Genomic DNA, 56,194 nt, shown 5'->3' on the forward strand with positions numbered 1-56,194 from the left:
GACGCCCGGCACGGCGATGCCGCGCGGCGCAGGGGCTCCTCCATGAGCACCGCCATGGGCATGGCCGTGGCCATGACTATGCGCGGCCGCCGGCGCCTGCTTGCGCTCGGCGGTGAGGGTGACGAGGGCCGAGGCGACGCCCGGCAGCGCCTTCACCGCGTTCTCGGCGGCGATACGCACATCCTCCCACGCCCGTGCCTGGGCCGGATCGATGTTGATGGAGAGATAGACCTTGCCCGACGTGACCACGACGCCGGACAAGGCCGGCGAGACGGAAAGCGCCACGCCTTCGGGCGTGCGCACCTTCGCGAGCGTGGAACGGACGGTGTCCTCGGAAAGCTCGGCCGTGTGGCTCATCATGTCACTCAACTCCCCGGCCGGTCGGCGCGCGTGTGGGGCAGGCGCGGGGGCCGGACTGGAATGATTTGAAATCATCTTCTGATTCGCACGAGAGGCGGCGACTGCAAAGCCCGACATATGGGCGCTGATTAAACCCTAGGCAGAGTTGACGCCGATCTCCCATGGACATTCTTTTAGTCCGACTGTTGCGGCAGGGCTATATTTCCATTATACATGAAATATGGAACTATATCAGGCCGCCCCCATCTTCTCCGCCCTCGCCCATGAGGGGCGCCTCAGTGCGCTGCGCCTTCTGGTCGAAGCGGGGCCGGAGGGGCTTGCAGCCGGGGAGATGGCGCGGCGGCTCGGCGTTCCCCCGAATACGCTGTCGGCCAGCCTCTCCGTGCTCGCCCACGCCGGGCTTGTGACATCGCGCCGCGAGGGCCGCTCCATCATCTATGCCGCGCAGTACGAGACGGTGAGCGATCTCATCGCCTTTCTCACCGACAAGTGCTGCGGGGGCCAGCCCGAGCTGTGCGCTCCGGCGGGGCCGGCAGCCGGCACGTGCGCCCCAAAGACCGTGCAGGAACGGCAGCCGTCATGAACCAGATCAGCCCGCCCGTCGCCGCACTCATGGAGGCCCGGCCCATCGCGGCGTCTCCCGCCTTCGATCTGTCCCGCCGCATCGCCGCCGAAACCCTCGGAACCGCGCTGCTGCTCGCCATCGTCATCGGCTCGGGCATCATGGGCGAGCGGCTGGCGGGCGGGAACACAGCGATCGCCCTGCTGGGCAACACGCTGGCCACCGGCGCGGGGCTCGTCGTGCTGATCGCCGCCTTCGGCCCGGTGTCCGGGGCACACTTCAATCCGGCGGTGACGCTAGTGTTCGCGATGCGGCGGGAGATCGGATGGCGCGCCGCCGGCGCCTATATGGCCGCCCAGCTTGCCGGGGCCGTCGCGGGCGTCCTCGCCGCCCATGCCATGTTCGCCGAGCCCATGGTGCAGATTTCCGGCAAGCTCCGGGACGGGCCGGCACAGGGCTTCTCGGAGGCGGTGGCAACCTTCGGCCTCGTGACGGCGATCCTCGCCACCGTGCGCGTGCGCCCGCAGATGGTGCCGGCCGTGGTCGGCCTCTATATCACCTCGGCCTACTGGTTCACGGCCTCCACCTCGTTCGCCAACCCGGCGGTGACGCTGGCGCGGAGCCTCAGCGATACCTTCGCCGGCATCGCGCCCCAGTCCGTTCCCCTGTTCCTGCTCGCCCAATCGGCGGGCGCCCTCGCCGCCGCAGCCCTGTGCGGCTGGCTTTTCCGCGAGAGATCCCGCCCATGAGCGATTTTCCCGTCACCATCTACCACAACCCGCGCTGCGGCACGTCGCGCAATACCCTCGCGATGATCCGCGCCTCCGGCGTCGAGCCCACCGTGGTCGAGTATCTGAAGACCGGATGGACCAAGGCGCAGCTCACGGACCTCGCCGCCGCCACCGGCGCGCCCCTGCGCGATCTCCTGCGCGCCAAGGAGCCGCTCGTCGCCGAGCTGAAGCTGGCCGAGCCGGGCGTGACGGAGGCGCAATTGCTCGACGCCATGGTCGAGCACCCCATCCTGGTGAACCGGCCCATCGTGGTGACTCCCAAGGGCACCCGCCTGTGCCGGCCTTCGGAGGTGGTACTCGACCTGCTGGAGACGCCGCCGGAGAGCTTCACCAAGGAGGACGGCGAGGTGGTGACGACCGGTCGCTAGGGAGACGGCGGGGCGGGCCGCGACTGGTACGGGAAATGCTTCGCTCAGGTCCCTTGTCGTGAACCCGCCCATGACCGTCACGCCCGCCCATGAGATTCCCCTTGGCATCCGCCGCAAGGCCATCGCGGTCCACGAGGCCGGACACGCTTTGGTGGCCATCCTGCTCAAGCGGGACGTGACCGAAGCGCTGCTGCGCCCGCCGGACGGGTTGAGCGGGGAAACGCGGTTCGCCCATGGGGAAAGCGCCCCGCTCGACCTCTCGCAGGAAGCCGACCGGCGCCGGGCGGCCGACGCCATCGTCGTGCTCATGGCCGGGCAGGTCGCGGAGGCGGAATACTGGCGGCGGCACGCCTCGCTCTATTCGCCGAAGGTGAATTCCCATCGCAGCGACGCGGCGGAAGTCCTCACGCTCAAATCCGGCCTCGCCCTCGGCCCGGAGCAGGATGCGCTGTTTACCGGCTACTGCATCGAGAAGGCGAAGAAGCTGGTGCTTGAGGATGCCGCCCAGGCGGCCATCCAGGAAATCGCCATGCGGCTGTCCGAAACCATGTCGATCCAGCGGACGGAGATGGACGAGATCATCACCCGCCACCGGGTGGTGCTGCGGAAATAGTCTCACCCGGCCGACCACGGCAATTTCACTGAACTGCACGCCCGAGGCGCTGGTGCGCCGGCCGGGCGTCTATCGCAATCTCGTCTCACGCGAACTGGGCCGGCTCTCCGAGCAGGCTGTGTGAATGTTGAGCCCCGTCACAGGCTCTTCCGGCAGGCGCCCTCGGATGTGATATGGACATCGCGGACGGTGATCTCCCGCCTGAACGCGCCATCGGCCCGATGGATGGTGATCGATTGATATTGCGCCGCACCCGGATTGTCGTATTGGCAGGTGATGACATCCGGACCAACCGCGCACTGGCCGGCAGCGACGAAGACGTCACGCGCGCCATCGAACGCAAAGACCTCGCCCGCCTTCGGATCGACCTTATAGGCCTTGGAAAAGCTGAAGGTGTCGGAGGCCGACGGCGCTGCGGAGCTGCCGCACCGCAGGAAAAGCACGTCATCCTCGGACAGCGCCTGCGCTCCGCGCTCGGCAGCCTTGCCGTCTTCCGTCAGGAAGGGGAATGCCAGCAGGGCGCAGGCCATGGCGACTGCACAATGACGCATAGGGCACCAGAATTTTCAACCTCCGCCCCAGTGCCAAACATATCTGCTTCATAGCCTCCGCCGAAGTCGGCGCATGTTATGAATTGTAAATCAACATGCGTGCCGCGTCATCGTTCTGACGGCGTGGATGCGCGATTTCTTGTGGTGTCCTGCTTTTACAGTCTTCGATCGCCAAGCCATTCGTTGCTTCATATTTCCATATATTTCCAAGCGCACCCACCTGTAGCGGTCCCCACCGCACTCTCCTCCACCGACGCGACAGATGGCGCGCGAGGACGGCGCCATGCTGCAGCGCGAGCTTGTGTGCGACCGCGGCAGGAACACCTCTCCGCGGGGGCCGGGCCGTGAAAAAATGCCGGGGGCAAGCCCGGCAGATCGATGCGACGCGGGCAGATAGTGCGCTTACCCTCTTGAGCCCGCGTCGATCTTCGGGGACGGTTCAGCGCATCGTCTTGAGTCGGCGCTCCGGACGTGGACGCGAAACGCCTGCACCGTGCCAAGAGGTCTCCATGTCGCTACACACCCATGACCCTTCGGACGTGATCGGACGCGCCTGGGCGGTCAAGGCCAGCGCCGTCCTCGGATGGCTGACGGAGATTCCGGCCGCGGTGCTGGTGGTGGCCGAAATCCTCGTGCTGCTGGCGGGCGTCATCTTCCGCTATGCCCTGCACAAGCCGCTCATCTGGTCGGATGAGCTCGCCTCCATGCTCTTCCTCTGGCTGTCCCTGTTCGGCTCGGTGATCGCGCTCAATCGCGGCGAGCACATGCGCATGACGGCCATCGTCGGCATGATGAAGCCGCGCGCCCGCGCCTTCTTCGACATGATCGCCATCGCCGCCGCCGTGGCCTTCCTGCTGATGATCCTCCACCCGGCCATCGAATATGCGCAGGAGGAAGCCTATGTGGTGATGCCGGCGCTGGAGATCCCCAACACCTGGCGCGCCGCCGCCATTCCGGTGGGCACGGCGCTGATGCTGATGGTGGGGCTGCTGAAGCTCGCCCAGCACGCCACCGGCCGCGACACGGTCATCGCCATCCTCGTGGTCGCCGCCATCGTCGGCGGCTTCTATGCGCTCGGACCGGTGTTCCGAACGCTGGGCAACTACAATTTGCTGATCTTCTTCCTGTTCGGCGTGGGCGTGATGGTGCTGATGGCGGTGCCCATCGCCTTCTCCTTCGGCCTCGCCACCTTCGCCTACATCTCGCTTTCCACCCACACGCCGAGCATGGTGGTGATCGGCCGCTTCGATGAGGGCATGGGCCACCTGATCCTGCTCGCCGTGCCGCTGTTCGTGTTCCTCGGCCAGCTCATCGAGATGACCGGCATGGCGAAGGCCATGGTCGCCTTCCTCGCCAGCCTGCTCGGCCATGTGCGCGGCGGCCTGCATTATGTGCTGGTGGGCGCCATGTACCTCGTCTCCGGCATCTCCGGCTCAAAGGCGGCGGACATGGCGGCCGTCGCCCCGGTGCTGTTTCCGGAAATGACCAAGCGCGGCGCCAAGCCCGGCGACCTCGTGGCGCTGCTCTCGGCCACCGGCGCGCAGACCGAGACGATCCCGCCCTCCATCGTGCTCATCACCATCGGCTCGGTCACGGGCGTGTCCATCGCCGCTTTGTTCACCGGCGGCCTGCTGCCGGCGCTAGTGCTCGCCATCGCCTTGTGCTCGGTGGTGTGGTGGCGTTATCGCCACGAGGATCTGAGCGGCGTCACCAAGGCGAGCTGGGGCGAGGTCGGGCGCGCCTTCATCATCTCCGTGCCGGCCATCGCTTTGCCGTTCGTCATCCGCGCAGCGGTGATCGAGGGCGTCGCCACCGCCACCGAAGTGTCCACCATCGGCATCGTCTATTCGGTGGTGGCGGGCCTGCTCATCTATCGCCGGTTCGATTTCCGCCGCCTGTTCCCCATGCTGGTGGACACGGCGGCGCTCTCCGGCGCCATCCTGTTCATCATCGGCGCCGCCACCGGCATGGCCTGGGCGCTCACCCAGTCCGGCTTTTCCAACGCTTTGGCCGAGGCCATGCGCGCCCTGCCGGGCGGGTCGGCGAGCTTCCTCGCGGTGTCCATCGTCGCCTTCGTGGTGCTGGGCTCGGTGCTGGAGGGCATCCCCGCCATCGTGCTGTTCGGCCCCCTCCTCTTCCCCATCGCCAAGCAGGTGGGAGTGAACGAGGTGCACTATTCCATGGTGGTGATCCTCGCCATGGGCATGGGCCTGTTCGCGCCGCCGTTCGGCGTGGGCTATTACGCCGCCTGCGCCATCAGCCGCATCAGCCCGGACGCGGGCATGAAGCCCATCGTGGGCTACATGATCGCGCTGCTCATCGGCCTGATCATCGTCGCCGCCGTGCCGTGGATCTCCACCGGCTTCCTGTGACCGGACGGGCTGAGCCACCGACACCCCAAACGCAAACCGGCCGGATCGCAGGGCGATCCGGCCGGTTTTCATGAGAGGCTAGAGCACGCGCCGATCAGCTTGCGTCGCAAGCTGATCGGACAACGCGTTCTCTCTTTTCAAGTTAGAGGGCGATTCACCCATCAAATTGATTCAATTTGATCGGATCGCGCTCTAGGAGGTCAGCCCTTCACCATCGGGCACTTGCCATCGGCCATGGGGCGGAAGGCGTCCTTGGCGGGGATGGTCTCGACGAGATTGTAATAGTCCCACGGCCCCTTGGACTGGTCCGGCGTCTTCACCTGGAACAGGTACATGTTGTGGATGTGCCGGCCGTCGGCACGCACCTCGCCCTTGCCGAACAGCGGATCGTCGGAGGGCATCTCCTTCATCTTCGCCACCACCTTCTGGCCCTCGGTGGTGTTGGCCGCAGCGGCGGCGCGCAGATAGTGGAGCGCGCCGGAATAGACGCCCGCCTGGTTGGCAGTCGGGCGGCGGCCGTTCATCTGCGCCGCGAAGCGGTCGGCATAGGCGCGGGTGCCGTCATTCATGTTCCAGTAGAAGCCTTCGGTGAGGAACAGGCCCTTGGCCACCGGCAGGCCGAGGGAATGCACGTCAGTGACCTGCATCAGCAGCGCGGCGAGGCTCTGCTTCTGGGTGAGGCCGAACTCGGCCGCCGCCTTCACCGAGTTGATGGTGTCGCCCACCGCATTGGCGAGGGCCACCACCTGCGCGCCGCTGGCCTGCGCCTGCAGGATGAAGGAGGAGAAGTCCGACGCATTCGGCGGATGGCGGACGGAGCCGAGCACCTTGCCATCGGGCGAGGCCTTCACCACGGCCATGGCATCGGCCTCCAGCGCGTGGCCGAAGGCGTAGTCGGCGGTCACGAAGAACCAGGTGTCCTTCTTCGCCTTCAAGAGCGCAGCGGCCGTGCCGTGGGCGAGCGCCCAGGTGTCGTAGGTCCAGTGGACGGTGTTGGGCGAGCACTTCTCGCCGGTGAGCAGCGCCGTGCCGGGGCCGGAGGCGATGAACGCGACGTTGGTGCCGCGCACCACCTCCTGCACCGCCAGCGCCACCGAGGAGAAGGGCACGTCGAGGATGGCATCCACGGTGCCGTCTGCCACCCACTTGCGGGCGGCGGCGGAGCCGACATCCGGCTTGTTCTGGTGATCGAGGGAGATCACCTCCACCTCGATGCCGGGATGAGCCTTCTTGAAATCTTCCGCGGCCAGACGCGCCGACACGACGGAGCCGGTGCCGGTGGAATCGGCGCCGTTTCCGTTCAGGTCGGTGAGTACGCCGAGGCGGATCTTGTTGCCGGGGATTTCCGCGCGGGCGGGCGTCGGCGCGGCGAAGTGCGCCGCGGCGAGGAATGTGGCGCCCGCGACGAGCGCGAGCCGGGTTTTCCTGAGCATGGTTTTCTCCCTGTGTGTTCTTCTGGCTGTTCTTGAAACCCGCGCGGTCAGCTGCCGCGCACCTCTTCGAGCACCTTCTGCGCCACGTCCATGCGCACGCTGGCCCGCTCCACGAGAAGGCGGGCCACGCGGTCGATCTCCTCGCCGACCGCACCCGCCATCATGGCGATGTTCTGGGCATGAAGCGCCATGTGGCCCTTCTGGATGCCGGTGGTGGCCAGCGCCTTCAGCGCCGAGAAATTCTGCGCCAGTCCCACCGCCGCGATGATGCGGGCGAGCCGCTCGGCGGTGGTGACGCCGAGGATAGCGAGGCACGCCCGCGCCGTGGGATGCACCTTGGTGGCGCCGCCGATGAGCCCCACCGCCAGCGGCAACTCGATGGAGGCGGAAAGGTTGCCGTCCTTGTCCACCTCATAGGTGGTCAGCGAGGAATAGCGGCCCGAGCGGGCGGCATAGGCATGGGCGCCGGCCTCCACCGCGCGGGTGTCGTTGCCGGTGGCGAGCACCACGGCGGAGATGCCGTTCATGATGCCCTTGTTGTGGGTGGCGGCACGGTAGGGATCGGCGGCAGCGAACCCGTAGGCGGAAACGATGCCGTCGCGCACCGCCTCGCCACCGATGTCGGCCGCCTTCCACACCGCGCGGGCGCGGGCAAGGCGGCGGTCGGCGAGATTGGAGAGGATGCGCAGATAGACCCGCCCGCCGCTCCACGCGGCGATGGCGGGCGCGAGCTTCTCCGCCATCGTGTTCACGGCGTTGGCGCCCATGGCATCGCGCGTATCGACGATGAGATGGGTGACGACCATGGTGCCCGACGGCGTGTCGAGCAGGCGTACCTCAAGATCGCGGAAGCCGCCGCCGAGCGAGACCAGCACCGGATCGCAGGCATCGCACGCGGCCTTGATCTCGTCCCGCTTCTCCAGGATGCGGATGCGCGCGCCGGCCGGATCGGACACGTCCACCGCCTGCACCTGCGCGATCATCAGATTGCCGGAGACCGAGGTGAAGAAGCCGGTCTCGTAAACCTGCTTCGCCGCGTTGCAGACGGCGGCGACCACGGAGGATTCCTCCGTCGCCATGGGGACAAGCACGTCCTCGCCGTCGATCTTCATGTTGGTGGCGACGCCCACCGGAATGTTCATGGTGCCGATGACGTTCTCGATCAGCTTGTCGGCGAGCACCGGATCGAGATTGCCCATGTTGGCGAGGTGCGCGACCTGCGCCTCGTCCAGCCCGGCGAAGCCGGCGACGAGATCGAGCCGGTCGCGCGGGCTCAATTTGTGGAAGCCGGCAATGCGGGAGGAGCGGTTGGAGCCGGCGGCGCTGGTCATCTTGGGGCCTTCCTGTGGTCGCGCGGCATCGCCGGGTGGCGGACGCGAGGCAGGCGCGAAGGCAAGCCCACCGCACCCTTTTCGGGTGGCGCGGTTCCGGCGTTCCGTCCCTGTCTCTTGTCGGCCGCGCATGGCGCGCCTGTTGGGGCGGACTTTCCGCTGCGGCGAGGGGTACGGCAAGGAACACTTTGCGTTGGAAACGATGCAGCCGTACCCTTCTCTATATGGGTACGATCGAGCAGCTTCTTGAGGACGACAAGAGCCTGACGCGGGTGGACGCCGTGGTCCGCCTCCTGTCGCGCCGCATCGATGCCGGCCAGTTGCGGCCGGGGGAGAAGCTGCCTTCCATCCGTGCCGCCTTCGCGGCCTACGGCGTGTCACGCAACACGCTGGTGGAGGCCTATGAACGGCTCGCCGCCTCCGGCCGCATCGAGGCGCGGCCCGGCTCCGGCTTCTACGTGATGCGCACGCGCGCCGCGCCGGTGCGTCCGCCCGCCGTGCCCGCCGTCATCGAGGCGGTGGACAGCGTGTGGCTGCTGCGCGAGCAGCTGGAGCAGCATTACGACGTGCGCGTGGGCGACGGGCGCCCTCCCCCCTCATGGATGGAAGGCTCGGAGGTGGGGCGCTATCTCAAGCCCATCAACCGCCCCGGCCGCCGCCCCTTCCCCGCCAGCTATGGCAGCCCCTTCGGCTTCCCCCTGCTGCGCGAAGCGATCGCCGCGCTCCTCGCCGAGCGGGCCATCGCCGCCGATCCCGCGCGGGTGCTGCTGACGCAGGGCGCCAATCACGCACTGGACCTGATCGTGCGCATGCTGGTGGAACCGGGCGACACGGTGCTGGTGGATTCGCCCGGCTATTATCCCCTTTTCGGCAAGCTGCGCCTCGCCAAGGCGCGCACGCTGGGCGTCCGCCGCACGCCGGAGGGGCCGGACGTGGCGGACCTCGCCGAGAAGGCGGCGCAGTCCGGCGCCAAGCTGTTCTTCACCCAGTCGCTGGCGCACAACCCCACCGGCTCCTCGCTCACGCCCGCGGTGGCCTACCGGCTGTTGCAGGTGGCCACCCGCCATGGCCTGCTGGTGGTGGAGAGCGACCCGTTCGCCGATATCCTGCCCGCCTCCCACCCACGCCTCGCCTCGCTGGACCAGCTGGAGCGGGTGATCCATGTGGGTACCTTCGCCAAGACCCTCTCGGCGAGCCTGCGCTGCGGCTATGTGGTGGCCTCCGCCGATCTCATCGAGCGGCTGGGGGCGCTCAAGATGGTGACGAGCGTGAACTCCTCCGGCTATGTGGAGCGCATCGTCCACGATCTCATCACGTCCGGCCAATATCGGCGCCATCTCAAGCGCTTGCGCGGCCGCGTCTCCGCCGCGACAGACCAGGCGCAGGCAACGCTGGGCCGGCTCGGCCTGCCCATCTTCGGCCCACCGGGCGGCGGCTTCTATCTCTGGTGCGAACTGCCCGACGGGCTGGACGACAGCGCCCTCTCCCGCCGCGCCGCCGAGCGCGGCATCCTCCTGGCACCGGGCGCGGTATTCCATCCGGATGCAGAGCCCCGCCGGCCATCGCTGCGGATAAACGTGGCCTATGCGGACGACCCGCGCTTCGAGAAGTTCATGGGCGAGATATTGGGCTGATCTCAGTCGAAGCCGTAGAGCGCGGCGGGATTGTCGATGAAGATGCGGCGGCGGGTGTCCGCATCGGCGCGATCGAGCCCGAGCAGGAGGGCGGGGTCGAGATCGTCGGGCATTGCCTTGAACAGCTCCGTGTGCGGCCAATCGCTGGCCCAGAGCAGCCGGTCGGTGCGACAGGCGAGGAGGGCCGCCACATAGGGCGCGAGCGCCGCATAACCATCCGGCTCGCGGCGGCACAGGCGGTAGGGCGCGGAAAGCTTCACCCAGAGATTGCCTTCGGCAACAAGCTCCAGCACCTCGCCGAAGGGGCCGCCCTCCAGCGGCAGGCCGGGGGCGAGGAATCCCATGTGGTCTAGCACCACCGGCACCGGGCAGGCGCGCACGATGGGCGCGAGGATGAAGCCTTCGCCGATCACCGCCTGCAGCTGGATATGCCAGCCGAACGCCCCGATCCGCGCGGCGAGGCGCGCCAGATCTTCCAGCGACAGCCCGCCAGGGTTGCGCCGGTTGATGCGGATGCCGCGCACGCCCAGACCGTGGAGCCCCGCAAGCTCGGCATCGCTCACCTCCGGCGCAACCACGACCACGCCGCGCAGGTGTTCAGGGTCACGCCGCAGCGTGTCGAGCAGGGCCGAATTGTCCGTGCCGTAGACGCTCGGCTGCACCAGCACCGCGCGATCGATGCCCAGCGCCGCCATCACCGGCCGGTAGGCATCGAACGTCACCGGCTGAGGCGTGTAGTTGCGGCCGGCGACCAGCGGATAGCGCTCGGGCGGGCCGAACACATGCATGTGCGTGTCGCACGTCCCCGGCGGCAGTGCGCGCGCGTCCGGCGTCGCCGAGATGGGGCGCGGCGGCAGGCAGAGCGGAGCGGCGGCGCTCATGATCGCGTGCCTCAGCGCGGGACCATGAAGTCGAAGTCGCAGCCCTCGTCCGCCTGCAGCACGGTCTGCTGGAACAGCCGGGCATAGCCCCGCTCCGGCAGCGGCTTTTCCGGCACCTCCGCGAGGATGGCGCGGCGGCGGGCGAGTTCGTCTTCCGCCACCAGAAGGTCGATGCGCCGGCCTTCCACGTCGAGGCGGATCATGTCGCCGCTCTTAACCAGCGCCAGCGGCCCGCCCACCGCCGATTCGGGCGTGATGTGCAGCACGATGGTGCCGAAGGCCGTACCGCTCATACGGGCATCGGAGATGCGCACCATGTCCTTCACGCCCTGCCGCCCGAGCTTCTTCGGAATGGGCAGATAGCCCGCCTCGGGCATGCCCGGCGCGCCCTTGGGGCCGGTGTTGCGCAGCACCAGCACATCGTCGGCGGTGACGTCGAGGTCGGGATCGTCGATGCGCGCGGCCATGTCGGCCACCGAATCGAACACCAGCGCGCGGCCGATGTGCTGCAACAATCGATCGCTTGCCGCCGCCTGCTTCAGGATGGCGCCGCCGGGCGCGAGATTGCCGCGTAGCACCACCATGGAGCCCTGCGCCTTGATGGGGTTGGAGCGGGGCCGAATGACATCCTGGCCGGGCACCTCCTCGGCGGCCTCGACCATCTCGCGCAGGGTGCCGCCAGATACGGTCGGCGCGTCGAGATCGATCAGGTCGCCGAGCTGCTTGAGCAGCTTGGGCACGCCGCCGGCATGGTGAAAATGCTCCATGTAGTGGGCGCCGGAGGGCTTCAGATCCACCAGCACCGGCACGTCGCGGCCGATGGCATCCAGCGTCTCCAGCTCCAGCCGCACGCCGGCGCGGTTGGCGATGGCGGTGAGGTGGATGATGCCGTTGGTGGAGCCGCCGATGGCCTGCATCACCACCAGCGCATTGTGGAAGGCGGCGGGGGTGAGCAGTTCGCTGGGCTTCGGCCCGCCCTCCACCGCGAGCCGCGCGGCGACCTTGCCGCTCTGCTCGGCGAGCCGCACGCGCTCGGCATGCGGCGCGGGGATGGACGCGCTCATGGGCAGGGAAAGTCCGAGCGTCTCGGTGATGCAGGCCATGGTGGAGGCCGTTCCCATCACCATGCAGGTGCCCACCGACGGCGCGAGGCGGCCGTTCACGATGTCGATCTCGGCCTCGTCGATCTCGCCCGCCCGGTGGGCGCTCCACAGGCGCCGGCAATCGGTGCAGGCGCCCAGCACCTCGCCGCGATGATGGCCCACCACCATGGGGCCGACCGGGACCACCACGGTCGGCAGGTCCACGCTCGCCGCGGCCATGATCTGCGCCGGCAGCGTCTTGTCGCAGCCGCCGATCACCACCACCGCGTCCATGGGCTGGGCGCGGATCATCTCCTCCGTGTCCATGGCCATCAGGTTGCGCAGGAACATGGAGGTGGGATGGGCGAAGCTCTCGTGGATGGAGATGGTGGGAAACACCATGGGCATGGCGCCCGCGAGCATCACCCCGCGCTTCACCGCCTCGATGAGCTGGGGCGCGTTGCCGTGGCAGGGGTTGTAATCGCTGTAGGTGTTGGTGATGCCGACGATGGGCCGGTCCAGCGCATCGTCCGAATAGCCCATGGCCTTGATGAAGGCCTTGCGCAGGAACAGCGCAAACCCGTCGTCGCCGTAGCTCGTCAATCCTTTTCGCAGTCCCCGCGCCATCCTCGCCTTCCCCGTGCCGATCATCGCCGACCTGAAGGCGGAGAATTTCCCCGCCCGATCTGATTGTCAATAATACATGCCCACAAACGCGACATAAGACGAAAAGTGCGCCGACATTCGGAATCATTATTGACAATAATCCGACCTCCGCCCAGTCTCCCGGCAAACCCCGGGCATAACGGGACTTAGCGGGAGGAACGCGGATGACGAGCATTCGAGGCGCCGGAAAGACGTTGGGGTGGGGGCGCGGCCTGTGCGCGGCCATCGCCATGACCGCGGCGATGGGCGGGGGCCACGCCTTCGCGCAAACCGAAATCACCATGTGGAGCAACTGGCCCGACGAGCCCGCCAAGAAGGAATGGGTGACGGCCCGGGTGAAGGACTTCGAGGCCGCCAACAAGCAGTGCACGGTGAAGCTCAGCTTCATCCCCAAGGCCGACATCTATACCCAGGCGAAGTCCGCCGTGCGCACCGGGCAGGCCCCGGACATCTTCTACATGGAGCCCGACCAGCCGGAATTCCTCGCCGGCGGCTTCCTGGAGCCCCTCGACGGCTACATCGATCTCAACGGCCTCGAAGACTGGGCCAAGCCCGCCTGGACCTCCAAGGGCAAAGTCTATGGCGTGCCGGTGGAGGCCTATACGGTCGAGCTCTACTACAACAAGGATCTGGTGAAGAAGGTGGGCGTAGACGTGCCGGCCTCCTTCCAGCTCACCCAGGCGCAGTTCACCGATCTGGTGAAGAAGGGCGTCGCCTCCGGCATCACGCCGGTGTCGCAGGGCGTGGGCGACCGGCCGTTCCCCGGCGGACAGCTGCTGTTCGAATCCCTGCTGCGCAAGCTCGGCCCGGACGACTACAAGAAGCTTCTGAACGGCGAACTGTCGTTCAAGGATCCGCGCGTGCAGGAGGTGATGACCTGGGTGAAGGAGCTGGTGGATGCCGGCGCCTATCCCAAGAGCTTCTCCACCCTGAAGCTCGGCGAGTCCCACTTCTACTTCTACAATTCTCCGGGCTCCCTCACCTTCCCCGACCCCAGCTGGTTCACCGGCCGCGCCTTCGCCGCGCCGGAGAAAGGCGGCATGCCGGCGAACTTCCCGCTGGGCATCATGAAGTTCCCCGCCATGGACAAGGGCGCCTGCCCGAACTGCAAGACGCTGGCGGTGGCCGGCAGCTTCGTCATGTATTCCAAGGGCAAGAACAAGGATTGTGCCGGCGCGCTGCTGAAATCCATGGCCAATGCCGAGAACGGCACCAAGTGGATCAGCGAGGTGTCGCTGCAGAGCGGGCTCAAGTCCGATCCGGCGAATATCGTCAGCCCCCACAAGGCCTATTTCGACGAGCTGAACGCCCGTAACAAGGACGTGACCTACTTCTTTGGCACGCCCTTGCTCTACTACCGGGCCAAGTGCGCCGAAACCTACATCCAGGTCATGAATAACGCCTTCCCCGCCGGCCTCATCAGCGTTGCCGATGCGGCGGAGAAGATGGACGCCGCCTGCCTGAAGAAGTGAGCGATGCCCGACGCCATTTCCATCCGAACCGCGGCCAAGAGCGGGGAGGCGAAAGCCTCCTCGCGGGCCACCCTCGCCGACCCCAGGCGCGCCACGCGGCTGGTCCTCGCCATCTTTCTCGGGCCGGCTTTGCTGGTCTATTGCGGGCTGACGGCCTATCCGGCCTTCCGCACCATCTTTGACAGCTTCTTCACCATCGAGGGCATGGACGCGACCTTCGTGGGCCTCGCGAACTATCGCGAGCTGATGGGCGACGAGACCTTCTGGGTCGCCGTGCGCAACACCTTCATCTGGTCCTTCGTCGCCCCCGTCATCGATGTCGCCACCGGCCTCCTGCTCGCCCTCGCGCTCTATGCCGGCGTGCCGTTCGCGCGCTTCCTGCGCGTCGCCTGGTTCACGCCGGTGCTGCTCTCCTACGTGGTCGTCGCGATCCTGTGGATGTGGATCTACAATTACGACTGGGGCGTGCTGAACGTGATGCTGCGGGCCGTGGGCCTCGGCGACCTCGCCTCCTCCTGGCTCGGCGATCCCAACCTCGCGCTCGCGGCCGTCATCGTCACCCATTCGTGGAAGTGGGCGGGCTTCAACATGGTGGTGTGCCTCGCCGCCATCCACTCTTTGCCCAAAGAAGTGCTGGAAGCCTCCGACCTCGACAACTGCGGCTGGGGCGCGAAGCTGCGCTACATCATAGTGCCTATGCTGCGGCCGACGCTGCTGTCGCTCTACATCCTCTCCTTCATCGGCAAGATGAAGGTGTTCGATCTGGTGTGGATCATGACCCAGGGTGGGCCTTTGTGGGCGACGGAGACGGTCTCCACCTACGTCTACAAGCGCGCCTTCAACTGGAACACCTTCGACCTCGGCTATCCCTCCGCCATCGCCACCGTGTGGTTCCTGGTGGTGTGCGCCGCGGTCATCATCCTCAACCGCGTGCTCGGCTCGCGCGAGCGGCTGGAGTATTGAGATGGCCGCAACCCTCGCCGCCGCCTCCGGCCGCGCGCCGCTGCCGCGCCTGTTCTCGCGGGGCATCCTCGCGCTGGTGCTGGGCGTCTACACCATCTACCAGCTCGGCCCGTTCCTGTGGCTCGCCACCATGTCGGTGCGCACCACGGCGGAGATCAGCGCCGATCCCTATGCCTGGCCGAGCCCCCTGCACCTCGACCAGTTCCGCACCGCATGGGTGGATTCCGATTTCGCCACCTACTTCTGGAACTCCACCATGGTGGTGGTGGGCGCCGTGGCGGTGCTCACCTTCATCGGTGCCGCGGCGGCCCATGCGCTCGCGCGCTATCGCTTCCGTGGCAACCGGCTGATCTACGGCATCCTGTTCTCGTCCATCATCTTCCCGCCGCAGATCACCCTGATCTCGCTCTACCAGATCCTGGTGGACTACAATCTCTACAACAGCCTGTTCGGGCTCGCGCTGGTCTATATCTCGCTCCAGCTGCCGTTGACTGTGTATCTCCTGGAAGGCTTCTTCGCCCGCATCCCGCAGGACCTGTTCGACGCCGCCAAGATGGACGGCTATGGCGACCTCGAGATCTTCTGGCGCATCGTGCTGCCGGTGGGCATGCCGGCCATCGCCACCACGCTGATCCTGAACTTCATCCAGCTCTGGAACGAGTTCCTGTTCGCGGTGGTGCTCATCACCGATCCGGACAAGCGCACCCTGCCCATCGGCATCCGCGCCTTCATGGGCGATCATTTCCAGGACATCGGCATGATCGCCACCGGCGTCATGATCTCGGTCATCCCGGTCATCATCGTCTACGTCTTCTTCTCCGAAAAACTGATCCGCGGCATGACCGCCGGCGCGATCAAGTGAGGCTGAATCCAGTGAGGCTGCTATGGCAGTGGTGAAACTCGACAAGATCGTGAAGCGCTACGGCGGCGGCGGGCCCGTCGTGGTGGAGGACGTGGACCTCACCATCGACGACGGCGAGTTCATGGTGCTGCTCGGCCCCTCGGGCTGTGGCAAATCCACGACCCTGCGCATGATCGCGGGGCTGGAGACCATCTCCGGCGGCACCCTCTCCATCGACGGGCGCGTGGTGAACGATGTGCCGGCCAAGGACCGCGACATCGCCATGGTGTTCCAGTCCTATGCGCTGTACCCGCACATGAGCGTCGCGGACAATCTCGCCTTCGGCCTGCGCCGCCGTTCTATTCCCAATGCCGAGATCGAGCGGCGGGTGAAGGACGTGGCGGCGCTCCTCGGCCTCGCGTCACTGCTGACGCGCAAGCCCAGCGCGCTCTCCGGCGGCCAGCGCCAGCGCGTGGCGCTGGGGCGGGCCATGGTGCGCGAGCCGCAGGTGTTCCTGTTCGATGAGCCGCTGTCGAACCTCGACGCGGCGCTGCGCGTCAACACCCGCAGCGAAATCATCAAGCAGCACCACCGCCTCGGCTCGACCATGATCTACGTTACCCACGATCAGGTGGAGGCGATGACCATGGGTACCCGCATCTGCGTGATGAACGCCGGCAAGGTGGCGCAGATCGGCGCGCCGCTGGACGTGTATTGGCAGCCGGCCAACACCTTCGTCGCCCGCTTCCTCGGCTCGCCGCCCATGAACCTCATGGACGCGACGCTTTCCGCAGCCACCCGCCGCGCCGCGAGCCCGGCGCTCGATGCGCCGCTCGCCCGCTGGAGCGACGGCGTGCTTCAGGCGCGGGACGGCCGCAAGGTGACGCTCGGCGTGCGCGCCGAGGACATGGCGATCGATCCCGCTGCCCTCGGCGGCGCGCCGGGCGGGCGCGTCACCGGGCGCACCATCGCGGTGGAGCCGCTGGGCGCCGAGACGCTGCTCCTGCTGGAACTGCCCGGCGGCGGCGAGATAACCGCCCGCCTGCCCCGCCACGTCACCGCGACGCCCGATCAGGAGGTGGTGCTCTTCTTCCGGGCCGACGCCGCCTATCTGTTCGATGCCGAGACGGGCGATGCCATCGCCCCGCTGGAGACCGGCGCCGCCGCCGTTCGCGCCGCCGTGCAGCGGAGGACGCACTGATGGCCGCGCCGCTCCGCGTCGGCCTGATTGGCGCCGGCTGGGTCACCCAGAATCATCTGAAGGGTTGGGCGTCGCTGGGCGAGGCGGCGAAAGTCGTGGCCATCGCCGACCCGTCCGCCGAGCGCGCCGCCGAGCGGGCGCGCGCCTTCGGCATCCCCGCCGTCTTCACCAGCGCCGAGGCGATGCTGGCGGCCGGCGGCCTCGATGCGGTGGACATCGCCGCGCCCCGCGCTGTCCATGCAGAGCTCGCCCGCCTCGCGACCCGGCACGGCCTGCCCGTCCTGTGCCAAAAGCCCCTCGCCCCCACCCTGCCGGAGGCCGAGCAACTGGTTGCCGACATCGGCGGACAGGTGCGCCTGATGGTGCATGAGAACTGGCGCTTCCGCGCCTATTACCGGCAGGCCGCCGAATGGCTGCGGGGCGGCCGCATCGGGCCGGTGCGCGCCGCCCACCTCTCCCTCGTCACCTCAGGCACGGTGCCGGATGCGGAGGGGCGTTTCCAGGCGCTGGAGCGCCAGCCCTTCATGCGCGAGGAGCGGCGCATGCTGGTGGCGGAGGTGCTGATCCATCACCTCGACACGCTGCGCATGCTGCTTGGCCCGCTGAAGGTAGAGGCCGCCGCCCTCAGCCGCACCTGCACCGCGATGCGGGGCGAGGACGGCGCCGTCATCCAACTCTCCACTGCTGACGGTGCCGGCGTCTCCATCTTCGCCAGCTTCGCCGCCTATGGCGTGCCGGCGCAGCAGGCGGACCGTCTGACCATCCTCGGCGACGCCGGCACGCTCAAGCTCGACGGCTCCACCCTCTCCCTCGCCGGCCCTGAGCCGGAGCGGCTGGACTATGATCCCGAGGCGACCTATCTCGGCTCCTATGCCGCGACGATTGCCCATTTCGTCGCGTGCCTTCAGAGCGGTACGCCCTTCGAGACGTCGCCGCAGGACAATCTGGAGACCTTGCGGCTGGTGGAAGACTGCTACAGGCTTTCCGGATTCGAGACGGCGAACAGGAGCGCCGCATGAGCGAAGCGTCCCTTCCCGCATCGCGGGCCGACGAGCAGGCCGAAGTCCAGCGTCGGCTGGAGGATGACATCATCTTCGGCCGTTTCGCGCCCGGCTCCCGGCTGGTGGAAGACACGCTGATGGCGCGCTACGGCGCCTCGCGGCACTACATCCGGCAGGCGCTGGTGCAACTGGAGCGCACCGGCGTCGTGCGGCGCGAGAAAAACGTGGGCGCCACCGTCTGCTCTTACTCCGCCGAGGAGGTTCAGCAGATCTATGCGGTGCGCGAGATGCTCACCCGGCAGGCCGCACTGATGATCCCCCTGCCCGCACCGCCGGAGCTGATCGCCCACCTCAAGGACATCCAGGCCGATTATTGCCGCCATGCCGATGCCGGCAACCTGCGCGGCATCCACGAGACCAACGACCTGTTCCACCTGACGCTGTTCTCGGGCTGCGGAAACCCCTATCTGGTGCGCACGCTACAGGATTACATGGGCTATACCCTGCCCATGCGCGCCAAGAATCTCGCCGATCACGCCGGGCTCCAGCTCTCCCGCCGCCAGCACGACATCATGATCGAGCTGCTCGGAGGCACGGACAGCTGGGCGCTGGCGCAGCTCTGCGTCGATCACATGCAATACAGCAAGGCCGACTACCTTGCGCGCACCGCCGGCACGGCGGCCTCGGGTCGATTGGCGATCGCCGACTGACCTCCCCCTGCCGACATGACGAAGGATGGACCATGGATCTCGGACTGAAAGGCAAGACGGCCCTCGTGCTCGGCGCGGGCGGCGGGCTCGGCAGCGCCATCGCGGCGACGCTTGCGGCGGAGGGCGCGAAGGTGGCGCTGGGCGATATCGACCTCGCCGCCGCCGGTGCGGTGGCCGAACGCATCGCGGCCTTGGGCGGAGAAGCGATGGCGCTCAAGTTCGACCTCTCCGACCTCGCCGGCATTGATGCGCGCATCGCCGAGATCGAGGCGAAGCTCGGCCTGGTGGACGTGCTGGTCAACAACACGGGCGGCCCGCCCCCCACCCCGGCCGCCGGCCAGGACCCGGCCCTGTGGGCCAAGAGCTTCAACGACATGGTGCTTTCGGTGATCGCCATCGCCGACCGGGTGCTGCCCGGCATGCGGGCGCGCAAGTGGGGCCGCATCATCACCTCCACGTCCTCCGGCGTGGTGGCGCCCATCCCCAACCTCGCCATCTCCAATGCGCTGCGCCTGTCGCTGGTGGGCTGGTCCAAGACGCTCTCCCGCGAGGTGGCGCGCGACGGCATCACCGCCAACATCGTGCTGCCCGGCCGCATCGCCACCGACCGCATCAAGTTCCTCGATGCCAAGAAGGCCGAGCGCGAGAACCGCACCGTGGAAGAGGTGTCGGCGGAGAGCACGGCCTCCATCCCGGTCGGCCGCTATGGCGACCCGCAGGAATATGCCAACGTGGTGGCCTTCCTCGCCGGCACGCCCTCGTCCTATGTCAACGGCTCGGTCATCCGCGTGGATGGCGGCCTCATCGCCAGCATCTGATCGGTTTCATCATGCTTCTCGACGCCAGCGCCTCCGGCCTGTTCCCCATCGCTCCCACCCCGTTCACGCCGGACGGGAAGATCGACGAGGGCTCCCTCGACACCCTCATCGCGCGCTATCTCGCCGCCGGCGCCACCGGCGTGACGGTGCTCGGTATCATGGGCGAGGCGCCCAAGCTGGAGCCGGAGGAATCCCTCGCCATCACCGCCCGCTTCATCGCCGGCTTCGGCCGGCTGCCGGTCATCGTCGGCGTCTCGGCGCCGGGCCTCGCCGCCATGCGCTGGCTGGCGCGCGCCGCCATGGACAAGGGCGCGGCCGGCGTCATGATCGCCCCGCCCCCGGCCCTGCGCACGGACGACCAGATCACCGGCTATTACCGGCAGGCGATCGAGGCCATCGGCGACGATATCCCCTTCGTCATCCAGGACTATCCGCTCACCCTCACCGTGCAGATGACGCCGAAGGTCATCCGCCAGATCGTTCAGGAGAACCCCTCCTGTGTGATGCTGAAGCACGAGGACTGGCCGGGGCTGGAGAAGATCACAGCGCTGCGCGCCTTCCAGAAGGAAGGCTCCATGCGCCCCATCTCCATCCTCACCGGCAATGGCGGCCTGTTCCTCGATTTCGAGATGGAGCGCGGGGCGGACGGCGCCATGACCGGCTACGCCTTCCCCGAGATGCTGGGCGAGGTGGTGAAGCTGCAGAAGGCCGGCGAGCGGGACAAGGCGCATGACCTGTTCGACGCCCACCTCCCGCTCATGCGCTACGAGCAGCAGCAGGGCGTCGGCCTCGCGGTGCGCAAATATGTGATGATGAAGCGCGGCTTCATCGCCTCCGACGCCCAGCGCAAGCCTGGCTCGGCTCTCTCCGCCACCGCGCGGGCGGAAGTGGACTACCTGCTCTCCCGCCTCGCCCGGCACGATCCGCGCGCGGCGATCTGAGCGCCGAGGCCTGACGTTCTCGATCGCGGCGGCTCCGGCAGACGGGGCCGCCGCGATTCGTTTTCAGAGCCCCCCAATCACCGCGCCACCCACGTCCCGCTGCCCGCGATCTCCTCGGAAATTCGCCGCCCCGCGTCGATGACGGCGGCGCGGATGGCCGGCGAGGCGCCGGCGAGATCCTCCGCCGCCAGCACGAGGCTGACCCCGGCGATGACCTGCTTGTTGACGAGGACCGGCGCCGCGATGCCCGCGCGACCCTCGGCGACCTCCGAGACCGTCTCCACCACGCCGTCGCGGCGGATGGCGCGCACCTCGGCCTTGAACGCTTTCCAGTCGCCATGTCCGAGACGGGCGCGGATGGTGTCCTCGTTGTCGAGATAGATGCGCTTCAGCGAGCGGTCGTCGAGATGGGCCAGCACCACCTTCGAGGAGGCGCCGGCGAAGAGCGGCATGGCCACGCCCCGCTCATAGGTGGTGATGGGATGGGGCGCGGTGCCGTGCTCCTGATGCACGCACATCACCGTGTCGCGATAGCGCCGGCACAGGATCGCCGTCGCGCGCTGGGTGGTCTGGTCGAGCAGCTCGTGCATCACCTGCGAAGCGATGGGGATCAGCGTGTCCCCCTGCCGCAACAGACGGTCATACTCGATGAAGGCGGGGCCGAGCACGTAGCCGGCGCCGATGACGGGATCGAGGAAGCCGGCCCGGCAAAGCTCCTGCACGTCGCGATAGGCGGAACTCTGGGACACGCCCGTCTCCTGGGCGATCTCCTCCACCGTCAGCGGCCAGGGGCGTCCGCGAAACAGTCCCATGACCTGAAGAATCCTGCTGGCCAACCTCGCCCTCCCGAAGAATGATACTTTATATCATTTAGTAAGAATTTCGCAAAATTCCTACCTATTGCGAATTATGCTTGAAGGAGATGAAAAGTTCGAGCACTCTTTCGGCAGATGACGCGCGGCAAGACGCGTCCCCCTTCCGGAGAGAGATGATGAAGCGCGTCCTTCCCCGCCTCGTTGCCGCCGCCCTCGCCCTCAGCGTTCCGCTCGCCGGGGCTCATGCGCAGGCGCCCAAGACCGAAGTGAAGCTCGCCGTTCTGGCGCCGAGTGCGCTGTTGTGGCTGCACGCCATCGCCGTGGACAAGGGCTTCTACGACAAGCGGAACATCGCCGTGCGCGAGCTGCGCGCATCGGACAGCCCGGCGCTGCTGCAGGCGGTCGCCTCCGGCAGCGCGGATGCGGGCATCGCCCTCGGCGATCTCGCGGTGCGCGCCATCGACAAGGGCGCCCCCGTCATCATCGCCGGCGCGGTGCTCGACAAGACCATCCTGCGCCTCTACGGCGCCAAGGGCACCGGCTCGATGAAGGATCTTGCCGGCAAGCCGCTCACCGCGGGCGCGGTCAAGGGCGGCACCGCCAACCTCCTGAAGTATCAGCTGAAGCAGGCGGGCGTGGACCCGGCCGGCGCGCAGATGGTGTCCATCGCCAATTCCCGCGACCGCATCATCGCCATGGGCAACGGTCAGGTGGCCGGCGCGCTGCTCATCGCCCCTTTCGACACCCTCGCCGGGCGCGAGGGGGCCGTGCTGCTCGATGTCTATCGCGAGCCCTACGTTCAGACCCCCCTCGTGCTGAACAAGTCCTGGGGTGAGGCGCCCGCCACACGCCCCGCCGCCATCGCGGTGACACAGGCGCTGAAGGAGGCGGCCGCCTTCATCGACAATCCCGCCAACAAGGATGCGGCCATCGACGTGCTCGCCGCCTACACCAAGACGCCGCGCGACGTGGTGGAGGATTCCTACGCCTTCATCGTGAAGGAGCAGAAGGCCATTCCCGCCGACCTCTCCGTTCCGGCAGCCGGCCTCGAAAACCTCTACAAGATCGACGCCGCGGTGGGTGGCGATCCCCAGAGCCAGCCCTTCGACCTCAAGCGCTATTACGACCCGAGCTACATCGCCGGCAAGTGAGCTGAGTGCAGCGAGAGGAGCCGCCGCCATGGCCCATTTTCGCGACATGCGGACGCCGGTTACGCTGCTCACCGGCTTCCTCGGGTCGGGCAAGACCACGCTGCTCAACGGCTGGCTGCGCGACCCGGCGCTGAGCGACGCCGCCGTCATCGTCAACGAGTTCGGCGAGATCGGCATCGACCACGCGCTGATCGCCGCCAGCTCCGACAACACCATCGAGCTGTCCACCGGGTGCCTGTGCTGCACGGTGAAGGGCGACCTCGTGGAGACGCTGCGCGACCTCACCGAGAAACGCGCGCGGGGCGAGGTGAAGGCGTTCGCGCGGGTCATCATCGAGACCACCGGCATGGCGGACCCCGGCCCAGTCATCCAGGCGCTCATCACCTTTCCGGTGGCGCGCACCTATCGTCTCGGGCGGGTGGTGACGGCGGTGGACGCGGTGCAGGGCATGGGCACGCTCGACCGCCACGCGGAGGCGCGCAAGCAGGTGGGCGTCGCCGATGAGGTGGTGCTGACCAAGGCGGATCTCGCAGGCTCGGAATCGGCAGGCGCCGACTTAGCCCCGCTGGAAGCCCGCATCGCCGGCCTCTCGCCCGGCGCGCGTCTGCATCTGTCCTCGCTCGCGCATCTCGCCCAGCCCACCCTCCTCGACGGCATCGACCCCGCCGACCCGAACACCCGTCCGAGTGAAGTGCGCGCCTGGCTGCGGGCGGAGGCTTTCGAGGCCGCGGACCCGGTGCGGCACCACGAGGATATCGGCTCTTTCTGCCTAGCCTTCGAGGAGCCCCTCCATTGGGAACACGTCTCGGCGTGGCTCGATGCATTGGCCATCGCCCATGGCGACGACCTGCTGCGGGTGAAGGGCATCCTCGCCATCGCCGGCCGCCCCAAGCCGGTGGTGGTGCAGGCGGTTCAGCGGCTGTTCTCGCCGCCGGTGGAGCTTTCCGCCTGGCCGGAGGGGATGGCGGGCTCGCGCATCGTCTTCATCACGCGCGGGCTGTCGCAGGCCTACGTGACCGAGGTGCTGGACGTGATCCGCACCCGCCCGGTGGCGCTCGATCTCGCGTCCTGACGCGCCACGGGCCGCATCCTTTTCATATTGGCCCGTGCGGGCCTCGTCCTCGGGAGAGTAGTTTGGATACCATCATCAAGAACGGCCTGGTCGTGACCGCGGACGGCCGCTTCGAGGCCTCCATCGGCATCAAGGACGGGGCCATCGCCGGCATCTTCGAGCCGGGGCTGGAGCCGGCTGCCGCCGAAGTCATCGACGCGAAGGGCCTCGCCATCCTGCCCGGCGTCATCGACATGCACTCGCACCACCGCGAGGGCTCGCTGCCGGGCTTCGAATACAAGGACACCATCCACACCTCGACCCTCCAGTGCGCCGCGGGCGGCGTGACCACCTCGGTCGCCATGCCCAACGTGACCCCGCCGCCGAACACGCTGGACCTCCTGGAAAAGCAGTTCGCCATCTATGAACGCGACGCAGTGGTGGACTGGAACTTCAATCCTGCCCCCACCATCCTCGACGAAGTGCCGGCCATGGCCGCGACCGGCATCGCCGCCTTCAAGTTCTTCATGGTGGTGGACACCGGCCGCTCCTATCCGCACATGCCGGGCATCGGCGTGCACGACCATGGCAAGATCCTGGAGATCATGCAGGCGGCGGCGGCGCACGACGTGCCGCTCATGATCCATCCGCACGACCAGGCGCTGATGGACGTGATCGAGCAGGAGTTCTGGGCACGCGGGGAGCGCGACGCCCTCGCCTACGCCAAGGCCTACGCCGCCCATGACGGCGTGATCTGGGAGACCGCCATCGCCACCCTACTGCGCCTGCAGAAGGCGGCGGGCTGCCATCTCCACATCCTGCACACCCAGACCGCCGGCTCGGTGCAGCTCATCCGCGAGGCCAAGGCGCGCGGGCAGAAGGTGACCTGCGAGCTCAATCCCTGGGCGCTGTTCCTCGGTTGCGAGTGGGCCGCCATCCAGCGCCTCGGTTCCTACGCTCTGTCCTACTGGGTGCCGGAAAAGAACGTGCCCGGCCTGTGGGAGGGCGTGCGCGACGGCACCATCGACATCATCGCCACCGATCACGCCCCGCACACCCGCGAGGAGAAGGAGATCGGCTGGACCGACGGCTGGAAGGCCCACACCGGCACGCCCTCGACCCAGTTCTATCTCTCCATGTTCCTCACCGCCGCCACCGAGGGCAAGCTGCCCCTGGAGCGCGTGGTGGAGGCGACGTCCACCCGCCCGGCGCGCCTGTTCCGGCTCGATCGCAAGGGCGAGATCAAGCCCGGCTTCGACGCCGACCTCGTGCTGGTCGACCTTGAAACCGAATATGAGGTCCGCGACGAGGACGTGCTCTCCCTCGTCGGCTGGAGCCCCTATGCCGGCCGCCGCTTCAAGGGCAAGCCGGTGCGCACCATCCTGCGCGGTCGCACCATCTATCTGGACGGCAGGGTGGTGGGCGAGAAGGGATACGGCAGGCAGGCCGTCTCCACCGCCCGCCACGCGCACAAGGCGGCGGCGGAATGACCGCAGCCGCTCCCTTCTGGCGCAGCGTCTACGACTTCCTCGAAGGGCGCTCGCGTGCCGCAGGCCTCCTGCGGATGCTGATCTCGCTCGCCTTCGTGCTGGTGATCTGGCAGGTGCTGGCGACCTATGTGGTCACCAACAAGCTCCTGCTGGTGCCCCCGGCGGAGGTGTTCCGCGCGCTCGCCAAAGAGAGCGGCAACGGCGCGCTGTGGACCAATGCGCTCGCCACCGTGAGCGCGGTGGCGGCATCCTTCCCGGTGGCGGTGCTGATCGGCGTCGCCATCGGCCTCGCATTGGCGTCGAGCCGGCTGCTGGCGCTCACCGCCGGGCCGATGCTTACGGCGCTGAACTCTGTGCCGCTGGTGGCGCTGGCGCCGCTGTTCATCGCGTGGCTGGGGCTGGGCTTCGCGTCGAAGTTCGTGCTCGTCACCATCTTCACCATCTTCCCGGTGCTGGTGACGACGGAGACCGGCCTCAAGGCCACCGACAAGATCCTCATCGAGGCGGCGCGCTCCTTCAACGCCTCGCGCTGGCAGGTGTTCACCACCGTATCGCTGCCCTTCGCGCTGCCCTTCATCGTCTCCGGCATCCGCGTCGCCTGGGCGCGGGCGCTGGTGGCCATCATCATCGCCGAGTTCTTCGGCTCCTTCGCCGGCTTCGGCTTCGCCATCCTGGCCGCCGGGCAGAGCTTCGATACCGCGACGCTGCTCGCCTACGTCATCATGCTCGGCATGCTCGGCCTCATGGGCAGCGTCTTCTTCGAGTGGCTGGAACGCCGGCTCGCGCCGTGGCGGCAGGAGTGATCCCGTGAACCAGATGGCTCAAGCTCTCTCCATCGAAGGCATCAACAAGGTCTTCGAGCGCACGGGCAAGCCCTCAGTGGAGGCGCTGCGCGACATCAACCTCACCATCCGGGAAGGCGAGTTCATCTCCATCGTGGGAGCGAGCGGATCGGGCAAGTCGACGCTGCTGCGCATCATCGACGGTCTGCTCCCGGCCTCCTCCGGCGTGGTGAAGGTCTCCGGCCACACGGTGACGCGGCCGGGCGCCGATCGCGCCATGGTGTTCCAGCAGGACGCGCTCCTGCCCTGGAAGCCGGTGATCGACAATGTCGCCTACGGCCTCACCATCGCCGGCACGCCCAAGCGCGATGCCCACGCCACCGCCCAGCGCTTCATCGACATGGCGGGATTGAAGGGCTTCGAGCAGCACTATCCGCACCAGCTCTCCGGCGGCATGCGCCAGCGGGTGAACGTCGCCCGCGCGCTGGCGGTGAACCCGAAGATCCTGCTGCTGGACGAGCCGTTCGCCGCGCTCGATGCCCAGACGCGGGAGATCATGCAGACGGAGCTGCTCAACATCTGGCAGAAGAGCGGCACCACCGTGCTGCTCATCACCCACCAGATCGACGAGGCGGTGTTCCTCTCCGACCGCGTGATCGTCTTCTCCGCCCGTCCCGGCTCGGTGCGCGAGGAAATCCCGATCCCCCTGCCGCGCCCGCGGGCGCTGGAGGTGAAGCGGCATGAGGCCTTTGGCGCGCTCGTGGACCGCATCTGGCACCTCATCGAGCACGAGGTGCGGAGCGCGGTCGCCGACAACCGGGCCTGACCCCCGGCCCGGCCCGTTGCTCACGCCACCGGGGCGGCGCCTTCGCGGAATGGCGCACCGCGCCGCGCCGGCTCGGACATGTCGGCTCCGCTACCGCACAGATCGAGCGCGCGGGCGAGGCTGCGCTCGATCTCGGCCTTGCGGATGCCGCGCGCGATGAACACGAGGAAGGACGGCCCGCCGTCGTCCGCGCTCAGATGCGTCGGCGGATGCATCACATGCTGCACGCCGTGGATGGCCACCGGCCTGTCCGACGATGTTGTCCGCAGCAGCCCCTTCACCCTCAGGATGCGGTCGCCATGGGCGTGGAGCAGCGCGGACAGCCAGAGCGTGAAGGCCGGCCAGTCCAGCGCCCCCTCGATGGGCAGCGTGAAGGACGAAACCTCGGAATCATGGTCCGGGGCGTCGGCCAGGAACGGCGACGGCGGAGCATGGAGGCTTTCGCGCCCGGCCAGCACGTCGCCCAGCCGGAACGTCTCGTCCTGAATGTCGAGGATGCGCGCGTCGGGGGCGATGGCACGCACCGCGGCGGCGAGGCGGGCCGTCGGCTCGGCGGCGCGCATGTCGCCCTTGGTGATGACCACCGTATCGGCGATGGCCACTTGCCGGCGCGCCTCAGGCCGATGCTCCAGATTGCGCAGGCCCGCCACCGCATCCACCACCGCCACGACGGAGGCGAGGCGCACATGCGCCTTGAGCCATGGGTCGCGGGCGAGGGTCGCGATGACGGGCGCGGGATCAGCGAGCCCCGACGTTTCGAGGATGGCGCGTCGCAGGCCCCCGCCGGCTCTGGAACCGTCCTTCGCCATGCGCACCAGATCGTGCATCGCCTTGGCGACATCGGCGCGCCGCGCGCAGCACAGGCAGCCGCCGTCGATCAGCTCCACCGCCTCGCTGGCATGCACCAGCAGGCGGTGATCGACACCCGCCTCGCCGAACTCGTTGACCATGAGGCCGGAATCGCCTCCCTCCGCGGTCTCGATGAAGCGGCGGATGAGCGTCGTCTTGCCCGAGCCGAGGAAGCCGGTCACGACGATCAGGGGCAGGCGCTCATCCATGGGCCGGGGCCTCCCGCCTGGGCGCGATGAAATCCTCGGACAAGGGATCGATGCCGCGACCGGAGAGGCTTTCCGCGATGGGCCAGACATCGCCCAGCGTCGGGGCGATCTTGGTGCGGCCGCGCGCGTCGGTGAGCGCCAGCGCCTCCCCGTCCCAATCCTCGCAGACGAGGCCGAGCGGGCCGACCAGCGCATTCAGCATGGCGATGCGCCGCCGGCGCTCCGCGCGATAATGCAGGATATCCTCGAACGGAAAACGATCGTCGCGCTGCCGGGCGAAGTCGCTCCAGTGTTCTCCCGCGCCGAAGATCGCGCACACCTCGCACATGGCGGTTTTCCTTCTCGAGTTCAGGCGAGGCTGTCGGGTGCGCCGCCGAGCGGCAGCTCCATGTCGGACAGCATGCTCTGGGTGAGACATTCGGAAACGCGCTTGCGGGCGAGCCCGGCGTGGGAGCTGCCGAGCGCGTCCGCCCGGTCGGCATCGCGAGCGCGGATCGCCTCCACCATCTCGCGGTGCTCGCGGATAATGTTGCCGATGTGCGCATCGTACGCCTCCTCGGTCGCGAAGCAGTCGTAGGTCATGGCGAGGCGGGAGATGCGCAGATTGGTGGTGAGCAGCTGGAGATAGAAGCGCTCCACCACGCCATTGCGGCAGCAGGCGGCGATGGCGGCATGGAAGCGCCAGTTGATCTCCAGCATGGCCTCGGAATCCCGTCGCGCCATCGCCGCCTCGAAGGCCTCCCGCTGCGCGTCGATCGCGGCGATCTGCGCCTCCGTCCGCCGCAGCGCCGCCCATCGCGTGACGAGGCGCTGGGAGAGGTCGAAGGCCTCCAGATGCTCGCGAATGTCGTTCCAGCCCATGGGCGCGACCCGCGTCCCCCGGTTGGGCAGGATCTGCACCAGCCCCTCGCCGGCGAGGCGGACGAGGGCCTCGCGCAACGGCGTGCGTGACAGGCCGAGGCGGCTCACCAGCGCCGCCTCGTCGAGGTCGGAGCCGGGCGCGAGGGCCAGCGAGACGATCTCGGCGCGGATCACCTGATAGGCGAACTCGCTCGATCCCCCTTTGGAGATCCCGGCCTTGGGTGCGGTGGGCACCTCGAGAGTGCCGCGTTCGGCGGCACGGGTGCGGCTTCTTTGTGCGTTTCGTTCAGACATCGTTGTTGCATGACTCAATTTATTTTGCATAAAATATGTATAAACAAGCCTTCCGTCAAGCATATAATATCGCAATATCAATGATTTGGAGGGGTAACGGTGCTTTGGCAAGCCACCGCCAACGGGCTGCTTCTGGGCGGCCTCTATGGCATCGCCACCATCGGATTTTCGATGGTCTGGGGCGTCATGGGGGTCATCAACCTGGCCCACACCGGCTTCATCATGCTGGGCGCATACATCACCTACGGCCTGTTCCGGTTCGCGGGGCTTGATCCGATCGCCTCCATTCCGGTCTCCATGATCGCCATGTTCGCGCTGGGCTACGCGCTGCAGGTGCTGGTGCTGAACCGCATCATCCGCACCAGCCTGCTGCTCTCGCTGGTGGTGACGTTCGGCATCGAGCTGGTGATGGTGGATGCGGTCTCCATCGCCTTCACCTCCGACGTGCGTTCGGTGAACTCGTCCTATGCGGCAAGCTCCATCGAGGTGTTCGGCATCCTCGTGCCGGTGGTGCGCCTGATCGCGGCGGGCTTCTCCGTCACCCTCGGCATCGCCTTCTTCGCCTTCCTGCGCTTCACCCGCGCCGGGCAGATGATCCTCGCCACGGCGCTCGACCGGGAGGTCTCCTCCCTCATGGGCATCAATCCCGAGCGCATCTACGCGCTGACGGCGGGTGCCGGCGCGGCGCTGGCGGGGGCGACCGGTTCGCTCGCCTCCATGCTGTTTCCGGTGATGCCGGGCATGGGCGTGACCTTCCTGAGCGCAGTTTTCGTCATCACCGTTTTGGGCGGCATCGGCTCGGTGGAGGGGTGCATCGTCGCCGGCTTCATCTACGGCCTCGTGCAGGCCTGGGCCGGCTATTTCCTCGGCGCCAATTATCAGGAGATCGTCGGCTTCGGCCTGTTCCTGCTGGTGCTGGCGCTGAGGCCGCAGGGCCTGTTCGGCCGCGCCTTCTTCGGGGAGCATGCATGATCTCCCCCTCTTCTCCCTCGGGCGCGCGGCGCCGCGCGCTTCTCTTCTGGGCCTTCTTCGCCGCCGGCGCGGTCGTCCTCGCGCTCGCACCGCTGACCCTGAACAATTACTGGCTGCGGGTGCTGACCACGGTGTTCATGTACGCCACGGTCACCCAGGGGCTGAACGTCATCGTCGGGCTCACCGGCTACCATGCCTTCGGCAACGCCGTGTTCTTCGGCTTCGGCGCCTATGCCTGCGGCGTCGCCATGACGCTGGGATTGCCGTTTCCCGTGGCGCTCGTCGCAGCGGTCGCCTTTTCGGCGCTGGTGGCGGGCGTCATCGGCTGGCCGATCCTGCGGCTGAAAGGCCATTACTTCGCCATCGCCACGGTGGCGCTGAACCTCGCCGCCATCCAGCTGGTGATCCAGGTGGGCGGCGTGACGGGCGGCGCCGAGGGGCTGCCGCTGCCGCTCTCGGACCTGCCGCCGGGGCCGCTCTATCGCGCCATCTATCTGGTGATGCTGGCCGGCATGGTCGTCTCGACCCTGCTGGTGGCGTTCATCCTCACCCGCCCCTTCGGCTACGCGCTGCGGGCCATCCGCGATGGCGAGCGCGCGGCGGGGGTGATGGGCATCGACACCACCGCCACCAAGGTCGCCGCCTGGGCGATCTCCGCCGGCATCACTGGCTTCGCGGGGGGCGTGTGGGCCTATTGGATCACCTTCATCGAGCCGGCCAGCGCGTTCGATCCCGCCATCGGCGTGAAGGCCTACATGATGCTCATCCTCGGTGGCATGGGCACGGTGATCGGGCCGGTGCTGGGCGCCTTCGTGCTGGAATTCCTCTCCACGCTGGTGTGGGGCGGTTTCCTGCAGGCGCACCAGATCGTGTTTGGCGTGCTCATCGTCGTCATCTGCCTCGTCGCCCCCAACGGGATGCTGGTGGCGGGGCGCTCCCTGATCCAGCGGTGGAGGTCGCGCCATGGCGCTGCTTGAGGCAAACGACCTCGAAATCCGCTTCGGCGGCGTGAAGGCTTTGGCCGGCGTCTCCTTCCGCGTGGAGGAGGGCGAGGTGTTCGGCGTCATCGGCCCCAACGGCGCCGGCAAGACCACGCTGCTGAACGCCATCTCCGCCGTCTACCGGCTCAATGGCGGCTCCATCCGCTTCGCCGGGGAGGACGTGACCGGCCTGCCGCCCCATCGCCTCTCCCGCCTCGGCATCGCCCGCACCTTCCAGATCGTCCAGCCGTTCAAGGCCATGAGCGTGCGGGAGAATGTCGCCATCGGCGCCATGTTCGGCCATGCGCGGCTGCGCACCCGCGACGCCTGGCTCGCCGCGGCCGATGCCGCGCTGGAGCGCACGGGCCTCGCGCCCAAGGCCGCCTTCATGCCGCCCCAGCTCACCCTCGCCGACAGGAAGCGGTTGGAGGTGGCCCGCGCGCTCGCCATGGGGCCGCGCATCATCCTCTTCGACGAGGTGATGGCTGGCCTCAACCACACGGAGATCGAACGCATGATCGACCTCGTGAAGAGCCTCAAGCAGGCCGGCCTCACCGTGGTCGTCATCGAGCATGTGATGAAGGCGGTGCTGGCGCTCTGCGACCGCATCATGGTGCTGAATTTCGGCGCCAAGCTCGCCGAGGGCGTGCCGGACGACGTGGTGTCCGACCCCAAGGTGGTGGAGGCCTATCTCGGCCAGCGCTTCGCCAAGGCGCACGCCGCAGCGGGAGGAGCACGATGAGCCTTCTCTCGGTCGAAGGCCTCGCGGTGGCCTATGGCGACAGCCGCGTCCTGTGGGACGTGGGCTTCGACATGGCGGAAGGCGAGATCGTCGCGCTGGTGGGCGCGAACGGCGCGGGCAAGACCACCCTGCTGCGCGCCCTCACCGGCCTCGTGCCGGTACGCGCGGGGCAGATGCGCTTCGCCGGCGCGGACCTCGGCCCGCTGAAGCCCTATGAGCGCGCCCGGCGCGGCATCGCCATGGTGCCGGAAGGCCGGCGCCTGTTCGCCGGCCTCACCGTGCGCCAGAACCTGAAGCTCGGCGCCACCGCACGCCCGGACCGCGCGGGCGAGGACGACGACCTCGCCTTCGTCTTCCAGCTGTTCCCCGAGCTGAAGCGGCTGGAGGGCCGGCTCGCCGGCCTCATGTCCGGCGGCGAGCAGCAGATGTGCGCCATCGGCCGCGCGCTGATGGCACGCCCGAGCCTCCTGCTCATCGACGAGATGTCGCTGGGCCTCGCCCCGGTGATCGTCGACCGCATCGCGGACGCGGTGCGCCAGGTCAACCGCGAGCGCGGCATCACCGTGCTCTTGGTGGAGCAGGACGTGGGCCTCGCGCTGGAGATCGCCACCCGCGGCTACGTGCTGGACACCGGCCGCATCACCATCGACGGCCCGGCGGACGACCTCCTGCGGCGCGAAGACATCCGCGCCGCCTATCTCGGCCTCAACTGACCTGTTCGGAGAGCGTGACGTGTCCCGACCCTATGACCTCGTGATCGAAAACGGCACGATCCACACCCCGACCTCCTCCTACAAGGCGGACATCGCGGTGCTCGACGGCAAGATCGTCGCCATCGGCGGACCGTTCACGGAGGCAGCGAAGCGCGTGGACGCCAAGGGGCTCGCCGTGCTGCCGGGCCTGTGGCACGTCCACTGCCACTTCCGCGAGCCGGGGCACACCTACAAGGAAGATTTCCAGACCGGCTCCGCGGCGGCGGCGGTGGGCGGCGTGACCATGTGCATCGACATGACCAACAACACGCCCCACCCGACCACGCTCGAAGACTACGAGATGAAGAAGGCGCTGGTCGCGCCCAAGGCCCATGTGGACTACGCGCTCTATGGCGGCGGGCTCTATCCGCGCACGGTGGAGGCGCTGGCCAAGGCGGGTGCCATCGGCATCAAGATCTTCAACACGCGCCACATCAAGGAAGTCTATCCCTACATCTCGGAACTCGGCGTGCTCGACCACGGCATCCTGTTCGAGCTGTATGAGGCGACGCGGGACATGGGGCTGGTCGCCTCGGTTCACCATGACGATCCCGAGTGGTGCAAGCGGCTCACCTTCCGCGATTACATCGACAAGGGCCGCACCGACGCCATGGCCTATCACGAGAGCTTCTCGAAGGGCTACATGTACGGCCACGGCATGGTCGCGGGCCTCGCGGCCTCGCTCTATTACGCCCGCATCTGCGGGGTGAAGCTGCACGTGCTGCATCTCGGCGTCATGCCCAAGGGCGCCAACGAGATGATCCACCACGCCAAGTATGATCTGGGTCAGGACGTGTCGTGCGAGCTGGAGCTCGGCACCATGTTCATGAACCGCGCGCAGATGGAGAAGGTGGGGCCGCGCACCTACAACTGGGCCTATGACCCCGAGGCCGGTTGGGACGCCATCAAGGACGGCACGGCTGATATGATCGTGCTGGAGCACGCCCCCCATACCAAGGAGGACGTGGACCCGGGCTGGAAGGACCTGTTCTCGGTGCCGCTCGGCGTCACCGGCGCGCAGGAATACATCCCCCTGCTCATGAACGCCGTGAACGAGGGGCGCCTCTCGCTCAACGACGTGACGCGGCTCGCCGCCGAGGCCCCCGCCCGGCGCTTCGGAATCTTCCCGCGAAAGGGCGTGATCCAGCCCGGCGCGGATGCCGACTTCACCATCGTCGACATGAGCCGCGAGGGCGTCTTCCGCAACGAGGACATGCTCTCGCGCACCGGCTTCTCCAGCTGGGAGGGCATGGCCACCAAGGGCGCGGCCACCCACACCATCGTGCGCGGCACCATCGTGGCGCAGGACGGCAAGCTCGTGGGCGCGCCGGGCTTCGGGCGCTTCGTGCCCGGCACCGCGGCATCCGCCTGAGACACCTAAAAAAACCAGACCTTCCGGGACGAGCAGGAGCGAGCGAGATGATGCACAGACGAACTCTGGTGAAGAGCGTGGCCGCCCTCGGCCTCGCCACCCTTTTCGGCGCGGGCACGGCCGCCGCGCAGGACAAGATCAAGATCGGCGCCGCCGTCAGCCTCACCGGCAACTTCGCCCGCGAAGGGCATCTCTTGAAGAACGGCTACGCCTATTGGGAAAAGCTGGTGAATGACGCCGGCGGTATCAAAGTCGGCGACAAGAAGATGCCCGTCGAGGTCATCTATTACGACGACGAGAGCAAGCCGCAGACCTCCGCCCGCCTCACCGAAAAGCTCATCACCGAGGACGGCGTGGGCTTCATCCTCGGCCCGTACTCCTCCGGCATCGCCACCGCCACGGCGGCGATCAGCGAGAAGTACAAGGTCATCACCATGACCCCCATGGCGACCGCCGACAGCCTCTACCAGCGCGGCTACAAATATATCTTCTGCCCCGCGCCTCTCGCCTCGACCACGCTCGATCCCATGCTGGCGTTGCTGAAGACGGTGAAGGATCCGCCCAAGACCATCGCCATCGCCGGCCCGGATGACCTCTTCCCCAACGTGTTCGCCGGCGCGGCGCAGAAGAAGGCGGAGGCCGAGGGCCTCAAGGTGGTCTATTCCACCAAATATCCGAAGGGCTCCGCCGACCTCTCCTCCGTCGCCACGGCGCTGAAGGAGAGCAACCCGGACGTGCTGATCCTGACCGGCTACGTCCAGGATTCCATCCTGCTCATCAAGACGCTGCAGACGCTGAAGGTGAACCCCAAGCTCATCGGCTTCGCCTTCGCGGTGGGCATTCCGGACTTCCTCAACGCTCTCGGCCCGGCGGCGGAGGACCTCTTCGGCGTGCAGATTTGGGACCCGGCGCTGACCTACAAGGGCCCGGTGGTCGCCGATAGCGTGGCCTATGTGGACGGCTTCAAGAAGCAGTTCGGCGGCGAGGTGCCCACCTACATCACAGCCGCCGGCACGGCGGGCGCGCTGTCGCTCCAGCTCGCCATCGAGAAGGCCGGCAGCATCGACCCGGTGAAGGTGCGCGAGGCGATGCTCCAGCTCGATACCGACACCTTCTTCGGCCCAGTGAAGTACAATGACGCCGGTGTCGACGTGAAAGCCTCGGCCGTGGTCGCGCAGGTGCAGGGCGGCAAGGCGGTGCCGGTCTATCCCGCGGCCATCGCGGCGGCCCCCGTCGTTTATCCGCGCAAGCCCTTCCCGTGATCGTCGACGTCCACGCCCATGCCCTCTCGCGCGATTTCCTCGGCGAACTCGCGCGGGAGGGCGCCTTCGGCATCGAGACCTGCCCCGAAGGCTTCCGCTTCGCCGGATACGGCCCCCTCGATCCGCTGCTGTTCGACACGGCGGGGCGGCTCGAAAGCCTGGAACGGCGCGAGATCGGCCTCCAGCTCGTCTCGCCGCCCCCGCGCGTGGTCTCCCATGCCGGCTGGGCGGCGGACGGCGCGTTCGCGCGGCGGCTCAATGCCCAGACGCTCGCCGCCGCGCGGGAAGGTGGCAAAAGGCTCGGCGGCCTCGCCGTTCCACCGATCGCCGAGCCGGAACACTGCGCGGACGCCATCCGCCGCGCGCTGGACGAGGGGCATATGGGCGTCGCGCTCCCGACCTCGGCGGCGGGGCGCCCGCTTGATGATCCGGCGTTTGAGCCCATGTGGGCGGAATGCGCGCAGCAGGGCTGCATTGTCTTCATGCACCCCACGTCCGGCGTGGACCGGCCGGCCTTCGGCAGCTTCACCATGCTCCAGCTCGTCGGCTGGCCGTCCGAGACCGCGCTGTGCGTGGCCCGCCTCATCTTCTCCGGAGTGCTGGAGCGCCATCCGGGACTGAAGCTCGTGCTGGCCCACGGCGGCGGCACGCTGCCCATGCTCGCCGGCCGGCTGGACCTCGCCTATGAGGCGCCGCTCTACGAGGCGAACCCGGCCTGTCGCGCGCACATCAGCCGGCCGCCATCGCATTATCTCGGCCAGCTCTATTACGACACGGTGGTGGCGCACCCGACCGTGCTGGACTTCCTGCTGAATCTGGTCGGTCCCGATCGCGTGGTCTTCGGCACCGACTTTCCGTTCGAGATCGGCGATGCGGAAGGTGCGAAAGCCCTCGCCGCACTGGAGCGGCAAAGTGAGGATGTCCGCGAGCGCGTGCTCTCCAACGGCGCGCGGCTGCTCGGCTTGGATTGATCAGACGGGCCGCGCCGGCCCCATCCCCGTCTGGGTTGAGATCCACAGGCCGGCGAGGATGGCCGCACCGCCTACCATCTGCAGCGGCGTGATGGTCTCGCCGAGGAGCGTCGCGGACAGCGCGACCGTCGCCAGCGGCGAGAAATAGAGGAAGGGGCCGGCGCGCGCCGCGCCCACCCGCGCCGCGCCGTAGATCCAGAAGAGGTTGCCGAGCAGTGTCGGTCCGGCCGCGATGTACAGCACTGTCAGCGTGACCGGCTCCACCCTGAACCCGTTCGTGAAGGGGTCCTGCCCGCCGAGGCCGAGAAACGCCGCGTAGACCGGGCAGAAGACGAGCACGAAGCCGGCCAGAGCCGTCAGCGCCGTCAGGCTCAGGGCCGAGATGCCGATGGGGTTCTGCCCGAGGCTGTAGGTGTAGAAGGCGAACAGCACGGCGGCGGTGATTGAGAACAGATTGCCCGCGCCGAAATGGAAGCCCGCGAGGCCCGTCGGCATCCCCTTCATCAGCACCAGCGTGACGCCGGCCATGGCGATGAGGATGCCGCCGATCTGCGCGAGCCTCGGGCGCATGCGCCCCACGAAGGTGGCGATCAGCAGCACCCAGATGGGCGTCGTCGCATTCAAGAGGCCGACTTCCAGCGCCGGGCTGAGATAGGCGCCGGCATAAAGGCTCACCGAGAAGAGCCCGACGCCCACCAGTCCCAGCAGTGCGATCCGCCCGGCGTTGCGGCGGATCGCGGCGCGCTCGCGCATCAGCCCGGGCAGTGCGATGGGCAGCAGGAGCGAGAGCGCGATGGCCCAGCGCCAGAACACCAGCGAGGGTAGCGGCAAGGCGTCATGGATTGCCCGTGCCGCCGTGTGATTGCTGCCCCACAGGAGGGCCGTGGCCAGAAGGGCGAGGATGGCGGAAAGGGGCGCCTTCGCCGCGGCCGCCACCTTTAGTGACCGGATCCGCCACCACCGCGCTGGGACACATGCCATGGCAGCAGCAGGCGCTCGCACGCCTCGACCACGAAGAACAGCGCCGTGCCGAGCAGGCCGAGCAGCATGAGGCAGACGAACACACGCGGCGTGTCGAACTGGCCCTGTGCGGTCAGGATGGCAAAGCCCAGCCCCTCCGAGCCCGCCACGAACTCGCCGACGATGGCGCCCACCAGCGCGAAGGAAATCGCCACCTTCAGGCCCGCGAAGATGCTCGGCAGGGCGTTGGGAAAGCGGATCTTGCGCAGGATGGCGAAGGACGAGGCGCGGCTGGCGCGGGCCAGGTTCACCATGTCCGGATCCACCGACCGCAGGCCGAGCACCGCGTCGATGACGACGGAAAACAGCGCCAGCATCAGCGCGATGGCGATCTTCGGCTCCACGCCCGTGCCCATCCAGATCACGAACAGCGGGGCCAGCGCCACCTTCGGCACGCTGTTGAGCGCGACGAGGAGCGTATAGACCGTGCGCTCGATAAACTTCGAATGGACGATGCCCACCGCCAGCGCGAGCCCCACCACCACGGCGAGGCCGAAGCCCGCGAGGGTGGTGTAGAGCGTGAAGGCGGACATCTGGAGGAAATAGCCCGGCGACAGCAGGAATTCCTGCCAGATGACGCTGGGCGCCGGCAGGATGATGGGCGCCGGCTTGAAGACGTAGACCGCCGCCTCCCACAGGATGAGCACTGCAATCAGCAGGCCCACCACCATGCTCACTTCCACCAGCGAGGTGGGCAGGCGCTGGGGCATGGGCGGATCAAGAGTCTCGGTGGCGCTATTCTGGGTGGTGCTGTTTCCAGAACCGCTCATGGGGCATCGTCCTTCAGCACGCCGAGGCTGGCGAAGAGGTGGCGGACACGGGCGACATAGCGGCCGAACTCCGGGCTTTCCCGCATGGCGAGATGCCGGGGCCGGGGAAGGCCGATGTCGATGACCTCGACGATCCGGCCCGGATTGCGGTCCATGATGACCACCCGGTCGGAGAGGAAGATGGCCTCGGTGATGCCGTGGGTCACGAACACCACGGTCTTGCGCGTATCCTGCCAGATGCGCGCGAGTTCGAGGTTGAGATCGTCGCGCGTCATGGCATCGAGGGCGCCGAACGGCTCGTCCATCAGCAGAAGCTTGGGATCACACAGCAGCGCCCGGCAGATGGCGGCGCGCTGGCGCATGCCGCCGGAAAGCTCCCAGGGATGACGGCTTTCAAATCCGCCAAGCCCGAAGCGCCCGAGCAGCGCCAACGCGCGCTCGCGCACCGCCGGCCCCTTGAGCCCGGCGAACTCCGCCGTGATGAGCACGTTGTCCAGGATGGTGCGCCAGTCCAGCAGCACGTCGCGCTGGAACACGATGCCCATGTCCTTCGGCGGGGCGGCAAGCACCTGGCCGTCCACGCGGATCGTCCCGGCGCTCGTGCCTTCGAGGCCGGCGATGCACTTGAGCAGTGTGGACTTTCCGCAGCCGCTCGGCCCGAGGATGGAGACGAACTCCCCCTCGTTGACCTCAAGGTCGATGCCCCTCAGCGCGGTGACGGGGCCGCGCGGCGAGCCATATGTCTTGCGCAAGCCGGAGATGGAGAGATAGGCCATGGTGGCGTCCGTCATCGAGGCGACGTGCCCGTTCACTGAATGAACTCGTTGGTGAAGTAGGTGGCCGGGTCCGTGCCGGGCTTGATCGCGCCCGCGTCCACTGCCGACTTCGCCGCCTTCGCCCAATCGTCCGGCGACTGGTAGCCGATGGGCTTGCCCTTGGTGTTGGGCGTGTCGAAGAAGTCGATGGTGAGCTTGATCTGGTCGGCCAGCACCTTCTTGTCCAGCTTGGCGTTGGGGCGCTGCTTGATAATGGCGTCGGCCGCCTCGTCGATATGGCCGTCGCGGATGTAGGCCCAAGCCTTCTGCTGCACCTGGACCAGCTTCTTCAGCGCATCCTTGCGGGTGTCGATGGTCTTCTCGGTGGCGATGAGGCCGTAGCTCGGGAAGGTGATGCCCACGTCTTCGGCAAGGATCGCCTTGGAGGGGCGGTTGGCGGCGGCCACGGGAATGGCGGAGGGCTCGGTGGACATCAGGCCGTCGGCGCGCTTGGCGGTGTAAGTGCCCCACACGGCAGACGGATCGACGAACATCACATTGACGGTGGTGCGGTCGAGGCCGCCCTGCTTGAGCCAGTAGTCGATGAAGGGCGCCCAGGGGCTGGCGGCGAAGACCACGAGGCTCTTGCCCTTGAAGTCGGCGACCTTGGCGACCGGCGAATCCTGATCGACGAGAACCGCGAGATCGGTCCTTTTGTCGAAGCCGGCGAAGGCCTTGGCGGTGGAGCCGTTCTCCCGCGCCTGCGGCAGCAGGCCGACCTGGATCTGGCCGACATCCGCCTGCCCCGCATTCACCAGCTGAAGCGTGTTGCCGGAGCCGCGACCGTCCTGAATCTCCACGTCGAGGCCGGCATCCTTGAACCAACCCTTTTCCTTGGCGAGGTGCATGCCCGCATGCACGCCCCAGGGCGAGAAATCGAGACGGATCGTCATCTTCTCCTCCGCCGCGGCAGGGCCGGCGGCGAGCGGGCCGGCGAGCAGGGCGGTGGCGGCGGCAGCCCGGACGAGGCGGGCGGCGATGGACGTCATCTTCATTATTGCGATCCCCTCTTCGGCATCGAAATGAGACTATATGGTCCAATATGCCTTGCAAGAGGATTTATGCACCAATCTCAGCAAATGCTTTGTGCAGTTCGTCTCTTGACGCAAACGAGGATCCTAACTAACCATTTGGTCCAATAACGAAGGAGATATGTCGTGGGGACACTCACCGGCCTGGAGCGCACCTCGACCGGCGCCCGCATCGGCGTCGATATCGGCGGCACCTTCACGGACCTTGTGCTCGCGGATGGACGCGGCGCGGTGTTCCACCGTAAGGTCGCATCCACCCCCGCGGCGCCGGAGGAAGCGGTTCTGGAAGGCGTCGCCGCCATCATCGCCGATGCCCGGCTGACGCCCGCGGAGGTGACGGAGGTGGTGCACGGCACCACGGTCGGCTCCAACACCCTGCTGCAGAAGGTCGGCGCCCCCACCGGCCTCATCACCACCAAGGGGTTTCGCGACGTGCTGGAGATCGGCCGCCTGCGCACGCCCTCCATGTTCGATCTCCAATGGGAAAAGCCGGTTCCGCTGGTTGCCCGCCGCCATCGCAAGGAGGTGTCCGAGCGCATCGCGGCCGATGGCACCATCCTCGTGCCGCTCGATGAAGCAGCCGTGCTCGAAGCTGCGCAGGAGCTGGTGGATGCGGGCATCTTCTCCTTCGCCGTCTGCTTCCTCAACAGCTACCGCAATCCCGCCCACGAGCAGCGCGCCGCCGCTTTGATCGCCGCCCACTTCCCTCAGGTGCAGGTCACCAGCTCGATCTCGGTGCTGCCCGAGGCCAAGGAATATGAGCGCACCAGCACCACCGTCGTGAACGCCTACGTGCGGCCGGTGCTTGAGGCCTATCTCACGCGCCTGGAACGCGGCCTTGCCGATGCCGGCATCGATGCACCCCTGCTGGTGTGCAATTCCAACGGCGCCCTCGCCTCCTCTGGCACCGCGCGGGAAAAGCCGGTGTTCTTCATCTCGTCCGGCCGGGCGGCCGGCGTGGTCGGGGGCTCGCGCCTCGGCGCGGCGCTAGACATCAAGGATCTCGTGGTGTTCGACATGGGCGGCACCACCGCCTCCGCCTCGCTGGTGCAGAACGGCGAGCTGACGCGCGTGAGCGAATACGAATTCCGCGCCGGCATCTCCACGCCCAGCCGCTTCATCAAGGCCGGCGGCTACATGATGAGCGTGCCCACCGTGGACGTGGCCGAAGTCGGCTCCGGCGCCGGCTCCATCGCCTATGTGGACCAGGGCGGGCTGATGCGCGTGGGTCCCGTCTCGGCCGGCGCCGACCCGGGCCCCGCCTGTTACGGCATCGGCGGCTCGCGGCCCACGGTGACGGACGCCAATCTCCTGCTCGGATACCTTCCCGCCCAGCTCGCCGGCGGCTCGCGCGCCCTCTCGGTGGAGGCGGCTCGCACGGCCATCGCCCGCGATCTCGCCGACCCGTTCGGCCTCACGCCGGAGGATGCCGCCTGCGGCGTGCGCGACGTCGTGAACGCCAACATGGCCCGCGCCATCCGCGCGGTGACGGTGGAGCGCGGCGTCGATCCGCGCGACTTCACGCTGGTGGCCATCGGCGGCTCCGGCCCGGTGCATGCGGCGGACATCGCGCGTCTTTTGTCCATGCCACGGGTGCTGGTGCCGGCCTCGCCCGGCGTGTTCACCGCCATGGGCATGCTGGCGGGGGATGTGGAGCGCTATTTCATCCGCCCGTTCGCGGTGAAGCTCGCCGATTTTCAGCCGGCCGAGGCGGAGACCGCCTTCGCTGCGCTGGAGGCCGATGCCCGCGCCGCCCTCGCGGGCGAGGACGTGGCCGAGCACCTGATGAGCGTGACGCGCGAAGTGGACATGCGCTTCCGCGGCCAGGAAATGTCCCTCTCCGTGCCCTATCTGGCGGACCGGGATGCGCTGCACGCGGCCTTCAAGGCGGCCTATGAGGCCATCTACAGCTACTCCTCCTCCGACACCATCGAGGTGGTGAGTCTGCGGGTGATCGGCCGAGGCCTCAGGCCCGGCAAGATCGACTTCCGCGCCGCCCATGCTCGTGGGGAAGGTTCGAGCGAACCGGAGAGCATCCGCAAGGTCTATTATGGCGCGGAGCAGGGCCACATCGATACGCCGGTCTATGTGCGCACGCGCTGCCCCGCCCGCATCGTCGGCCCCGCCGTCATCGAGGGGGCGGACAGCACCGTGGTCGTGCCCCCCGGCGCCACCGCCGAGGCGGACGCCCACGCCAATCTCCTGATCACCCTCGCCTGACGGGATCGCGCCATGCTCGACCAGACCGACAAGACCATCGATCCCGTCACCTTCGCGGTGCTCAAGAGCGCGTTCGAATCCATCGTGGACGACATGGCCTACACGGTCATGCGCACCGCCCGCTCCCCCATCGTGCGCGACGTGCTCGATTATTCCGCCACCATGTGCGACGCAAAGGGGCGCATCCTCGCCCAGGCGAAGACCGTGGCGCTGCACCTCGGTGCCGTGCCGGACGCCATGGAGGCGATCCAGCGCCACTATGGCGACGATCTCAATCCCGGCGACGTCATCATCCTGAACGATCCCTATGACGGCGGGATGCACCTGCCGGACATCTTCATGTTCAAGCCCATCTTCGACGGGGCGCAGCACATCGGCTATGCCGTCGTGATCTGCCACCATTGCGACGTGGGCGGCCGCGTGCCGGGTTCCAACGCCTCGGATTCAACGGAAATCTTCCAGGAGGGGCTGCGCATTCCGCCCTTGAAGCTGTTCGACAAGGGCGTGCGCAACAAGACCCTCTTCGACATCATCTCGAAGAATGTGCGCCTGCCCGATCTCGTCATCGGCGACCTTGAGGCGCAGCTCGCGACCTGCGCCCTGGGTGAGCGGGAGTTCCTGCGCCTCACCGAGAAGTACGGCATTCCGCTGGTGGAGAAGTTCCTCGCCGAGTTTCTCGACTATGGCGAGCGCCTCGTGCGCAAGGCCTTCGCCGCCTGGCCCGATGGCGCCTATTCCTTCACCGATTACATCGACGGCGACGGCTTCGACGAGAGCGAAATTCCGATCCATGTGACCATCACGGTCAAGGGCGACCACATCGGCGTGGATTTCGAAGGCTCGTCGCCGCAAGTGAAGGGCGCCATCAACTCGACGCTGTCCTTCGTAAAGTCGGCGACCTACCTCGCCGTGCGCTGCGTGCTCGATCCCGATGTGCCGAACAATGCGGGCCTCTATCGCTGCATCGACGTGAGCGCACCGAAGGGCAGCGTGCTCAATCCCGAATTCCCCGCCCCCGTCGCCGCGCGCGCCCTCACCGGCTACCGGGTGGTGGACACGGTGCTCGGCGCCCTCGCCGCCATCGTGCCCGAGCGGGTGTGCGCGGCGGGCGAAGGCGGCAACACGGTGGTCTGCCTCGGCGGCTATGACACCCAGACCCGCGAGCCCTTCATCGTGGTGGACATGATCAACGGCGCGCTCGGAGCGCGGGCGACACGGGACGGCATCGACGCGGTGACGAACCCCTCGCAGAACATGTCGAACATGCCGGTCGAGATCATGGAGGCGACCTATCCGCTCATGATCGAGGAATATGCGCTGCGCGATGATTCCTGCGGCGCCGGCCGCACGCGGGGCGGTCTCGGCGTGGTCCGTCAGTATCGCCTGCTGGCCGATGAGGCGGTGATGCAGCTGCGCGCGGACCGCTATGTCCATGCGCCCTACGGCCTGTTCGGCGGCAAGCCGGGCGCGCTCTCGCGCAACCTTCTGTCCGAGGCCGGCAATTTCGAGCTGCTGGCCAGCAAGGTCACGCGCAACGTGACCAAGGGAACGGTGATCCGCCACGAGCAGGCCGGGGGCGGCGGCTACGGCGATCCCCTGACGCGCCCGCCGGAAGCCGTGCTGGAGGATGTGCTGGACGGCAAGATCAGCCCCGCCTATGCCCGCGACGGATTCGGCGTGCTGGTGGTGAACGGTGCCGTCGATGCCCACGCGACAGCCGCGCTGCGCAGCGCCATGGCAGGGAACGGATCATGAGCACGGTGCCGGGCGATTTCTCCCGCTTCGCCATCAACCAGATCACCACGCCCTCCCTCTCCCTCGCCGAGGCGGTGGACACCTATGCGCGCCATGGCGCGCGCGGCATCGGGGTCTGGAACCAGTATCTGGACGGCATCGCCCCGGCCACCGCCGGCCGGCTGATCCGCGATGCGGGGCTGTTCGTGCCGTGCCTGTGCACGACGGCGTGGGTCAATCTGGCCGATCCCCTCGCCCGTGCGGCGGCCATCGACGAGAACCGCAGGCGGCTCGATGCGGCGCATGCGCTCGGTGCGGCGTGCCTCGTCGTGGTGCCCGGCGGCCTCGCCACCGGCGAGAAGGACATCGGCGCGGCCCGCAGCCGGGTGGCGGACGCGCTGGCCGAGCTTCTGCCCCATGCCCGCGCCGCTGGCGTCGCCCTCGGCCTCGAACCCCTGCATCCCATGTTCGCGGCCGATCGCTCTTGCCTCAACACCTTCCGCCATTGCCTCGACCTGGTCGAGGCAATGGGCGCCGGCACCGGCATCGTGGCCGACGTGTACCATTGCTGGTGGGATCCGGACTTCGCGGCGGGCCTGAAGGCAGCCGGCGCCGCGCGCATCCTCACCTTCCACCTGTGCGACTGGCTGGTGCCGACGCGCGATGTGTATCAGGACCGCGGCATGGTGGGCGACGGCGTCATCGACATCGCCTTCTATCGCCGTCTCCTGGACGAGCTCGCATACGATGGCCCGTTCGAGATCGAGATCTTCTCGAAGCTCGACTGGTGGACCCGTGATGCCGCCGAAACGACACGCATCAGCCTGGAACGGTGCGAGCCGTTCGTCGCACCACGCGCCCGCGCGGCAGTTTGCGGTTGACGGAGCCGATGTCGCGCATCCTCATGACATCATGGTCGAAAAGGAAGGCTCGGTCGTGAGCGAGAAGCCCCGCAAGCGCGATTCCATCGGAACGCAGGACAAGATCCTCGCGGCTGCGCAGATGGAGTTTGCCCGGCGGGGGTACGATGGGGCGCGGGTGGACGCCATCATCGCCCGCGCCAAGATCAGCAAGAACCTGCTCTATCATCACTTCAGCTCCAAGGAGGAGCTGTATGTGAAGGTGCTGGAGCGCACCTACGAGGCCATGCGCCGCCGGCAGGAGGAAATCCCCCTGACCGGCCTCGAACCCGTGGCGGCGATCCGCCGCCTGTGCGACGCGACGTTCCAGACCTTCATCGAGGAGCCCGAGGTCATCGTGATGATGAACTCGGAGAACATCCATCGCGGGCGCCATGTCGCCAAGTCGCCGATCATCCGCCAGCTTTACAGCCGCCTCGCCGGCGCGGTGGACGCCATCCTGCGGGAGGGCGAGCGCAAGGGGGTGTTCCGGCAGGGCGTGGACGCCATCGATCTCTACATCTCCATCTCGGCGATGGGTTATTTCTACATCTCGAACCGCTTCACTTTGTCCATGATTTTTGACCGCGACCTGATGCGCCCGGACTTTCTGGAGCAGCACAGGAAGACCATCATCGACATGACCCTCGCCTATCTCACCGAGGGCGCCCCCAACCCGCCGGCCGACGGCGGCGAGGCGCCGCAAGGGGCTTCGGGGAACGCGATGCCCCAACCCGAAATCGCGGCGCCCGGCCGCAGGAAGCGCGTGATCGCCAAGGTCTGACGCCCGCCCGCCGAAGCAAAAGCGCGACACCGCCCCCGAGGAAGCACGACACGAAATGCCGCCCCCGCCTTCCACCGCGCCCGATAGCCTTCTCATGGCCGGCGGGCTGGCCACCGCCTTCCGCTCCATTCCGCAGGACGAGGCGGTCGCCGTCCTCACCCGCCACTTCGGCGTGGCGGGGACTTTGACGCGGCTCGATACCGAGAAGGACGATACCTTCCTCGTGAACGGCGCGCGGGGCCGCCACATCGCCAAATTCTCCAATCCGGACGAGGACCCACGCGAGATCTCGCTGCAAGCCGAACTGCTCGACCACGTGGCGAAGGCCGATCCTCTCCTGCCGGTGCCTCGGGTGGTGCGGACGCTGGGAGGAGAAGCCTTCCTGTCGCACGAGGACGGACACGGGCAGGTTCGGCTGGTGCGGGTGCTGACCTATCTCGAGGGCACGCCGCTCGACCGGATCGAGGCGACCGGAGAAGAGCGCGAGAAGCTGGGGGCCATCCTCGCCCGCCTGCGTCTGGCCATGGCCCGCTTCTCCCACCCCCACGACACCCGCGAGATCGCCTGGGACGTGCAGCATCTACCCAAGCTTGCCTTCCTGGCGGAACGGATGGAGGACAGGGACCGCCGTCGCCAGCTCGAACGCGGGCTCGATCGCTTCATCACGCTGCAAGGCCGGCTCGCCGCCTGCCGCACGCAGGTCCTGCACAACGATTTCAGCCGCTCCAACGTGGTGGTGGATCGCGGACGGCCGCAGTTCATCTCCGGCGTCATCGATTTCGGCGACGTCGTGCGCACCGCCATCGTCATCGACCTCTCGACCGCGCTTCTCAACCAGCTCAGCCCGGTGGGATCGGATGGCATGTTCGACGCCGGCCGCGACCTGTTGCGCGGCTACCTCGGCGTGGCCGACCTGACGCCGGACGAACTGCGGCTTCTGCCGCACATGATCATGGCCCGCGTGGTGGCCCGTGCGCTCATCACCACATGGCGGGCGGAACAGTTTCCCGACAACGCGACCTACATCCTGCGCAACACGCACCAGAGCTGGTCGCAGCTGGACCATTTCCTCAGCCGCTCCATCGAGGAGGTCAGCGAGACCTTTCTCAGCGTTCGACCCCGCATTCAGTCCGCCACGTGAAGGAGGCGTTTCCGACATGACCCAAGTGAAGGAACGCAAGACCAACGTCGGGATGGTGAACGGCTTCGATCCGTCCAACATCTCCGCCCTCGATCCCGCGACACGGGACATGGTGGCGCGCCGTCAGGCGCTGCTCGGCCCGGCCTACCGCCTCATGTACGCCCATCCGGTGGAGATCAAGCGCGCGAAGGGCACCCTTCTCTGGGACAGCGCCGGCAACGAATATCTCGACGCCTACAACAACGTCGTGTCCGTCGGCCACTGCCATCCCCGGGTGGTTGAAGCGGTCTACGAGCAGATGCAGACGCTGTGCACCCACACACGGTATCTTCAGGACGGCATTCTGGACTTCGCGGACCAGATCGTCCCGACCTTCGGCGCTCCCATCCGCCACATCATGTTCACCTGCACCGGGTCGGAGGCCAACGACCTCGCGCTGCGGATCGCCATGCACCACACCAGGCGCAAGGGCATCGTCATCACGTCCGAGGCCTATACCGGCAATTCCTTCCTCACCGCCGGCCTGTCGCCGTCGCTCGGGAAGAAGTCGCCGCTCGGCGAGTGGGTCCGGCGCATTCCGGGGCCGGATTCCTACCGCATGAGCCACGCGGAGATCGCGGCGACGCTCATCCGCCAGCTGAAATACGAGATCGAGGGACTGGAGCGGCGGGGCGAGGGGCTGGCCGCCTTCATCGCCGATTCCCTGTTTTCGTCGGACGGCATCTATGCCGATCCGACCGACATTCTCGGGCCCATCGCCGAGGTGGTGCGCGCCGCCGGCGGCGTGATGATCGCCGATGAGGTGCAGGCGGGCTTCGGCCGTTCCGGAGACACGTTCTGGGGCTTCCAGCGCCACGGCCTTCAGCCGGATATCGTCACCATGGGCAAGCCCATGGGCAACGGCTTCCCCGTCGCCGCGGTAGCCGTCGCGCCGCACGTCATCGAGCGTTTCGGCAACGAGATGCGCTATTTCAACACCTTCGGCGGCAATACCGTGGCCATCGCCGCCGCGCGGGCGACCTTCGATGTGCTGAAGTCGGAGAGGCTGCAGGAGAATGCATCCCGCATCGGACAGATGATCCGGGAGGGCATCCGGGAGATCGCCAAGTCCGATGAGCGGATCGGCGATATCAGGGGCGCCGGCCTCTATATCGGCGTGGAATTCGTGAAGGACCGGTCCACCAAGGCGCCGGACTCCGCCACCGCCCTCGCGGTGGTGGATGGGCTGCGCCAGCGCCGGGTGCTGATCTCGGCGACCGGGTATCACGCGAACACGCTGAAGATCCGGCCGCCGCTCGTGTTCTCGGCGGCAGATGCCGATCGTCTCCTCACCACCCTGGCCGAGACCCTGAAGGCCGTGTGATCGGCCCAGCCGCCGCAAGGTCCTTGCGGCGGCCGGACTCCACCGTCAGGCGGCGGTTTTCAGCGTATCGGCGATGATCGAGACGATGGTGTCGATCTGGTGCTTCTCGACGATCAGGGGCGGCGACAAGGCGATGATATCGCCGGTGACGCGGATGAGGAGCCCCTTGCGGAAGCACTCGACGAAGACGTCATAGGCCCGCGCACCCGGCGCGCCGTCACGCGAGCGAAGCTCGATGGCGCCGACGAGACCGAGGTTGCGGATATCCGCCACGTGCGGCAGGCCCTTCAGGGAATGCAGGGCCTCCTGCCAATAGTCCGCAAGCGCCGCCCCGCGGGTCAGGAGTCCCTCCTCGGCATAGATGCCCAGCGTCGCAAGCCCGGCCGCGCACGCCACCGGATGGCCGGAATAGGTGTAGCCGTGGAACAGCTCGATCTGGCTTTCCGGGCCGGTCATGAGGCCATCATGGACCTTCCGCGAGGCGAAGACGGCGCCCATGGGAATGGCCCCGTTGGTCAGGCCCTTGGCGGTGGTCACGATATCCGGTGTCACGCCGAAATAGTCCGTCGCGAACGGCGTGCCGAGGCGGCCGAAGCCGGTGATGACCTCATCGAAAATCAGCAGGATGCCGTACTTGTCGGCGATGGCCCGCAGGCGCTCCAGATATCCCTTCGGCGGCAGGATGACGCCAGCCGAACCGGCCATGGGCTCGACGATGACGGCCGCGATGGTCTCGGCGCCGTGCAGGGCGACGAGCCGCTCCAGATCCTCGGCCCGTTCGATGCCATGGGCCGGCAGGCCCTTCGAGAAAGCGTTGCGCTCGGTGTCAAGCGTGTGGCGCATATGGTCGGCTGGGATCTGCGGGAAAACCCTGCGGTTGTTGACGAGGCCGCCCACCGAGATGCCGCCGAACCCGACGCCGTGATAACCCTTCTCACGGCCGATGACGCGGGTGCGCGTGCCCTGCCCGATCGCCCTCTGATAGGCGATGGCGATCTTGAGCGCCGTATCCACCGATTCCGAACCTGAGCCTGTAAAGAACACGCGGTCGAGACCGCCCTCCTTCCCGCCCGGCGCGATGGCGGCGAGCTTCTCGGCGAAAGCGAAGACGATGGGATGGCCCATCTGGAAGGTGGGAGCGAAATCGAGTTCGCCCAACTGGCGCGCGACAGCCTCCGCGATCTCCTTGCGGCCATGGCCGGCATTGACACACCAGAGCCCGGCCGTGCCGTCCAGAACCGTGTTGCCGTCGATGTCGGTGTAATACATGCCCTGCGCGCCCGACAGCAGCCGGGGCGCGGCCTTGAACTGGCGGTTCGCCGTGAACGGCATCCAGAAATTGTCGAGACTGGGCTGATTGGACCGGACGTGAAGGGTCATGCCGCTCTCCTCATGGCTGCCTTCACATCGGCCAATTGGCGAGACTGAACAAGTCGTTTTCTGGTGCGATCTATCTCATTGAAAATATGTGTCTCTGATGGCATTGTTTTCGATATTCGCAACACCCGAAACGGGGGCTTCCGCCATGGACATCGGGGACCGGCTGCGCCAGCTGCGATTCCTACACGGTATCTCCCAGCGCGAATTGGCCAAGCGGACGGGCGTGACCAACTCGACCATCTCGCTGATCGAGTCGAACACCTCGAACCCCTCTGTCGGCGCCTTGAAGCGGATTCTGGAGGGCATCCCCATCGGCCTCGCGGAATTCTTCGCGTTCGAACCGGAGGCACCGAAGCAGACGTTCTATGCCGCCGAGGAACTCACCGAGATCGGCAAGGGCGCGATCTCCTATCGCCAGGTGGGCGAGCGCCTGTTCGGTCGCAAGCTGCAGATTCTCAAGGAATGTTATCAGCCGGGAGCCGACACCGGCGTCGTCCCGCTGGTCCACGAGGGCGAGGAAGGCGGCATTGTCCTGTCCGGCCGGCTGGAGGTGACGGTCGACGCCGTGCGGCGCATCCTGGGTCCCGGCGACGCCTATTATTTCGAGAGCCGCCGCCCGCACCGCTTCCGCTGCATCGGCCCGCGCCCCTGCGAGGTCATCAGCACCTGCACCCCGCCGAGCTTCTGACGGCCGCCCTATCCGGCGTGCGCGACCCAGGCCGGGAAGAGATGGCCCAGCGCGGCGCTCAGCATCTCCATGGCGATAGCGGCCAGCACGATGCCCATCAGGCGCTTGGAAATGCTCAGCGCGGTCGGAGAGAGGACGGAGGAAAGGGCGGGTGCCGAGGCCATTGCGATGCCGAAGAACACCACGTAGCCGATGAGCCCGAGATAGAATCCCGCCGCGCCGCCCGCGGTGGTGCTGGAGCCGGAGAAGATGATGATTGTCGTCATCGTTCCCGGCCCGATGGAAAGGGGAATGCCCAGAGGGTAGACGCCGAGGCTGGAAGCGGAGCTGAAGGTCTTCTTTTCCGCCTCCGTACCGGCGTGCGCGCTGTGTTCCTCGCCGCTGAGCATGGAGAGCGCGAGGAGCAGCACAATGAGGCCGCCCGCCAGCTGGAAGTGGGTGACATCGATGCCGAACATGCCCAGCACGAACCGTCCGCCCAATGCGCAGACAAGACAGCCGAGCGCCACCGTCGCGTTCAGCACCAGCATGGTGCTGCGCCGCTCGGCCGGCAAGCGGTCCGCCGTCAGGCTGAGGAACACCGGGATGATCGTCAGCGGATTCATGATGGCGAAGAGTGCCGCGAACAGCTTGGCGGACAGCGTCAGATCGATACCGGCAAAGTTCACGTCGCAAGCCCCCTGCGGCGGACGAGTCAGGATGCCACCGTCCCTAGGTGTTTAATCCCGGCATGTGGTGGGTTGGAGTGAGCGTGAAACATTCTGGCTCTGAAGTCCATCGTTTGGAAAACCGGAACGGGGGATGGTCCCCTCGGAAGGCCGGTCGAGGCGCTCGGTCGATGCGGCAGGACAGAGCCCACGCGGGATAGCTTCGACGGGAAGCGCCGAACAACCGGCGTTCATGCCAGAAATGTTGCGGCGCAATATTGAATAAAACCCGCAAGACAACCATGCGGCGTCGCGCCTGTTACATACTCAATAAGTATCGAAACATACCCAGTTGATCTTAGAGAATGCGCCTCTGCGCGTATAGCTTCACGCTGCGGCCATACCCGGGCTGGAAGCGCTCACCTCCCTCCCGGAACACTATGGCGGTGCCTCGTCTCCATCCGGGCCCGCACCATGCCACTTCCCGCGTCGGCGGGGCGACGGCATGCCGAGACCGGGACTCTTCCTGTCGCTGACGGCGCCTCGTTCGCGAACGACGCCACGGCGATGAGCAACAAGCAAAACCATTGAGGAAAGCCCGATGCCAAACCGCCTTCCGCTCACGCGGGATGTCAAGGAGATCATCGACGCTGGGTCAATGACCGGCGCCCGGTGGGCCGTGGTCGGACTGTGTTTCGTCATTGCCCTGCTCGACGGCTTCGACACCCAGTCGATTGCCTTCATCGGGCCGGCCATCGCGCAGGATTTCAAGATGAATCCCGCGGACATGACCTGGGTCATCACGGCCAGCATCATCGGCATGGCGATCGGCGCCATCGGGCTCGGCAGCTTCGGCGACCGCTTCGGGCGCCGCAAGGCCATCATGATCGCGATCGCCCTGTTCGGTGCCTTCTCGCTGGCCGGCGCCTATGCGACATCGCCCACGCAGATCATCGTGCTGCGCTTCCTGATCGGCCTCGGCATGGGCGGCGCGACGCCCTCCGTGCTCGCGCTGACCGGCGAGTACAGCACGGCGCCCAAGCGTGGGCTGATGATTACCGCCGTGCTGCTCGGCCTGCCCGCCGGCGCGATGCTGGGCGGCCTGATCGCGGCGAGCTGGCTGCCGGTGCTCGGCTGGCGCGGCATCTTCCTGCTCGGCGGCGCGCTTCCGCTCGCTTTGCTGGTCGTCATTTACGCCCTCCTCCCGGAATCCCCTGCCTTCCTCGTGTCCCGCAACAAGGCCGGCGACCAGGATCTGGCGCGGCGCCTCCTCGGGCGCATGACCGGCCAGATCGTGCCCGCGGATGTGCAGATCATCAGCCCGGTCCAGGTGGAGAAGGGGGCGTCCATAGCCGGACTGTTCGAGGCGCGCTATCGCGGCGTCACGCTGGCGATTTCGGCGATCTACCTGTTCAACTGGATCGCCTGGTTCCTGCTGCTGCAGTGGCTGCCCACCGCACTGACCACGCTGGGCCTCGAGAAGGCGCAGGCGGCGTACGGCACGGTCACGGTCAATGCCGCGTTCATCGCCATGGCCCTGCCGCTGTCGGCGCTCCTGCCCAAGGTTGATCCGCGCAAGCTGTTGACTGTGATGTTCATGGTCGGCATCGCCGTGGCGATCGGCCTTGGCCTTGCGGGCGACCGGTGGCCGGTGGTCTTCACGCTGATCGCCCTTGCGGGCTTCGGCATCGGCGGCCAGCAGCTCGTGCTGAACTACCTGATCGCCAACGCCTATCCGACGCAGCTGCGGGCCACGGCCACCGGCTGGGGCATCGGCATCGGTCGCTCCGGCGCCATCGTCGGCTCGGCCGTCGGCGGGCAGCTCCTGTCCGGCGCCGGTCCGTCGGGATACTTCATGGCGCTGGCGATCCCCCTCGCGCTCGCCGCGTTCGCCACCCTCACGGTGCGCCGGACGTCCAGCGAGGGCGCCGCCGTTCCTGCCGCCTCGCACTGAGCGCGCTCCCGCGGGGCCTCCAGCGGCCCCGCGGTCTCCGCCCGAGATCCAGCCGCACAGAAGGGGAAAACCCGTGTCGGACCAGACCACCCGCCCTCAACGCTTCGCAGGCAAGAACCTTGTCGTCACCGGCGCAGCCCAGGGTGTCGGCAAGCAGGTCGCGCTGGACGCCGCCGCCGAGGGAGGCCGCGTGCTGGTGGTGGACCGTTCGCTCATCGTCGCCGAGGTGGCTGCCGAGATCGAGGCAGTCCATGGCGCCGGCCGCGCCGTGGCGATGGTGGAGGATCTTGAGACGTACGCCGGCAACGACCGGGTGATGGCGCAGGCCGATGCCGCGTTCGGCAAGATCGACGTGCTGGTGACCAATGTGGGTGGCGCCATCTGGATGCGGCCGTTCCAGGAGTTCGACGAACGCCAGATCACGGCGGAGATCAGCCGCTCCCTGTTTCCCACCCTGTGGGGCTGCCGCACCGCTTTGCCCTACATGCTGCGCGAGGGGCGCGGGGCGATCGTGAACGTGTCATCCATCGCCACCAAGGGCATCAATCGCATTCCCTATTCGGCGGCCAAGGGCGGCGTGAACGCCCTCACCGCCTCCCTTTCCTTCGAGCTCGCGGGCACGGGCATCCGGGTGAATGCGGTTGCGCCGGGCGGGGTTTCGGCACCGCCCCGCCGCGTGCCGCGCGGCACCGATCCCATCTCCGAGCAGGACAAGGCGTGGATGCAGGAGGTGGTGGACCAGACCCTGCGCACGACCCATCTCGGCCGCTATGGCGAGCTTCAGGAGATCGCCGCCGCGATCCTGTTCCTCGCCTCCGACGAGGCCTCCTACATTACCGGGACCGTCCTACCCGCGGGCGGCGGCGACCAGGGCTGACAGGCGGCAGCCCCGAGCCTATTCGGCGAAGGACGGCCGCGTCGGCAGATTGTGCTCGGCGCTGAGCCAGGGCGGGTTCTCCGCATACATCTCCCTGATGACCTCCTTCACCAGATCGATGTAGGGCGAGGTATCGCCCACCCGGTGATAAAGGATCACAGGAGACGTGGCGCGCTCCCCCTCGAGCAGACGGTAGTGCACGTCGCTGCGCATCTGCCGCGCCGATGAGGGGATGACGCACAGACCGGTTTCGGCCGCGACGAGGCCGAGCGCGGTCTGGATTTCGCGCACCTCCTGCACCTCCGCCGGCCGGACATCGTGCCCGTGCAGCAGATTGAGCACCTGGTCCGCATAGCCCGGGCGCGGCTCTTTCGGATAGACGATGAGCTTCTGGCCCGTCAGCGCACCGATGGGCAGGGGCGCGCTATCCTGGGCCAGCGGCGTGTCCTTGGGGATGGCGACGGTCAGGCGCTCCTCGCGCAGAACGATCTCCACCACACCGGAATCGCTGTGGTGCAGGCGGCCGAAGCCGATGTCGATGCGCCCTTCCTTCAGGGCCGGTATCTGCTGCACGGACATCATCTCCAGCACCTGGATCTCGATATCCGGCGTCCGGTGGCGCAGCTTGCGCACCAGCGAGGGCAGCCCGCCATAGAGGGTGGACGCCACGAAGCCGATGGACAGCACGCTGTTCTGGTTCAGCCCCACGCGCCGCGTCGCCGCGCGCATCTGTTCGACCCGCCCCAGCACCTGCAAGGCCTGCTCGTAGAACAGCCGGCCCGCCTCCGTCAGCCGCACCGGACGGCTGTTGCGGATGAGGAGGGCGACGCCCAGTTCGTCCTCCAGCGCCTGAATCTGACGGCTCAGGGGCGGCTGGGCGATGTTGAGCTGCTGGGCGGCGCGGGTGAAATTGCGCTCCCGCGCAACCCCAACGAAATACCGAAGCTGGCGAAGATCCATCCCACGCCCCCTCCGCGGGCACAATTTTTATGGTCGTTTACGGTATGTTGCGGTGCGGCAAGCTGCAGTTCCATTACATTTTTTCCGACATAATACCCACTGAGTATAATTGTAAACACAAAAGGTTTTGGACGGCGGCGCCCCTCATCCGCAAGGTGTCGCCATGAACGCGACCTTTGCACATCCCATCCCGACCTCTGCTCCTGCCCGCGCCGTCATCGAGCGGGTGGAGACGGCGCTGATCGACCTTCCGACCATCCGGCCGCACAAGCTCTCGGTCGCGACCATGAACGGCCAGACGCTGATGCTGGTGCGCGTTCTGTGCAGCGACGGGGTGGTCGGCATCGGCGAGGGAACCACCATCGGCGGCCTCGCCTATGGCGGTGAGAGCCCGGAGAGCATGAAGCTCGCGGTCGATACCTATTTTGCGCCCCTGATGGTGGGCCAGGACCCCACTGCCGTGCGCGCGCTGATGCTGCGCATCGGCAAGATGGTGAAGGACAACCGCTTCGCAAAGAGTGCCGTCGAGACCGCCCTTCTGGACGCGCAGGGCAAGCGGCTCGGGCAGCCGGTCAGCGAATTGCTGGGTGGTCGCCTGCGCTCCCGCCTGCCGGTGGCCTGGACCCTCGCATCGGGCGATACCGCCAAGGACATCGCCGAGGCGGAGAAGATGCTGGAGCTGCGGCGCCACCGCATCTTCAAGCTGAAGATCGGGGCGCGGACGCCGGCGGCCGACGTCGCCCATGTCGCGGCCATCAAGCGCGCGCTCGGAGACCGCGGCGCGGTGCGGGTGGACGTCAACATGGCCTGGAGCGAGACCGAGGCGGCCTACGGCATGGCCGCCCTCGCCGATGCCGGCTGCGAGCTGGTCGAGCAGCCCGTCGCCACGGCCGCCGGGCTGTCGCGGCTGGTGCGCCGTTTCCCGGTGGCGCTGATGGCGGACGAGTCGCTCCAGGGGCCGGAGAGCGCCTTCGAGATCGCGAAAAACGCCGGCGCCGACGTGTTCGCCATCAAGATCGAGCAGAGCGGCGGCCTGTTCCAGGCCCAGCGCGTGGCGGCCATCGCCGATGCGGCCGGCATCGGCCTTTATGGCGGCACCATGCTGGAAGGCGCGGTGGGCACCATCGCCTCGGCCCAGCTGTTCTCCACGTTCGTCAACCTCCAGTGGGGCACCGAACTGTTCGGACCGCTGCTGCTGACCGAAGAAATTCTCGCCACGCCCCTCACCTACGCGGACTTCGAGCTGACCGTGCCCGCCGGGCCGGGCCTCGGCATCGCGCTCGACGAGGACCGCGTGGACTTCTTCACCCGGGGCAGGCCCCGCAAGACCACGAGCGTCGCCGTGTAGGGCGCGCCACACCCGGTTCAACAATTTGCACGAACGCGCAGCCGACCCGGGGCGAATTCAGCCCTGCCGCCGACGAAGCGCAGCATCTCGAGGGAGGATAGCCATGCCAGCGACTGCCGAAAGGACCCCTGATCTCGATCTCCTGCTCGCGACCGCGGTGCAGGACGACAAGGAGGCCGGCGTCTTCCGCTGCCGCCGCGACATCTTCACCAACGAAGAGATCTTCGAGCTGGAGATGAAGCATATCTTCGAGAGCAACTGGGTGTATCTGGCCCATGAGAGCCAGATCCCCGAGAACAACGATTACTACACCACGTCCATCGGCCGCCAGCCGGTGGTGGTGACGCGGGACAAGGCGGGCCAACTCCACGCCGTCATCAATGCCTGCGCCCATCGCGGTGCGCTCCTGTGCCGGCGCAAGCACGGCAACAAGGGCAGCTTCACCTGCCCCTTCCACGGATGGACCTTCTCCAACACCGGCAAGCTGCTCAAGGTGAAGGATGAGAAGACCACCCAGTATCCGCCCCAGTTCGCCAAGAACGGCTCCCACGATCTGAAGCGCGTGCCGCGCTTCGAGAGCTACCGCGGCTTCC

The 56,194-nt window shown here is 67.5% G+C and carries 54 protein-coding genes (2 of these 54 only partly in view); 37 read left to right on the forward strand and 17 right to left on the reverse strand.

From position 1 onward, the window contains the following. Positions 1–360, reverse strand: partial view of an Mrp/NBP35 family ATP-binding protein gene (locus XAN126_RS0118115; RefSeq protein WP_024279995.1) — the 5' portion only. 792 nt of this gene lie to the left of the window's left edge; the window shows 360 of its 1,152 coding nt (coding positions 1–360); its start codon is at positions 358–360; the stop codon falls past the left edge of the window. 220 nt (positions 361–580) lie between these two features. Here XAN126_RS0118115 and XAN126_RS0118120 point away from each other — a divergent pair, with 220 nt between their 5' ends. From XAN126_RS0118120 to XAN126_RS0118135, 4 genes are all read left to right on the forward strand, one after another. Then, entirely contained in the window at positions 581–943 is a 363-nt protein-coding gene (locus XAN126_RS0118120) for a metalloregulator ArsR/SmtB family transcription factor (protein ID WP_024279996.1), read from the forward strand. A gap of 29 nt (positions 944–972) precedes the next feature. Beyond that, on the forward strand, positions 973–1,671 hold the full coding sequence (locus XAN126_RS0118125; protein WP_029877360.1) for an MIP/aquaporin family protein: 699 nt from the start codon (positions 973–975) through the stop codon (positions 1,669–1,671). Continuing rightward, on the forward strand, positions 1,668–2,081 hold the full coding sequence (gene arsC, locus XAN126_RS0118130) for an arsenate reductase (glutaredoxin) (RefSeq protein WP_024279998.1): 414 nt from the start codon (positions 1,668–1,670) through the stop codon (positions 2,079–2,081). The genes XAN126_RS0118125 and arsC overlap by 4 nt, the downstream gene beginning before the upstream one ends. A 70-nt stretch (positions 2,082–2,151) precedes the next feature. Next, positions 2,152–2,694: a hypothetical protein gene (locus tag XAN126_RS0118135; protein ID WP_024279999.1), complete on the forward strand. Its 543-nt coding sequence runs from the start codon at positions 2,152–2,154 to the stop codon at positions 2,692–2,694. 137 nt (positions 2,695–2,831) lie between these two features. Here XAN126_RS0118135 and XAN126_RS0118140 read toward each other — a convergent pair whose 3' ends face one another. Further along, positions 2,832–3,224, reverse strand: a complete 393-nt coding sequence (locus XAN126_RS0118140; RefSeq protein WP_024280000.1) for a hypothetical protein — start codon at positions 3,222–3,224, stop codon at positions 2,832–2,834. Between the two features lie 530 nt (positions 3,225–3,754). Between XAN126_RS0118140 and XAN126_RS0118145 the strand changes: the two genes are divergently transcribed. Then, on the forward strand, positions 3,755–5,617 hold the full coding sequence (locus XAN126_RS0118145) for a TRAP transporter large permease subunit (protein ID WP_024280001.1): 1,863 nt from the start codon (positions 3,755–3,757) through the stop codon (positions 5,615–5,617). Between the two features lie 200 nt (positions 5,618–5,817). Here XAN126_RS0118145 and XAN126_RS0118150 read toward each other — a convergent pair whose 3' ends face one another. Both XAN126_RS0118150 and XAN126_RS0118155 read right to left on the reverse strand, forming a co-directional pair. After that, positions 5,818–7,050, reverse strand: a complete 1,233-nt coding sequence (locus XAN126_RS0118150) for an ABC transporter substrate-binding protein (RefSeq protein ID WP_024280002.1) — start codon at positions 7,048–7,050, stop codon at positions 5,818–5,820. 47 nt (positions 7,051–7,097) lie between these two features. Beyond that, a complete protein-coding gene (locus XAN126_RS0118155; RefSeq protein WP_024280003.1) occupies positions 7,098–8,381 on the reverse strand; it encodes a hydroxymethylglutaryl-CoA reductase, degradative in 1,284 nt (427 codons plus the stop codon). A 224-nt stretch (positions 8,382–8,605) separates the two neighbouring features. On the opposite strand from XAN126_RS0118155, the gene XAN126_RS0118160 reads away from it, so the two are divergent. Beyond that, positions 8,606–10,015, forward strand: a complete 1,410-nt coding sequence (locus XAN126_RS0118160; RefSeq protein WP_024280004.1) for a PLP-dependent aminotransferase family protein — start codon at positions 8,606–8,608, stop codon at positions 10,013–10,015. 2 nt (positions 10,016–10,017) lie between these two features. Here the strand turns inward: XAN126_RS0118160 and XAN126_RS0118165 are convergent, their stop codons facing one another. Next, on the reverse strand, positions 10,018–10,896 hold the full coding sequence (locus tag XAN126_RS0118165; RefSeq protein WP_024280005.1) for an amidohydrolase family protein: 879 nt from the start codon (positions 10,894–10,896) through the stop codon (positions 10,018–10,020). An 11-nt stretch (positions 10,897–10,907) separates the two neighbouring features. After that, a complete protein-coding gene (locus XAN126_RS0118170; protein WP_029877364.1) occupies positions 10,908–12,605 on the reverse strand; it encodes an IlvD/Edd family dehydratase in 1,698 nt (565 codons plus the stop codon). Positions 12,606–12,808: 203 nt separating this feature from the next. On the opposite strand from XAN126_RS0118170, the gene XAN126_RS0118175 reads away from it, so the two are divergent. The 8 genes from XAN126_RS0118175 to XAN126_RS0118210 are packed head-to-tail and all read left to right on the forward strand — an operon-like array spanning position 12,809 to position 20,591. Next, a complete protein-coding gene (locus XAN126_RS0118175; protein WP_024280006.1) occupies positions 12,809–14,116 on the forward strand; it encodes an extracellular solute-binding protein in 1,308 nt (435 codons plus the stop codon). 3 nt (positions 14,117–14,119) lie between these two features. Further along, positions 14,120–15,079 carry a sugar ABC transporter permease gene (locus XAN126_RS0118180; RefSeq protein ID WP_024280007.1) on the forward strand — a complete coding sequence of 320 codons (960 nt, stop codon included), beginning with the start codon at positions 14,120–14,122 and terminating at the stop codon, positions 15,077–15,079. 1 nt (position 15,080) lies between these two features. After that, a complete protein-coding gene (locus XAN126_RS0118185; RefSeq protein WP_024280008.1) occupies positions 15,081–15,941 on the forward strand; it encodes a carbohydrate ABC transporter permease in 861 nt (286 codons plus the stop codon). Between the two features lie 22 nt (positions 15,942–15,963). Then, complete coding sequence (gene ugpC / locus XAN126_RS0118190; RefSeq protein WP_024280009.1) at positions 15,964–17,121, forward strand: sn-glycerol-3-phosphate ABC transporter ATP-binding protein UgpC; 1,158 nt, start codon at positions 15,964–15,966, stop codon at positions 17,119–17,121. Next, positions 17,121–18,140: a Gfo/Idh/MocA family oxidoreductase gene (locus XAN126_RS0118195; protein WP_024280010.1), complete on the forward strand. Its 1,020-nt coding sequence runs from the start codon at positions 17,121–17,123 to the stop codon at positions 18,138–18,140. The genes ugpC and XAN126_RS0118195 overlap by 1 nt, the downstream gene beginning before the upstream one ends. Beyond that, the gene (locus XAN126_RS0118200; RefSeq protein ID WP_024280011.1) at positions 18,137–18,832 is read left to right on the forward strand and encodes a GntR family transcriptional regulator; all 696 of its coding nucleotides are present in this window, start codon (positions 18,137–18,139) and stop codon (positions 18,830–18,832) included. Before XAN126_RS0118195 ends, XAN126_RS0118200 begins: the two co-directional genes overlap by 4 nt. Before the next feature lie 32 nt (positions 18,833–18,864). Next, positions 18,865–19,650 carry an SDR family oxidoreductase gene (locus XAN126_RS0118205; protein WP_024280012.1) on the forward strand — a complete coding sequence of 262 codons (786 nt, stop codon included), beginning with the start codon at positions 18,865–18,867 and terminating at the stop codon, positions 19,648–19,650. 11 nt (positions 19,651–19,661) lie between these two features. Beyond that, on the forward strand, positions 19,662–20,591 hold the full coding sequence (locus XAN126_RS0118210; protein WP_024280013.1) for a dihydrodipicolinate synthase family protein: 930 nt from the start codon (positions 19,662–19,664) through the stop codon (positions 20,589–20,591). A gap of 77 nt (positions 20,592–20,668) precedes the next feature. Here XAN126_RS0118210 and XAN126_RS0118215 read toward each other — a convergent pair whose 3' ends face one another. Further along, entirely contained in the window at positions 20,669–21,427 is a 759-nt protein-coding gene (locus XAN126_RS0118215) for an IclR family transcriptional regulator C-terminal domain-containing protein (RefSeq protein WP_280938292.1), read from the reverse strand. A gap of 155 nt (positions 21,428–21,582) precedes the next feature. Here XAN126_RS0118215 and XAN126_RS0118220 point away from each other — a divergent pair, with 155 nt between their 5' ends. The 5 genes from XAN126_RS0118220 to XAN126_RS0118240 all read left to right on the forward strand — a co-directional run bounded on the left by XAN126_RS0118220 (position 21,583) and on the right by XAN126_RS0118240 (position 26,706). Then, positions 21,583–22,557 (forward strand): ABC transporter substrate-binding protein, encoded by a 975-nt coding sequence (locus tag XAN126_RS0118220; RefSeq protein ID WP_197024058.1) that lies wholly within the window; start codon positions 21,583–21,585, stop codon positions 22,555–22,557. 28 nt (positions 22,558–22,585) lie between these two features. Then, positions 22,586–23,629 (forward strand): GTP-binding protein, encoded by a 1,044-nt coding sequence (locus XAN126_RS0118225; protein ID WP_024280016.1) that lies wholly within the window; start codon positions 22,586–22,588, stop codon positions 23,627–23,629. 62 nt (positions 23,630–23,691) lie between these two features. After that, positions 23,692–25,098, forward strand: a complete 1,407-nt coding sequence (locus tag XAN126_RS0118230) for a dihydroorotase family protein (protein ID WP_024280017.1) — start codon at positions 23,692–23,694, stop codon at positions 25,096–25,098. Next, positions 25,095–25,901 (forward strand): ABC transporter permease, encoded by an 807-nt coding sequence (locus XAN126_RS0118235; protein WP_024280018.1) that lies wholly within the window; start codon positions 25,095–25,097, stop codon positions 25,899–25,901. The genes XAN126_RS0118230 and XAN126_RS0118235 overlap by 4 nt, the downstream gene beginning before the upstream one ends. A 13-nt stretch (positions 25,902–25,914) precedes the next feature. Beyond that, entirely contained in the window at positions 25,915–26,706 is a 792-nt protein-coding gene (locus XAN126_RS0118240; protein WP_024280019.1) for an ABC transporter ATP-binding protein, read from the forward strand. A 20-nt stretch (positions 26,707–26,726) separates the two neighbouring features. On the opposite strand, the gene XAN126_RS0118245 is transcribed toward XAN126_RS0118240, so the two are convergent. The 3 genes from XAN126_RS0118245 to XAN126_RS0118255 are packed head-to-tail and all read right to left on the reverse strand — an operon-like array spanning position 26,727 to position 28,919. Further along, on the reverse strand, positions 26,727–27,764 hold the full coding sequence (locus XAN126_RS0118245; protein WP_024280020.1) for a GTP-binding protein: 1,038 nt from the start codon (positions 27,762–27,764) through the stop codon (positions 26,727–26,729). Beyond that, complete coding sequence (locus XAN126_RS0118250; protein WP_024280021.1) at positions 27,757–28,092, reverse strand: hypothetical protein; 336 nt, start codon at positions 28,090–28,092, stop codon at positions 27,757–27,759. The genes XAN126_RS0118245 and XAN126_RS0118250 overlap by 8 nt, the downstream gene beginning before the upstream one ends. Before the next feature lie 20 nt (positions 28,093–28,112). Beyond that, positions 28,113–28,919 (reverse strand): GntR family transcriptional regulator, encoded by an 807-nt coding sequence (locus tag XAN126_RS0118255; protein ID WP_197024060.1) that lies wholly within the window; start codon positions 28,917–28,919, stop codon positions 28,113–28,115. A 99-nt stretch (positions 28,920–29,018) separates the two neighbouring features. Between XAN126_RS0118255 and XAN126_RS27905 the strand changes: the two genes are divergently transcribed. Genes XAN126_RS27905 through XAN126_RS0118290 form a run of 7 tightly spaced genes read left to right on the forward strand, consistent with a single transcriptional unit; the run spans position 29,019 to position 35,970 of the window. Beyond that, positions 29,019–29,891: a branched-chain amino acid ABC transporter permease gene (locus XAN126_RS27905; RefSeq protein WP_024280023.1), complete on the forward strand. Its 873-nt coding sequence runs from the start codon at positions 29,019–29,021 to the stop codon at positions 29,889–29,891. Further along, a complete protein-coding gene (locus tag XAN126_RS26475; protein ID WP_024280024.1) occupies positions 29,888–30,868 on the forward strand; it encodes a branched-chain amino acid ABC transporter permease in 981 nt (326 codons plus the stop codon). The genes XAN126_RS27905 and XAN126_RS26475 overlap by 4 nt, the downstream gene beginning before the upstream one ends. Further along, positions 30,855–31,613: an ABC transporter ATP-binding protein gene (locus tag XAN126_RS0118270; protein WP_024280025.1), complete on the forward strand. Its 759-nt coding sequence runs from the start codon at positions 30,855–30,857 to the stop codon at positions 31,611–31,613. Before XAN126_RS26475 ends, XAN126_RS0118270 begins: the two co-directional genes overlap by 14 nt. Further along, positions 31,610–32,326: an ABC transporter ATP-binding protein gene (locus XAN126_RS0118275; RefSeq protein WP_024280026.1), complete on the forward strand. Its 717-nt coding sequence runs from the start codon at positions 31,610–31,612 to the stop codon at positions 32,324–32,326. Before XAN126_RS0118270 ends, XAN126_RS0118275 begins: the two co-directional genes overlap by 4 nt. A 19-nt stretch (positions 32,327–32,345) precedes the next feature. Beyond that, complete coding sequence (locus tag XAN126_RS0118280; RefSeq protein WP_024280027.1) at positions 32,346–33,737, forward strand: dihydroorotase family protein; 1,392 nt, start codon at positions 32,346–32,348, stop codon at positions 33,735–33,737. A gap of 47 nt (positions 33,738–33,784) precedes the next feature. Then, complete coding sequence (locus XAN126_RS0118285; RefSeq protein ID WP_051460631.1) at positions 33,785–34,999, forward strand: amino acid ABC transporter substrate-binding protein; 1,215 nt, start codon at positions 33,785–33,787, stop codon at positions 34,997–34,999. Then, entirely contained in the window at positions 34,996–35,970 is a 975-nt protein-coding gene (locus XAN126_RS0118290) for an amidohydrolase family protein (protein ID WP_024280029.1), read from the forward strand. The genes XAN126_RS0118285 and XAN126_RS0118290 overlap by 4 nt, the downstream gene beginning before the upstream one ends. On the opposite strand, the gene XAN126_RS0118295 is transcribed toward XAN126_RS0118290, so the two are convergent. From XAN126_RS0118295 to XAN126_RS0118310, 4 genes are read right to left on the reverse strand one after another with little or no spacing between them, the layout of a single operon-like run. Continuing rightward, complete coding sequence (locus XAN126_RS0118295) at positions 35,971–36,906, reverse strand: DMT family transporter (protein WP_024280030.1); 936 nt, start codon at positions 36,904–36,906, stop codon at positions 35,971–35,973. Between the two features lie 2 nt (positions 36,907–36,908). Next, positions 36,909–37,760: an ABC transporter permease gene (locus XAN126_RS0118300; protein ID WP_245272276.1), complete on the reverse strand. Its 852-nt coding sequence runs from the start codon at positions 37,758–37,760 to the stop codon at positions 36,909–36,911. Further along, the gene (locus XAN126_RS0118305) at positions 37,757–38,572 is read right to left on the reverse strand and encodes an ABC transporter ATP-binding protein (protein WP_348550912.1); all 816 of its coding nucleotides are present in this window, start codon (positions 38,570–38,572) and stop codon (positions 37,757–37,759) included. Before XAN126_RS0118305 ends, XAN126_RS0118300 begins: the two co-directional genes overlap by 4 nt. Continuing rightward, entirely contained in the window at positions 38,569–39,570 is a 1,002-nt protein-coding gene (locus tag XAN126_RS0118310; RefSeq protein WP_024280033.1) for an ABC transporter substrate-binding protein, read from the reverse strand. The genes XAN126_RS0118305 and XAN126_RS0118310 overlap by 4 nt, the downstream gene beginning before the upstream one ends. Positions 39,571–39,732: 162 nt before the next feature. On the opposite strand from XAN126_RS0118310, the gene XAN126_RS0118315 reads away from it, so the two are divergent. Genes XAN126_RS0118315 through XAN126_RS0118340 form a run of 6 tightly spaced genes read left to right on the forward strand, consistent with a single transcriptional unit; the run spans position 39,733 to position 47,747 of the window. Further along, positions 39,733–41,826, forward strand: a complete 2,094-nt coding sequence (locus XAN126_RS0118315) for a hydantoinase/oxoprolinase family protein (protein ID WP_024280034.1) — start codon at positions 39,733–39,735, stop codon at positions 41,824–41,826. A gap of 12 nt (positions 41,827–41,838) precedes the next feature. After that, a complete protein-coding gene (locus XAN126_RS0118320) occupies positions 41,839–43,581 on the forward strand; it encodes a hydantoinase B/oxoprolinase family protein (RefSeq protein WP_024280035.1) in 1,743 nt (580 codons plus the stop codon). Further along, entirely contained in the window at positions 43,578–44,441 is an 864-nt protein-coding gene (locus tag XAN126_RS0118325; protein ID WP_024280036.1) for a sugar phosphate isomerase/epimerase family protein, read from the forward strand. Before XAN126_RS0118320 ends, XAN126_RS0118325 begins: the two co-directional genes overlap by 4 nt. A 55-nt stretch (positions 44,442–44,496) precedes the next feature. Next, on the forward strand, positions 44,497–45,243 hold the full coding sequence (locus XAN126_RS0118330; protein WP_245272277.1) for a TetR/AcrR family transcriptional regulator: 747 nt from the start codon (positions 44,497–44,499) through the stop codon (positions 45,241–45,243). A gap of 55 nt (positions 45,244–45,298) precedes the next feature. After that, positions 45,299–46,384, forward strand: a complete 1,086-nt coding sequence (locus XAN126_RS0118335; protein ID WP_024280038.1) for a phosphotransferase — start codon at positions 45,299–45,301, stop codon at positions 46,382–46,384. A gap of 16 nt (positions 46,385–46,400) precedes the next feature. Then, the gene (locus XAN126_RS0118340; RefSeq protein ID WP_024280039.1) at positions 46,401–47,747 is read left to right on the forward strand and encodes an aspartate aminotransferase family protein; all 1,347 of its coding nucleotides are present in this window, start codon (positions 46,401–46,403) and stop codon (positions 47,745–47,747) included. Between the two features lie 45 nt (positions 47,748–47,792). On the opposite strand, the gene XAN126_RS0118345 is transcribed toward XAN126_RS0118340, so the two are convergent. Further along, positions 47,793–49,127, reverse strand: a complete 1,335-nt coding sequence (locus XAN126_RS0118345) for an aspartate aminotransferase family protein (RefSeq protein WP_024280040.1) — start codon at positions 49,125–49,127, stop codon at positions 47,793–47,795. A gap of 97 nt (positions 49,128–49,224) precedes the next feature. Between XAN126_RS0118345 and XAN126_RS0118350 the strand changes: the two genes are divergently transcribed. Then, positions 49,225–49,815 carry a cupin domain-containing protein gene (locus XAN126_RS0118350; protein WP_051460632.1) on the forward strand — a complete coding sequence of 197 codons (591 nt, stop codon included), beginning with the start codon at positions 49,225–49,227 and terminating at the stop codon, positions 49,813–49,815. Positions 49,816–49,823: 8 nt separating this feature from the next. Here the strand turns inward: XAN126_RS0118350 and XAN126_RS0118355 are convergent, their stop codons facing one another. After that, on the reverse strand, positions 49,824–50,483 hold the full coding sequence (locus XAN126_RS0118355) for a MarC family protein (RefSeq protein ID WP_245272278.1): 660 nt from the start codon (positions 50,481–50,483) through the stop codon (positions 49,824–49,826). A 580-nt stretch (positions 50,484–51,063) separates the two neighbouring features. Here XAN126_RS0118355 and XAN126_RS0118360 point away from each other — a divergent pair. Beyond that, complete coding sequence (locus XAN126_RS0118360; protein WP_155982346.1) at positions 51,064–52,416, forward strand: MFS transporter; 1,353 nt, start codon at positions 51,064–51,066, stop codon at positions 52,414–52,416. Positions 52,417–52,489: 73 nt separating this feature from the next. Further along, positions 52,490–53,293, forward strand: coding sequence for a 1,6-dihydroxycyclohexa-2,4-diene-1-carboxylate dehydrogenase (locus XAN126_RS0118365; RefSeq protein WP_024280044.1), 804 nt, complete (start codon positions 52,490–52,492; stop codon positions 53,291–53,293). Positions 53,294–53,311: 18 nt separating this feature from the next. Here the strand turns inward: XAN126_RS0118365 and XAN126_RS0118370 are convergent, their stop codons facing one another. Beyond that, positions 53,312–54,253, reverse strand: a complete 942-nt coding sequence (locus XAN126_RS0118370; RefSeq protein WP_024280045.1) for a LysR family transcriptional regulator — start codon at positions 54,251–54,253, stop codon at positions 53,312–53,314. Positions 54,254–54,416: 163 nt separating this feature from the next. Here XAN126_RS0118370 and XAN126_RS0118375 point away from each other — a divergent pair, with 163 nt between their 5' ends. Continuing rightward, positions 54,417–55,601: a muconate/chloromuconate family cycloisomerase gene (locus tag XAN126_RS0118375; protein WP_024280046.1), complete on the forward strand. Its 1,185-nt coding sequence runs from the start codon at positions 54,417–54,419 to the stop codon at positions 55,599–55,601. 103 nt (positions 55,602–55,704) lie between these two features. After that, positions 55,705–56,194, forward strand: the start of a protein-coding gene (locus XAN126_RS0118380) for a Rieske 2Fe-2S domain-containing protein (RefSeq protein ID WP_024280047.1). The gene runs 869 nt beyond the window's last position; the window shows 490 of its 1,359 coding nt (coding positions 1–490); the start codon lies at positions 55,705–55,707; its stop codon lies beyond the right edge, outside the window.

The organism is Xanthobacter sp. 126, from assembly GCF_000526175.1.
GTDB classification, from domain to species: Bacteria; Pseudomonadota; Alphaproteobacteria; order Rhizobiales; family Xanthobacteraceae; genus Xanthobacter; species Xanthobacter aminoxidans.

Bases quoted from the DNA above. Each gene is read 5' to 3' on its own strand.
- XAN126_RS0118155 (WP_024280003.1), bottom strand. From the start codon at position 8,381: ATGACCAGCGCCGCCGGCTCCAACCGCTCCTCCCGCATTGCCGGCTTC.
- XAN126_RS0118285 (WP_051460631.1), top strand. From the start codon at position 33,785: ATGATGCACAGACGAACTCTGGTGAAGAGCGTGGCCGCCCTCGGCCTC.
- XAN126_RS0118175 (WP_024280006.1), top strand. From the start codon at position 12,809: ATGACGAGCATTCGAGGCGCCGGAAAGACGTTGGGGTGGGGGCGCGGC.
- XAN126_RS0118185 (WP_024280008.1), top strand. From the start codon at position 15,081: ATGGCCGCAACCCTCGCCGCCGCCTCCGGCCGCGCGCCGCTGCCGCGC.
- XAN126_RS0118325 (WP_024280036.1), top strand. From the start codon at position 43,578: ATGAGCACGGTGCCGGGCGATTTCTCCCGCTTCGCCATCAACCAGATC.
- XAN126_RS0118235 (WP_024280018.1), top strand. From the start codon at position 25,095: ATGACCGCAGCCGCTCCCTTCTGGCGCAGCGTCTACGACTTCCTCGAA.
- XAN126_RS26475 (WP_024280024.1), top strand. From the start codon at position 29,888: ATGATCTCCCCCTCTTCTCCCTCGGGCGCGCGGCGCCGCGCGCTTCTC.
- XAN126_RS0118360 (WP_155982346.1), top strand. From the start codon at position 51,064: ATGCCAAACCGCCTTCCGCTCACGCGGGATGTCAAGGAGATCATCGAC.
- XAN126_RS0118310 (WP_024280033.1), bottom strand. From the start codon at position 39,570: ATGAAGATGACGTCCATCGCCGCCCGCCTCGTCCGGGCTGCCGCCGCC.
- XAN126_RS0118300 (WP_245272276.1), bottom strand. From the start codon at position 37,760: ATGAGCGGTTCTGGAAACAGCACCACCCAGAATAGCGCCACCGAGACT.
- XAN126_RS0118275 (WP_024280026.1), top strand. From the start codon at position 31,610: ATGAGCCTTCTCTCGGTCGAAGGCCTCGCGGTGGCCTATGGCGACAGC.
- XAN126_RS0118195 (WP_024280010.1), top strand. From the start codon at position 17,121: ATGGCCGCGCCGCTCCGCGTCGGCCTGATTGGCGCCGGCTGGGTCACC.
- XAN126_RS0118210 (WP_024280013.1), top strand. From the start codon at position 19,662: ATGCTTCTCGACGCCAGCGCCTCCGGCCTGTTCCCCATCGCTCCCACC.
- XAN126_RS0118225 (WP_024280016.1), top strand. From the start codon at position 22,586: ATGGCCCATTTTCGCGACATGCGGACGCCGGTTACGCTGCTCACCGGC.
- XAN126_RS0118200 (WP_024280011.1), top strand. From the start codon at position 18,137: ATGAGCGAAGCGTCCCTTCCCGCATCGCGGGCCGACGAGCAGGCCGAA.
- XAN126_RS0118255 (WP_197024060.1), bottom strand. From the start codon at position 28,919: ATGTCTGAACGAAACGCACAAAGAAGCCGCACCCGTGCCGCCGAACGC.
- XAN126_RS0118150 (WP_024280002.1), bottom strand. From the start codon at position 7,050: ATGCTCAGGAAAACCCGGCTCGCGCTCGTCGCGGGCGCCACATTCCTC.
- arsC (WP_024279998.1), top strand. From the start codon at position 1,668: ATGAGCGATTTTCCCGTCACCATCTACCACAACCCGCGCTGCGGCACG.
- XAN126_RS0118370 (WP_024280045.1), bottom strand. From the start codon at position 54,253: ATGGATCTTCGCCAGCTTCGGTATTTCGTTGGGGTTGCGCGGGAGCGC.
- XAN126_RS0118220 (WP_197024058.1), top strand. From the start codon at position 21,583: ATGAAGCGCGTCCTTCCCCGCCTCGTTGCCGCCGCCCTCGCCCTCAGC.
- XAN126_RS0118165 (WP_024280005.1), bottom strand. From the start codon at position 10,896: ATGAGCGCCGCCGCTCCGCTCTGCCTGCCGCCGCGCCCCATCTCGGCG.
- XAN126_RS0118205 (WP_024280012.1), top strand. From the start codon at position 18,865: ATGGATCTCGGACTGAAAGGCAAGACGGCCCTCGTGCTCGGCGCGGGC.
- XAN126_RS0118320 (WP_024280035.1), top strand. From the start codon at position 41,839: ATGCTCGACCAGACCGACAAGACCATCGATCCCGTCACCTTCGCGGTG.
- XAN126_RS0118245 (WP_024280020.1), bottom strand. From the start codon at position 27,764: ATGGATGAGCGCCTGCCCCTGATCGTCGTGACCGGCTTCCTCGGCTCG.
- XAN126_RS0118120 (WP_024279996.1), top strand. From the start codon at position 581: ATGGAACTATATCAGGCCGCCCCCATCTTCTCCGCCCTCGCCCATGAG.
- XAN126_RS0118145 (WP_024280001.1), top strand. From the start codon at position 3,755: ATGTCGCTACACACCCATGACCCTTCGGACGTGATCGGACGCGCCTGG.
- XAN126_RS0118250 (WP_024280021.1), bottom strand. From the start codon at position 28,092: ATGTGCGAGGTGTGCGCGATCTTCGGCGCGGGAGAACACTGGAGCGAC.
- XAN126_RS0118270 (WP_024280025.1), top strand. From the start codon at position 30,855: ATGGCGCTGCTTGAGGCAAACGACCTCGAAATCCGCTTCGGCGGCGTG.
- XAN126_RS0118180 (WP_024280007.1), top strand. From the start codon at position 14,120: ATGCCCGACGCCATTTCCATCCGAACCGCGGCCAAGAGCGGGGAGGCG.
- XAN126_RS0118125 (WP_029877360.1), top strand. From the start codon at position 973: ATGGAGGCCCGGCCCATCGCGGCGTCTCCCGCCTTCGATCTGTCCCGC.
- XAN126_RS0118160 (WP_024280004.1), top strand. From the start codon at position 8,606: ATGGGTACGATCGAGCAGCTTCTTGAGGACGACAAGAGCCTGACGCGG.
- XAN126_RS0118140 (WP_024280000.1), bottom strand. From the start codon at position 3,224: ATGGCCTGCGCCCTGCTGGCATTCCCCTTCCTGACGGAAGACGGCAAG.
- XAN126_RS0118335 (WP_024280038.1), top strand. From the start codon at position 45,299: ATGCCGCCCCCGCCTTCCACCGCGCCCGATAGCCTTCTCATGGCCGGC.
- XAN126_RS0118340 (WP_024280039.1), top strand. From the start codon at position 46,401: ATGACCCAAGTGAAGGAACGCAAGACCAACGTCGGGATGGTGAACGGC.
- XAN126_RS0118345 (WP_024280040.1), bottom strand. From the start codon at position 49,127: ATGACCCTTCACGTCCGGTCCAATCAGCCCAGTCTCGACAATTTCTGG.
- XAN126_RS0118375 (WP_024280046.1), top strand. From the start codon at position 54,417: ATGAACGCGACCTTTGCACATCCCATCCCGACCTCTGCTCCTGCCCGC.
- XAN126_RS0118170 (WP_029877364.1), bottom strand. From the start codon at position 12,605: ATGGCGCGGGGACTGCGAAAAGGATTGACGAGCTACGGCGACGACGGG.
- ugpC (WP_024280009.1), top strand. From the start codon at position 15,964: ATGGCAGTGGTGAAACTCGACAAGATCGTGAAGCGCTACGGCGGCGGC.
- XAN126_RS0118135 (WP_024279999.1), top strand. From the start codon at position 2,152: ATGACCGTCACGCCCGCCCATGAGATTCCCCTTGGCATCCGCCGCAAG.
- XAN126_RS0118240 (WP_024280019.1), top strand. From the start codon at position 25,915: ATGGCTCAAGCTCTCTCCATCGAAGGCATCAACAAGGTCTTCGAGCGC.
- XAN126_RS0118350 (WP_051460632.1), top strand. From the start codon at position 49,225: ATGGCATTGTTTTCGATATTCGCAACACCCGAAACGGGGGCTTCCGCC.